Source organism: Nonomuraea sp. NPDC050540 (assembly GCF_044457485.1).
In the GTDB taxonomy this organism is placed as follows: Bacteria; Actinomycetota; Actinomycetes; order Streptosporangiales; family Streptosporangiaceae; genus Nonomuraea.
In genome coordinates, this window is record NZ_JBITHA010000018.1 from 157,683 (window position 1) to 212,160 (window position 54,478).

The following is a 54,478-nucleotide window of genomic DNA, read 5'->3' on the forward strand; positions in this document are numbered from 1 at the left end:
GGACCATGAGAGCGGCGATCTTGTGCGGCATCGTGACCTCGCCGGCGCGGTGGAACCCGGCGGCGGTGAAGGCGCGGATGGAGGCCGTGTTGAGGATGTTCGGCTCGGCGACCACGCGGGTGCAGGAGTCGTCCGCGGCCAGCAGGCCGTCGGCGACGGTACGCAGCAGGTCGCGGCCGAGGCCCCTGCCGATGTTGCCCGGGGCGCCGATGGCGACGTGCACGCCGAGGTCGCCGGGGCGGTGGGGGTAGAGCGGGGCGAGGCGGTCGCGCGCGACCCGGTAGATCTCCAGGTAGGCGACCGGCTCGCCGCCGAGGTGGGCCAGGCAGGGGCGGGAGTGATCGCCGCCGAGCTGCCTGCCGAGTTCCGCGCTCCAGCGCTCGAGCGGCCAGGCCTGGTCCCAGGCGGTGGCCACGTGCGGCTCGTTCATCCACGTGTGGACGATCTCGGCGTCACCCGCTTGTGGATCCACCAGGGTGACCTGCCATCTGACGCCCGTCACGGGCAGCGGCGGCGGCCCTATGAGGTCCTTCAGCACGCTTACCACTCCAAAGGTTAGGCTCGCCTTACTAAACTTAGGCAAGGCAAGCCTAAATAAACATCAGTTGCGAAGCCTGTCAACGACGGAAAAATCACGTGTGAGAGCCCTAGACAGGCCATATCCCACCTGACATGGACAATCGCCATCGAGAGGGCCGTTAAGCCCGCGTTTCGGCCCGTCCGGAACATGCGGGCGGCGCCGCCGGGATCTCCGGGCGGCGCCGCCGTACGTCTGAGTGATCATGCGCGGACGAGAGCGTCCTCATAGACCCGCAGGAGCTCCTGGCCGATGCGTTCCCACGAGTAGCGGGAGCGGACGCGGTCGGCGCCCGCGTAGCCGAGGGCGGTGCGCAGCGTGATGTCCGTCAGCAGCGTGCGGGCCAGCCGCGCGGTACGGGCGGGGCGGTCCGGCGGGACCAGCAAGCCGGTGACGCCGTCCACCACCGAGTCGAGGTGGGCGCCGACGGCCGAGGCGATCACGGGGACGCCGCAGGCCATGGCCTCCAGGGCGACGACGCCGCTGGGCACCTCGCGCGGCAGCGTGATCACCGCGTCGGCGCTGCGCATCAGGCGCGGCACCTGAGCGCGCGGCACCCGGCCCAGCAGGCGTACGCGGTCGCCGACCCCCAGGTTGGCGGCCAGGTCGGTCAGGCGGCGCGCCTCGCGGTCGGTGTCCAGGTCGGCGGGGTCGGGGCCGCCGGCGATGACGAGTTCGACGTCGGGGATCGCGCTCAGCGCGCGCACGGCGGTGTGGGCGCCCATGCCGGGCGTGAGCGAGCCGACGTGCAGAATGCGCTTGCGGGTGCCGCGGGCGGCGACCGCGCCCAGGCGGCGGAACCTGCTGACGTCGACGCCCGCGGGGATCACCGCGATGCTGCGGCGCGGCACGCCCAGCCGGATGAGCGCCGACTCCTCGTCGCCGGAACCCGCGATGACGGCGCTGGCGCGGCGGCCGAGCGCCTGCTCCAGCTTCAGATGGGTGGCCCCGGACGGGTGCAGCGTCTGCGTCACCGGCACGCCCATTCCTTCGGAACCGGCCACGGCGGCCAGGCCCGCGGTCCAGGAGTGGGCGTGGATGACGTCGGGCCGCTCGGCGCTCCACCTGCGCATCAGGTAGCGGCCGAACTCGGGCAGATAGGAGACGACGTCGTCGGCGGGCAGGTCACGGGCCGGCCCGGCGTCGATGTGCTCAATGGTGACGCCCTGCGTGAGCCGGGTGCGCTGCTTGGGCTCGGCGCTGGTGCGGCGGGAGTAGATGGTGACCCGGTGGTCGTGTCCGAGCTCACGGGCGGCGGCGAGAAGATGACGCCGCTGGTTGCCGGTGGTCGAAGCGACAATGGCGATATTCATGGCACACCTCAGCGATAGCGCGTTCAAGGTGTGCCTGCGTCTTAGGCACGCGATCTACGCCCCTATGTCTACCCTGTTTCGCCCCGATCGCAAACCTATGCAGGTCGGAAGGCCAGGATCACGATCTCGTCCCACACCTGGCCGCCGGAGAAGGCGTGCCGGTCGTCCTCGACCGCCTTGGCCACCGTCGCGGGCGGGCGGCCCGCGTGCCGGCCCAGCACGTCGGCCAGCCGTTCCTCCCCGTACGGCTCGCCGCGCTCGTTCCTGGAGGAGACCAGCCCGTCGGAGTAGAGCACCAGCGTCTGCCCCGAGGCCATCGTCAGCTCCTCGCTCGCGGTCTCGGCCACCGGCGCGATGCCCAGCGGCACCCCGCCCCCCGAGACGAAGCGGACCGAGCCGTCGGCCGAGACCAGCGCCGCCGGATGGTGACCCGCCGAGGACAGGGTCAGGCGGCGGCCGTTCACGAAACCGGCCAGCGCCATCACGAACATGCCGCCGCCCTGCGCCACCATGGCCTCATTGACCCGCCTGACCACCTGGTCGGGGTCCTTCTCCCACACGCTGAGCACGCGCAGCCCGCCCCTGACCATGGCGCTGACCGACGCGGCCTCCTCGCCCTTGCCCGCCGCGCCGCCGAGCGCGAAGCCCCAGCCGGTGGAGACCGGGAAGACGTCGTAGAACTCGGCGCCGACCGAGGCGCCCGGGTGGTAGATCGCCGCCGCCTCGAAGCCGGGCGTCTCGGGGATCGTGCGCGGCACCACGCTCGCGGTGAGCGCGTCCGCCGCCCGCGAGCTGCTCTGGAAGCTGCGCTGGGCGCGCACGGCCAGCCCGAGCTGGACGCCCACCTGCTCCATCAGGCCGAGGTCGCCGAGCGTGAACGGTGCCCGGTTGTGAGTCCTGACCAGCGTCAGCGCCCCCTCCCCCGGGCCGATCGGCACGCACATCACCGACACGGCGCCCATCGCGGTCAGCAGGGGCCCGCCGGCGTGCGCGCCGAGCACGGACTCGTCGTCGACCATCTCGTGCAGGACGCCGGTCGCCTGCTCCATCACCTGGGCCACCAGCGGACCGGCCAGCGGGTCCGCGCGTTCCACCAGGCGGGCCAGCTCGCCGACGGGCTCATCCTTGGGCGCGAGCACCGTGGTACGGCGGGCCACGCCGTCGCGGACGACGTCGGCGATCACCCAGTCGGCCCAGTCGGCGGCCAGCAGCCTGGCGGCGCGGGCCAGGGCGACCGGGCGGTGCAGGCTCTCCTCGTCCAGCAGGATGCGGGCCATCTCGGCCAGCAGTTCCTGCCGGCGGGCCGCGGCCATGAGCAGGGCGGCGTCGGGGCGGGAGGCGGCGGGGGCGGCGGCGCCGTACCCCTGAATCTGGAGCTCGGTGGGCAGCGCGACGGCGGCGACCAGCGGCTGCGGCTCGCCCGGCAGGGTGAGCCTGGTGAGCACGAGCTGGACGGTGTGCGTGCGGCCCTGGTGACTCAGGCGTGTCTCGAACGTGGCAGACTGCCCGGTCTGGAGCACGGAGGTCAGATGCGAGCGGAACGCCGCCCGGCGCGAGGTCTCCACCAGCAGCGGGAACGCGCGCCCCACCAGGTAGCCGTCGGGGCTGCCGAGCACCCGGGAGGTTTCGGCGTTGATCCGCCTGATCACCGCGCCGCCGTCGAGGACGAACACCGGGACGGGGAGGACCCTGAGCACCTGGCGCAACAGCTTGAGCTCACGCTGCGCGCCGCTCTTGGCGCCCTGCTTGGGCGTCTGGCGGAGGTGTTTGCGGGCCTCGGCGAGCAGTTCGAGCGCGGTGTCGAGCTCGGCGAGCGCGGCGTCCAGTGTCTCACCCGCCTGATCGGGGTAGGCGGTGCTGGCCGTGCGGAGGGACGACACCCGCTCCGTCAGCGAGTCGAGGGCGCGTTCGAGCGGGGTCGTCATGACGCCGACGCTACGCCATCAGGGATTAAGACGGCCATATAGGGAAGGTTCCCACTCGTTATGGACACCATGGTGCTGGCCCGCGAGCTTGCGACTCTCGGGCGTCTGGACAACGAGAACTCGACCGAGAGCGTGCTGCGGGGGCTGACCAACGCGGTCGCGGCGGGGGTGCCCGGCTGCTCCGGCGGCTCGGCCGAGCAGTGGCAGGGGGAGCGCGTGCTCGTCGCCAGCTCCCACAGCGAGCTGATCAGTCTCGTCGAGGGCGAGCGGGAACTCGGCGTGGGCCCGAGCGTCGAGGCGCGCCGCACCGGCAGCCCGATCAGCGCTCCCGACCTGCTGCGCGAGCCCCGCTGGCCGGAGTACGCGGGGCTGGCGGTCGGCTGGGGGGTGCGCTCGGTGCTGGCCCTGCCCATCAGGGTCGACCCGGTCCTGCTCGTGGTCGTCCTCTACGCGGTACGGCCCGGCGTCCTGCCCGGCCACGACGCCCACGCCCTGGCCGGCATGCTGGCCGAGCAGGTCAGTGTGGCCATGGCGAACCTGTGGGACTTCGAGCAGGTACGCACCGACGCCGCGCAGATGCAGGAGGCGCTGGCCGGCCGGGCGATCATCGACCAGGCCAAGGGGATCATCATGAAGTCGAGCGGCTGCTCCGCCGAGGCCGCGTTCGAGGAACTGCGCCGCATCTCCCAGCATCACCAGATCAAGGTCGCCGACCTGGCCAAGCTGCTGGTGGAGGAGCACAGCGGCAACAGCTAGGCGAGGGCGCGCTTGGCGTCCTCCAGCGTGTCGTAGAGCGGCAGCCGGCTGGCCAGCCCGGTGATCCACATCACCTTGGCGGTGCTGTACCGCACGCCGATCAGCGCGAAGCGGGAACCGGCCTCAAGGCTGGTCTGCCACTGGTGCACGATCAGGCCCAGCGCGCGCGAGTCCATGAACGTGACGCCGGACAGGTCCAGGACGAGGTCGGGGCCGGCGGCCGACAGATAGTCGGCGAACTGATCGCGCGTGGTGGCGTCGAGGACACCGTCCACCCGGATCACCGTCAGCCCGTCCTGGGGCGAGGACGTCAGGGTCAGTGTCACGAGGCAACCTTACTGTCACCTGAGATAGGTGGAATACTTCCGGCGAAAGCGGGGATAATCATCCTCGAAGTCCAGCAGAGGGCTTCCGTCTGCAACGCTGTGAGGCGTGCCTCTGCCTGGGCTTTTTCGCTTTTTCCGGGCGGACGGCCGTTCCATGGCTTGGACCAAGGAGCAGCAATGGCTGTGAAGGAATACGCCCTCGAAGAGCTGACCGCCGAACAGCTCTTGGCCGAAACGACCGAGCCGGACACCCCCGACAGCGTCAAGGAGCGGCTGCGTGAACGCATCGTCGAGATGCACCGCCCGCTCGCCATGGAGATCGCCCGCCGCTACCGCTACCGGGGCGAGCCCATCGAGGACCTCCTCCAAGCCGCCTACGTCGGCCTGATGAAGGCCGTCAACGGCTTCGATCCCACGCTGGGCCACGCCTTCAGGGGCTACGCGGTGGTGACGATGACCGGCGAGGTCAAGCGGCACTTCCGCGACCGCACCTGGGCGATCCGGGTTCCGCGCGTCTACCAGGAGCGCCGCTCGGAGCTCAACCGCCTGGTCTCCGAGCTCAGCCAGGACTTCGGGCGTGCGCCCACGGTCGCCGAACTGGCGGCCAAGATGAACATCAGCGAGGAGGACGTCCTGCTCACGCTCGACGCCTCCGCCGCGTACAGCACGCTCTCGCTCGACGCGCCGCTCGGCAGCGACGACGACGCCGCTTCTCTGGGCGATGTCATCCCGGAGACGGACGACTCCCTCAGCAAGCTCGTCGACAGCGAGTCCGTCAAGCCGCTGATCGACGCGCTTCCGCACCGGGAGAAGAACATCCTGCTGCTGCGCTTCTTCGGTAATCTCACACAGGCGGAGATCGCGGCGGAGTTCGGCATCTCGCAGATGCACGTCTCCCGCATTCTCAGAAAGGTCCTCGACCAGTTGCGGCAGGACCTCACCAGCTGATTGGCAGGCCATCGGGTGAACGGAGAGACCGACCCGCGCACGAGGGCGCCCGGCCCCCCGCCGGGTGCCCCCGTGTCCGGATTCGAGTTCACCCTGAGCGGCCTGCCCGAAGTCCGGTTCTTCGCCGAGGCGCGGGCCCGCGAGGCCGGACTGCACGACCACGAGGCGGGCGATCTCGTGCTCGCCGTCAACGAGGTCGCCACCAACGCCGTCACCCACGGCTCGCCCACCGCCCGCGTGCGCTCCTGGAGCGACGGCGGCGACCTGGTCATCGAGATCCGCGACCGCGGCGTCTGGACCGACGAGGACTACGGCCGGACCCGTCCAGCGCCGAACGCCACCCGCGGCATGGGGCTGTGGGTGGCGCGGCTTCTGTCAGCCAGCGTGCAGTTTCATCCTGAGGAGGAGGGGACGACGGTCGTTCTCCGCTTCGCGGGGAAAGGGTGACGCGCTGGTGCCGTTCTCCCGCCGCGAACCGCGGCGGGAGTTCGCTGACGCGTCAGCGCCTGCTACGCCCCCGCCAGGAGCCGGCGGTGCCGCGAATGCTCGCCGTACCGATGCCGGCCTGGTGAAGGGCCAGCAGGCACAGACCGAGCAGCATGAACGTGGTCCCGGTGATGCCGCCCGCGATCCTGGTGTTCAGCAGGTCGAGCAGGAAGCCGAGGCCGAAAATGATCGCTGAGACGATGGCCAGCATGGGGGGTCACTTCCTCTCTGCGAACGCCATCAGGCGCTCCATGACGGATCGGTACTCGCGCAGGGCCAGGCGGAGCTGTTCGGTGTCCTGCTGGCTCTTCCAGCTCTCGCGCATCTCGCCGGCCTGACGGGTGACGTCCTGCAGGAGCTCCTCCAGCAGGTCGTCGGCACGCTCCACGGCGGCCCTGGGGTCGTCCACGAAGCCCGACTGGACGTCGCGCCAGCGGTCGGCCAGCCGGCCGCTCGTGTACGCGCCGTCCCCGAACTCCTGACCGCTCCCCCGCGCCGTCTCGACGGCTGTGGGGTACGGCGGCGCCGGCGGCACGCTGTCGTCGGCCGGCAGGGTGTAGGGCTCGCGGCGCTGGTCGGCCTCGTGTTCCTCGGTCACGTCCACCGGCGCTTCCACCGGAGCGGATGAGGGTTGTGTGTCGTACACGGCCCTCGTGTCGTAGTCGTCGTTTCTGGTGTTGCCGTGCTCGATGTCGTCGTTTCTGATGTCGTCGGGTGCGTTGCTGTCGGGTGCGTTGTCGTCGTCGCGCGGGGCGGGGACGAGTAGTTCGTCCTCGCGCCGGTCGTGGTCAGCCATCTCGTCGCCCTTCCCGGGTCGTCTCCTCCAGCAGTTCCTCGAACAGCGCGCGGTAGTGCACCATCGCCTGGCGCAGCTCCTCGGTCGAGGCCTCCTTGTGGGCGGCTCGTCCGCTGATCTGGTGGGCCTGCCGGTAGTGGTCGAGCGTCGCGGCGTGCGCGACCGACAGGTCGGCCAGCCGCTGCCCGTAGTCCTCCGTCGGGTAGCCGCGCTCGGCCATCACCGCGGTGACCAGCTGGTCCGCCTCGGTGACGGCGAAGCCGGGCGCGTCCACGAAGCGCTCCTGCACCTCGGTCCAGCGCCTGGCGTGGGCGTCCCGGGATTCGGGGCTGAGCGGCCGGATGTCCAGCTCGGCGTGCCGCTGCTCACGTGCGAGCATGTCCTGCTCGGCTTCGCGCCGGGTGTCATGCTCGGACATGATGCGCTCATATTCGGGGCCGAACCGCGAACGGAGCTTGCTCCGCTTCTGCTGCTGCAGTACCACGTAACCCACGGCGGCGACCGCCGCCAGGACGATCACGACAACGGCCACCCAGATCCACGTCTCGGCGGTCATCTCTCATCGCCTCCGGTCTCTTTTGGTTGAGACCTTCGGCTGCCCTGAACGAGAGGGTTTATTCGCGGGCCAGGGCCTGTCTGGCGGCGGCGAGCACAGCCGCGACATGCGAGACGCCCGCGACCGGCACCTCCTTGAACCCCTCCGCCGGGTCGTAGGCCACGTCCAGGTCGTTGTCCACGAGCCGCTGCGCCCAGCGCAGGGCGGTGTTGAGCCGCTCCGGCTGGGGCGCTCTGCCCTGCGCGGCCGCCGACAGGTTCCGCAGGTTCGTGGCGGGGCCGGACTGGGTGTGCTCGCGCGCCACCTTCCACGGCAGGGCCGCCTTGTGGTCGAGCAACCCCTTCACCAGCCCGGCCGAACGCTTGGCCTGCAGCACCCCGGACTCGCTGACCCCGAAGTGCCCGGCCAGCTCCGCCACGCTGAGCCCCTGCGCGACGAGCCTCGCCAGCTCGTCCCGGTCAATCGTCGGCCTGCGCCCCAACCCCGCACCTCCGCTCGGCTGTGCGCCCAAGGCTATGACGTCCCGGGCCCGCAGGTGCGGATCCGGGACGTCGTACGGATTTGCCCGGTTCCCCCCGGTTCCCCGCCCTCCGAACACCCTCCACCCCGGACCCTGCCCTACCGAGATGCGGATCCACTTCCCCTGCAGCGCCGCACCGGGGCGGTGGAGCAGCGGCGCGGCGGGGAGCAGAGCGGCACGCCGGCGGGGCGGCGGGGGAAGTCTTGTGGTATCCCCCGAGCCGGGCAGCCCCCGACGTGTCCGAGGTTGTCGGGGGCTGCCCGGCTCGGCCGGGGTGTTCGGGATTCCCGGGGATGGAGGTCAGGGGCGGCAGGGGTCGGGGGTGAGGAGGAGGCTGGAGTCGTTGCCGGTGACGTCGGCGGAGTAGGTGTCGCCGTTGCCGTACGGCAGGACGCGGACCCGGCTGCGGAACAGGATGTTGACGCCCGGCGGCCGCCAGAAGACCACGTACGAGCGGGCGGTCCAGTCCGTGACGGTCAGCGGGGCGCTCCGCGCGGGGGAAGCACTGGTCCACGTGCAGGTCAGGCGGCCGGCCGCGGCTCCGTCGCCGATGCCGAAGTGGCCGACGGAGACGATCCTGCCGAAGCCGCCCAGGGCGGTGACGGTGGCGGTGTGACCATCGAACCATTGCGAGCCGAGGCTCGTGCCCCAACCGGCCCTGGTCTGGGCCACGTCCGGCCGTTCGCGGTGCTTGGCGGCGGCGAGAGAGGCGTCCACCACGCCCTTGGCCGCGGTCAGGACGCCCGCGTCGTGCAGGGCGCAGCTGTGGTGGCCGTCGGCGAGGCTGGAGCAGGTGGTGATCCGGTTGCCGTCGGCGAGCGGGGACAGGGCCCACCACGGCGGGGCGACCAGGTCGTTGAGGTTGGTGGCGCTGAAGAGCTGCAACGGCACCGCCCTGGACAACTGCCCGCCCTCGCCGAACGAACGCCCTGCCCGCCAGTCGTAGGAGACGGGACTGCGGAAGCCGAACTGGTCCCAGCGCGTGCAGACCTGGGAGAACGTCCAGTCGGGGCCGGGCGCGGCGACCTTGTTGCCGGGGACGGAGATGCCGCAGTAGTTGAGGATGTCCTCGGGCCAGACGCTCCCGCGGTCCTCGGGCCAGAAGCCGTAGAGCGGGGAGTCGATGGTCACGATGGGCGTGGAGGTGTTCGAGGTGTCGGCGGCCCAGCGGGCGGCGACGGTGCCGCCTTCGCTGAAGCCCACCAGCACCACGTTGGCGCCGGGGTGCTCGCGGCCGATCTCCCTGATCTGGCGGTCCAGGTGGGCGGAGGTGGCGCTCAGCGCGGGCCAGGTGTCGGCGCCGCCGTAGGTGAGGGGGGCGGCCTGGCCGTTCGGGCCGCGGTAGGAGTACGGGGACCAGTGCAGCCTGGCCCGGTCGGTGGTGTTGCAGCGCTTGGTGACGTTGTCGACCTCGGCCAGGTCGGTGCAGCCGAGCCGGTTGAGCAGGTCGCGGAAGGCGGCGGCCTCGGTGACCAGCTTGTAGGCGCTCTCCTTGGGGGTGACGCCGAACGCTTCGATGCCGCGTAACAGGACGACGACGGTGTCGGCGGGCACGGCCACGGCCTTGGTGACGGTGTCCGGCGCGCCCTGGCTCGGGACGACGGTGAGCGCGGCCTGCCGTTCCGCGCTGTCGGGGTAGGTGTGGCGCACCACCGGGGTGGTGCTCTCCTCGTCGTACGCGCCGTCGTTGTCGAAGTCCCAGCGGTAACGGGCGGTGGCGCCGTCCGGCACGGTGCTGGCCGAGGCGTCGAACCTGATGTCGGTGCCCGACTCCTCCGGCGTGGTGGTGAAGTCGGCGTGCGCCTGGCCGCCGGGGTCGAGCCGGATGGGCCCGGCGGCGTAGCTGTCACCGGCGCCGGTCGAGTTGTCCCTGTCCAGGACGACGACGAGGCTCTCGCTGCCCTGGCCGTCGCCCAGCACGACCGTGCTGCCGTCGGGGAACAGCCGGCTCCACGGCAGGGCCAGCGTGAAGGAGGTCGAGCCGGAGCCGGAGGAGTTCGTGCTCAGCCCCACGCCCGGCACTCTGAGCGCGTTGTCGGGATAGCAGCCCGGCGCCTCCTCCCATGCCTCGACGGTGAAGGTGCGCGAGGGGTAGAGGGTGTCGCTGACCTCGACGTCGACCCTGAGTGAGCCGCCGTCGCGGGTGAGGGTGACGGTTCCGGCCTGCTCCTGGTGCGGGTGGCCGTCGCAGCCGATGCCACCGACGCGGTAGAGAGGCGTGGAGGCCGGTGCGGGGCTGGGCGCCGCCGAGGAGCCGGCGGGCGGCGAGGAACCCGAGGTCGGCGAGGAGGTGGCGGGCGGTGAGGAGGTCACGGTCGGCGATGAGGCCGGGGTCGGCGCGACCGTGGGTGCCGGGGAGACCGTGGGTGCCGAGGAGACCGTGGGCACCGGGGAGGCCGTGGGCACGGCCGAGGTGGTCGCGGGCGGGGTGGTCGCGGGCGGGGTGGTGATCAACCAGCCCAGGACCAGCACCACCGCCGGCAGGACGCGGGAGTCCCCGCTCTTGCGCCGCTTCCGCATCGGGTCACCACCTCCCCAGGATGCGCTCGATGATGTCGAAGGTGACGTCCACGAGGATGCCGAGGATCTTCTTGACGGCCTTGCGGACCAGCCGGGCGATGTCGTCCTCGTCCTTGCGCTTGATGGCCTTGTCGAGCTGCCTGCGGTATTCGGAGTCCTGCCTGCTGCGCTGGTTGACCGCGTACAGGATGTCGTCGTCGCTGATCGTCGCCATGGATCGGCGCTCCTCTCAGAGCTTCGGGGGAAGGGACGGGTCGGACAGGTCGAGCAGCTTGCGGGCGCCGTCCCAGATGAGGAAGTTGCCGAGACCGCGCATGGTGTCGACGGGCACGTCGGCCAGCTGTTCCGCCTCGCCGAGCAGGCGGCGGAACCGGGCGGTGGCGCCAGGGCCGAGCTTGTTGACCACGGCGACCATGAGCTGGGCCAGGTTGAAGCGGAACAGCGCCGAGCAGGCCAGGACGCGGTGGTTGTCGCGCAGCCGGGCGAACACCTCGGCCTCGGCCGGGAAGCGGCGCTGGTAGTTCTGGCACACCTCCGCGCTGACGTAGCCGCGGTAGCGGATGGTGTAGTCGTCGTAGCCGAGCCGGTCGTCGCGGTGGGCGAAGCCGCCGGGGTTGTAGGTGGTGGAGACGAGCGCGTGCGCCCACGGCCGGACGAACACCTCCTCGTAGTGCAGGGCCTTGGCGGCCAGCTTGTCGGCCAGCCGGGCGCCGGGGGCGAAGACGCCGCTGTCGCGGTGCAGGGCGAAAATCCAGGACGGCGGCGTGAGAATGTCCACCTTGGTCATCACGAACGTGAGCTTGTTGGCCAGGGCCGCGCTGTCTGTGCCGCCTGTGCCGCCTGTGCCGCCTAAGAGGCGGCGTAGGCAGGACGCTTCGTAGGTGGTGGATCGGTTGTCGGAGTGAAGCGCCCAGATGACGACGTCACACCCGATGAGTTTCTCCCTATACATCGCCATATAATCGACGTCCACGCCGACCGATTCCCCTATTCCCGGCATATCCCAAAAAGTAAGGGAATGGCCGGATTTTCCGGGAAGATGAATGGCCTCTGGCTCCTTGGTGACCGGGCGGACGTCACCGGTCGGGAGGTCGGCACCGAAGAGGACGTTGAGCAGCGACGACTTGCCCGCACCGGTCTGCCCCATGATGACCACAGAAAGCGGCTTAGCCGCCTCTTTTTCGTATTTATGCAGAACATCCGCTTTTATGCGCTCTAGTTGCTCGGCCGAGAAATGAGTCGGCGGTGACATCAGCAAACACCCCCGCAATAGGTAGAAACTTCATCGATCGCCGTGTTTACTACTGTGCGGGCCGCTCATTGCAATGATCTTGCATTGATGGGTGGAGACGCTGTGACGTTTGAGATTCGGGTGCTCGGCCGGACGGAAGTGATCGTGGACGGGCGCCCGCAGCAAGTGCCGGGCAAGACCGCGAGACTCCTCACCCTGCTCATCGCGGCGGGAAGGTCCGTCTCGCGGGACATCCTCACCGACGCCCTGTGGGAGGAGGGCAAGGCGCCGCTCAGCGAGGGCATCGCGCCGCTGGTGTCCAGGTTCCGCCCGACCCTCGCGAGAGGCGGGCTCGTCATCAGCTCCAAGCGGGGCTCCAACGAGTACGTGCTCGACGGCGACGTGTCGGAGGTGGTCGACGCCCACCGCTTCGAGTACGCGGTCAAGGAGGGCCTGCTCGGGCTCGGGGCCGGGGACGACGCGCGTGCGCTGGCCGTTCTGGCGAAGGCGGCCGGGGAGTGGCGCGGCCGGCCGTACGCGTCGTGGCAGGAAGGTCTTCCCGAGGCCTGCGCGCGCCACGCGCGCAGACTCGACAGGCTGCGCCTGGACCTCGTGCGCAACCTCGCCCAGACCGCGCTGCGCCTGGCCCGCTACGACGAGGTCGCCGCGCTGCTGGCCGGGCCGGTGGGCGAGGGGCACGACGGCCTGGGCCCGATCTGGCTGCTGCGCTTCATGCGCACGCTGCGCGACGAGGGCGCGGCGGCGGCCGAGAGCCTCCTGGAGGAACGGCACCCGCGCGACGAGGCCGTGGACCGGGCGTTCTCCCTGTTGCTGCTGCACGAGCACGGCGTGGACGTGCACCGGCCGCCGGACGGCACGCGCGCGCGGGAGCGGGCGCCCGAGGTGCCCGGCGAGCTGGTCGGCAGGCAGGAGCATCTCGCCGCCCTGCTCGCCCTCCGAACCGGCCTGCCGGGGCTGCTGGCGGTGCGGGGCGTGCCGGGCGCGGGCAAGAGCAGGCTGCTGGCCGAGCTGACCGCGCGCACGGCGGCCAGCCGTCCGCGCACGGTGGTGGTGAGCTGCCAGGACAGCGGCGAGCTGCAGCCGTGGCGCTCGCTGGCCGGCATGGTGTACGCGCGCCTCCAGCGCGACCTGGGCACGGGCGACAACCCGCTGGCCCCCGCCGACCACCGCACGCTCGTCGACTTCATCTCGGCCATGCCCGGCTCCCCCGCGCCCGCGGGCCTGGAGGACTTCCGGCAGCGCCTGCTGTCGCTGCTGGCCGGCCTGCTGCGCTGGGCGGCCAGGGGCGGCGGGCTGATCGTCGCCTTCGACAACGCGGAACTGCTCAGCCGCGCGGCCTGCGACCTGCTGGTCGAGGTACGCCGCGGGCTCGGCGAGGCGGCCGTGGGCTTCGTGCTGGCGGGACGGCCGGAGGGACCGTGGCGGGAGGCCCCGGCGTCGCCGGTGACCGTGGGTCCGCTGGGCCCGCTCGACGTGGCCGCCTGGCTGGCCACCGTCTGGGGGCGCGAGCCGTCCGAGCGGGAGGTGGCCGAGGCGTTCCGGCTGACGGGCGGGCTGCCGCAACGGTTGTGCGAGGTACGCGACTCCGAGGGCGAGCTGTCGGTCCTGCCCGGCTTCGGCCGGCGGCCGGGCCCGCTGCTGCCGTGGCTGGCGGCGGCGGCGATCACCTGCGGCGGCGGCGAGATCGACACCGCGCTGGTCGCCGCGGTGCTCGGGCTGGAACCGGCCGAAGCCGACCGGCAGCAGGCCGAGGCCGTCACGCAGCGCGCGGTGGAGGCGCACAGCGGCGTGCGCTTCCGCTACGAGCTGTGGCGCGAGGAGGTCCTGGCCACGCTGGAGGAGGACCCGGCCCTGGCCAGGAGGTTGCACAAGCGGGCGTTCGAGGTGCTTGGTGAGCACCTGCGCACGGCCGAGCGGGTGACCGCGGACCTTCCCGTGCGCATGGCCGTGCACGCCCGCGCGGCCCGCCCCGACGTGCCCGACGAGCAGGTCGCCACCGCCTGCCTGACCGCCGCGCGGGCCGAGCTGGCCGCCTTCGGCGTCGGCTCCGCGCGTTCCTGGGCCGAGTACGGCATACGCCTGCCCAGCGGCCCGGTGACCAGGTTCGGCCTGCTCATGACGCTGGGCGACGTCCGCAACGCCCAAGGCGACATGCACACGGCCGGCGTGCACTACCGCGACGCCCACGACACGGCGGCGGAGCTGCCCCGGCTGCGCGCGAGCGCAGCGGTCCAGCTGGCCAGGCGCTGGACGGACCCCGGGCAGGTCGACGAGCAGTTGCTGCGCCTGCTGCAGGACGCGCTCGAGGCGCTGGCCGACGACGACGAGGAGGAGGCCGCCGACCTGCGTTCCCAGCTCAGCGCGCACCTGGCGCACAAGGCGACGATGGCGGTCGGCCCCGGCGCGGTCGCCGGGGAGTGGCTGGACGGGCCGGAGCTGGCCCGCCGTACGCTGGCCGGGTTGCGCCCCGGCTGCCCGCCCGAGGTGCGCTGCGAGGTGCTCAACGAGTGCCGCTGGGGCCTGTACGACTTCGCGCCGCCCGCCGAGCTGCTGGGCATCTCCAAGTCCCTGCACGACGCGGGCATCCGCGCGGGCTCGGCCTATTTCCACAGCGAGGCCCTGGTGGCGCTGGCCATCGACCAGATGCGGCTCGGCGCGCTGCAGTCCGCCGCCGCCCTGGTCGAACGGCACCGCGGCCAGATCGCCGACCATCCGCGCGTCCTGGGCGAGTGGCTGCAGAGCGCCCTCGACACGCTGATGGACCTGTGGCGCGGCCGGTTCGACGAGGCGGCGGCCCGGTTGTTCGGCGAGGCGGAGCGCTCGGTCAAGGAGCTGGAGGAGGCCCGGGTGCTGCCCGCCGGCACCCTGCGCCAGACCTGGGACGGCCAGGTCTACTGGCTGCTGCGCGAGCGCGGCGAGCTGGAGGTGCTGCTGCGCTCCGACCTGGCGGGCCGGGTGGAGCAGCACGGCTACTTCCCGATCTGGCGGGCCGCGCTGGTGCTGGCGCACGCCGAGACCGGCCGGTACGGCGAGGCGATGGACGGGTTCACCGAACTGGCCGACGACACCCGGGGCTTCGCGGCGTTCCCTCCGCACGGCTGGCGGGTGCCGACGCTGAGCCTGCTGGCCGAGTCGTGCGGGAACCTGCACGAGGCCGGCGCGGGCGGGAGCGAGCTGACGGCGCTGGCCGCGCGGGTGTCGGAGCTGTTCACCCCGCACGAGCGGGAGGTCGCGCTGGCCGGGTGGCCGACGGTGCTGATGGGCCCGGCGGCCCGGTTCGGCGCGGTGGCGGCGATGGCCGCGGGCGATCGCGACCTGGCCCTGAGCCGGCTGCGGACGGCGCAGGAGTTCACCGGTGGGATGCGCCCGCAGCTGGCCAGGTTCCGCTACGACCAGGCCAGGGCGCTGGTGCTGGAGGGCCGGCCGGAGGAGGCGGCGCCCCTGGTGGAGAAGGTGCTGCAGACCGCGCTCCCCTGCGGCATGACCTCACTGGCGACACGAGCGCGAGCCCTGCTCGGCCAGCCACCGAACTAGCGCGAGGCCCGTCACCGGCCTAGCGCGAGGCCCGTCACCGGGCCAGCGCGCGGCCCGGCCCGTCACCGGGCCAGGGCCCTGGTCGGTCAGTCATCGGGCCAGGACCCTGGTCGGTCAGTCGCCGGGCACGCTGACCTGGGGCACTCCGGTGCGCGGATGGGGGCGGACCTCGGCCGCGACCCGGTAGACCTCGGCCAGCAGGTCCTCGGTGAGGACGTCGGCGGGCGGGCCGTCGGCCACGAGCCGCCCGCCGTCCATCACGCAGATGCGCGCGCAGAAGGCGGCGGCGAGGTTGAGGTCGTGCAGCGCGACCACGGCGGTCACGCCCAGCCGCCGCACCAGCCGCAGGGCGTCGAGCTGGTGGCGCAGGTCGAGGTGGTTGGTGGGCTCGTCGAGGATCATCGTGCCCGGCTCCTGGGCGAGCGCGCGGGCGATGAGCACGCGCTGCTTCTCCCCGCCCGACAGCCGGTCGAAGGGCGCCTCGGCCAGGTCGGCGACGTCCAGCTCGGTCAGCGCCCCCAGCACGATGCTCCGGTCGGAGTCGTCGTCGCCCTCGAAAGGGCGCTTGTACGGCGTGCGCGCCATCGCCACCACGTCGTGCACGGTCAGCTCGAAGGAGCCCGGCGACTCCTGCAGAACGGCGGCCAGCGTACGGGCCAGCCGTTTGGCCGGCATGCGCCAGATGTCGTCCCCGTCCAGGAGCACCCGCCCGGAGGTGGGCCGCACGGCGCGGTAGAAGGTCCGCAGGAGGGTGGATTTGCCCGCGCCGTTCGGGCCCACGAGCGCGACGAGCTCCCCCGGCGCGGCGGCCAGGGTGACCTCGCTGACCAGGGCCCGTCCGTTCACCACGACGCTCACGCCCTCGGCGCGCAGCTCACCGGGGGTCATCGGGCCGCCTTTCTCCGCATGAGCCACAGGAAGAACGGGCCGCCGGTCACCGCGGTCAGGATGCCGATCGGGATCTCCTCGGGGGCGATGAGGCTGCGGGCGGCGAGGTCGGCGGCGATCAGGAAGGCCGCGCCCATGAGCGCGGCGGCCGGCAGCGCCCGCCGGTGGTCGGCGCCGACCAGCAGCCTGACCACGTGCGGCATCATCAGCCCGACGAACCCGATCGACCCGCTGACCGCGACGATCGCGCCGATCATCAGCGCCACCAGCACGAACATCGCGCCGCGGAAGCGGTGCACGTCCAGCCCGAGCGCGGCGGCGGCCTCCTCCCCCGCCAGCAGCAGGTTGAGCGGACGGCTGACGCCCAGCAGCACGGCGGTGCCGAGCAGCACGGCGGCCGCCGGGATCCAGAGCAGGTCCCAGGTGGTGCCGGCCAGGCCGCCCAGCATCCAGCGCAGCGCCGAGTCGGCCTTGTGCGGGTCGTTGGAGGTGACGATGAGGAAGCTGGCCACGGCCGACAGCACCTCGGCCGTGGCGACTCCGGCCAGCACCAGCCGGATCGTGGTCATCCGGCCGCCCGCTCTGGCCAGGCCGTACACGAGGAAGAGCGCGAGGAGGGCGCCGGCGAAGGCGGCCAGGGGCAGCGTCAGCGCGCCGAACACCGACAGGTTGAGCACCATCACGGCGACCGCGCCGACGGTGCCGCCGGAGGAGACGCCGAGCAGCATCGGGTCGGCCAGCGGGTTGCGCACCAGCGCCTGCAGGGCCATGCCGCAGACCGACAGCCCGGCGCCGACGACCGCGCAGAGCAGCACCCGCGGCAGCCGTACGTCCATGACGATCGTCTCGCGCACGGCCGGCCAGGTGGGCTCGCCCAGCGGCAGCCGGAGCCGGTGCAGCAGGATCGACCAGACCTCCCCGAACGGCAGGCCGACCGAGCCCGCCGCGACGCCCGCCGTCGCGGCCAGCAGCAGCGCGGCGGCGAGCACCGCGAGGATCAGCGGGTACGGCGCACGCCGCACCGCCCGCGTCACTTGAACCGGTCCGGATGGATCTGCCGGGCCAGCGCCTCCACCCCGGCCGGCACCCGCACCCCGAGCACCGCCGACGACAGGGGCAGCACGGCGAACCGCTGCTTCTTGATCGCGGGCACGTCCTTGAGCGCTGGGCTGGCCAGCAGGAACTTCTTCTTGGCCTCGACCGTGGTCTGGCCGTAGTCGTAGATGACGATGACCTCGGGCGCGCGCTCGGCGACCTGCTCGAAGGAGACGTTTCCCCACGCCTTGGGCAGGTCGGCGAAGAGGTTGGCCCCGCCGGCCAGTTTGATCATCTCGTTGCCGATCCCGGCGCCGCCCGCGGTGAAGGCGGTCTTGTCGCCGGAGTCGTAGACGAACACCTTGGCCGGCTCGACGTCGCCGAGCTTTTTCGCAACGCCGTCCAGGACGGTCCGCATGGCGCCGATCTGCCGCTCCGCGCGCTCGCCGACGCCGAAGACGCGGCCGATGGTACGGATCTCCTCCTCGGCCTGGGCCGCGGTGACCGGGCCGTTCGGGCATTCCTCGGAGTTGACGTGGGTGTCGATGCCGGACTTGGCCAGCACGTCCCGGCCGCGGCCCTCCTTGGCGTCGAAGGCGCTCTCGAAGCCGCCGTAGACGAAGTCCGGCTCGGCCGAGAGCAGCGCCTCGAAGGAGGGGTACTCCTTGGCCAGTACCTTGATCCGGTCATAGGCGGCCTTGTACTCGGGCAAGATCGCGTCATCGAGGTAAGCGGTGCCCGCCATCGACTTCTCCAGCCCGAGCGCGAGCATGATCTCGGTGGCGTGCTGGTTGAGCGCGACGGCCCGGCGGGGCGGCCGCTCGTAGGTGGTGCTGACGCCGCAGCTGACGACGGTGACGGGGAACCCCGCGGGGACTCCGGCCGCCTGTTCGGCGGCGGGTGCGGGAGCGCTCGCACAGCCGGCCAGCAGGGCCGAGGCGACGAGCAGGGGTACGAGCGCGCGCGGGCTCGCGGGGAAGGGCATGCCGTCCACCGTTCCTCTCATGGGGAGATCCGCCCCAAGGTCGTGAGGTGGCGACCGCGTGAGTCTCCTGGCTCTCGGGTCAACGCTCACCCCGGCCTTCCCGTCCGCAAGGGCAGTGGCTTCGTCGGGGCTCGCTCGCCGATCACAGTGGCGGGACCGCGCCGGATTCACACCGGCTTCCTCGATCCGCCGTCGCCTATTTCGGGATCTATCGTGGCATATCCGGAGGGCTGCCAACCAGGCCGTACGCCTTCATGATCTACTGACCTGCGGGAATGCCGAGGAGATATTCGGGGCAGCGTGCACCTCATGGGGGAAAATTCTAAGAAGCACGCTATTCGCGCGGCCGCGGCCGCCGCCGCGCTGTTCACGATCACGGCCTGCGGTTCCGGGGGCGCCCAGAACACCGCCGGCCTCGCCGTCCAGAGTCCTGCCACACCGCCGGCCGATCCCAGCGACATGGGCTCGCCGGACGCCGGTACCGGTGCCGACGACGTCAAGAAGGCGGGCGAGGCCGCGCTGGCCGCCGTGGAGGGCACGGTCACCGGCCTGGACTCCGACGAGGGCGTGTGGAAGGTCACCGTCATCGGCGCGGACGGCGCCGAGAGCAAGGTCCGGGTCGACGCGATGACCTGGAAGGTCGTCGGCACGCCGTCGGCGGAGGCCGACGACGACGCGGAGAAGGCCAAGCACAAGGCGCAGGCCGAGGCGGCCAAGACCACCTACTCCGACGCCGCGGAGAAGGTCGCCGGCGAGTACCCGGACGGCAAGATCACCGAGCTGTCCCTGGACAGGGACAACGGCACGGTGGTCTGGGAGGCCGACGTGACCGCCGCAGACGGGACCAAGGCGAAGGTCAAGATCAAGGCGGACGACGGCAGCGTGGTCTCGCCGTCGGCCGAGCCGGAATCGACCGGCTGACGCACATGACGGGCTGAGGAGGCGGCGCTACCCGGCCAGCGCCCGTCGCGCGTAAGCGCGCACGTCCGCGTCCGGATCGCCCAGCGCCGCCTCCAGTGCCGCGCCCGCTTCGGCCGTGTCCGCCCAGCGGGTCAGTGCCAGCACGGCCGCCTTGCGCACGTCGAGGTTCTCGTCCGACAGCGCCGCCACGAGCGGCGCCGGCGCACTGGCGCGGTCGGCGGCGGCGAGCGCGCGGGCCGCGCCCACCCGCACCTGCCACCGCGGGTCGTCCATCGCCTGTACGGCCGCCGCCACCAGCGGCCCGCCCGCACCGGCCGACGACTCCAGGGCGGCGGCCCTGACCAGCGGGTCGGCGTCGGCGGCCAGCGTCTCCAGCACGGGCGCGGGCTTGCCGATGATGCCGAGCCCCTTGGCCACCCAGACTCGTACCTCCCGCGACGGGTCGCCGGCGGCGGCCGCCACCAGGTCCGGCTCGTCCAGCGAGACCAGGCCGCGGATGGCCTCGATGCGCACCCGGTGGTCGGCGTCGGCGATCGCGGCGGCGAAGACGTCTCTGCCGCCCAGGCGCAGCGCGCGCAGCAGGTCCAGGGCGGTGGCGCGGACGAGCGCGTCGCCTCCGGCCAGCGCCGCGTCCAGGTCGAGGGGCGGGCGGAGCACCTCGGCGAGCTCGCGCAGGCCGGTGGCGGCGGCCCGCCGTACCGTGCCGTGCTCGTCGGCGAGGGCGGCGACCAGGGCGGGGCCGGCGCCGTCGGGGACGGTCTCGGTGAGGGTGGCGATCGCGGCCCTGCGCACCTTGGGGTCGGGGTCGGCCAGGTAAGGGGCGAGCTGCTCGGTGGTGGGCTGTTCCTCGGCCAGGCGGTGCAGCTCGAGTATGCGCGGGGAGCGGCGGCCCACGCCGGTGCGCTCGGTGGTGACGGGGGCGGCCCGCCGTACCGGGGCGGAGGTGTGCGCGGCCAGGACGGCGGGGGCGGCGGCGGACGGCGCGAACTCCTCGACCGGGACCAGGTAGGGCTCGACCGGGCGCTTGAGGAACTCCATCGCGCCGTCGGCGCGCTTGCGCAGGTTCAGGTGGAACAGCCACGCGCCGTCGTCGCGGGCGGGCAGGTCGGCGCGGTCGTGGTAGAGGCCCCAGCGGCTCTCGGTGCGGGTGAGGGAGGCGCGGGCGGCCATCTCGGCGCAGTCGCGGATGAAGTCCACCTCGGCGCAGCGCATCAGCTCGTGCGGGGTGCGGGCGCCCATCGAGGCGATCTCCTCGCGCATGCGCTCGAACGACTCCAGCGCGAGGTCCAGCCTGGCGGCGGTCTTGGGCGGGGCGACGTAGTCGTTGACGAAGCGGCGCAGCTTGTACTCGACCTGCTGCTGGGGCGGCCCGTCCGGGTTGCGCAGCGGGCGGTAGACGAGTTCATGGGCGGCGCTCACCTGCCCCTGCGGCAACGTCGCGGGCACGGGCGTGGCCGCGGCGGCGGCGTGGGCTCCGGCCAGGTCGCCGAAGACGAAGGCGCCGATCATGTAGTTGTGGGGGACGCAGGCCAGGTCGCCCGCCGCGTACAGGCCGGGCACGGTGGTCCGGCCGTGCTCGTCCACCCAGACGCCGGAGGCGGAGTGGCCGCCGCACAGGCCGATCTCGGAGATGTGCATCTCGACGTCGTGGGTGCGGTAGTCGTGCCCGCGCCCGGCGTGGAAGGTGCCCCTGGTCGGCCGCTCGGTCGAGTGCAGGATCGTCTCCACCGCGCTGATCGTCTCGTCCGGCAGATGGGTCAGCTTCAGGTAGATGGGGCCGCGGGCCGAGGCGATCTCGGCCGCCACCTCCGCCATCATCTGGCCCGACCAGTAGTCGGAGTCGACGAAGCGCTCGCCCCTGTTGTTGACCTGGTAGCCGCCGAACGGGTTGGCCACGTACGCGCAGGCGGGCCCGTTGTAGTCCTTGATCAGCGGGTTGATCTGGAAGCACTCGATGCCGCTGAGCTCGGCCCCGGCGTGGTAGGCCATCGCGTAGCCGTCGCCGGCGTTGGTGGGGTTCTCGTAGGTGCCGTACAAGTAGCCGCTGGCCGGCAGGCCGAGGCGGCCGCAGGCGCCGGTGGCCAGGATCACCGCGCCCGCCCTGACCGTGACGAAGGCGCCCGAGCGGGTGTCGAATCCGGCGATCCCCACCGCCCTGCCGTCGTCGACCAGGACCCTGACGGGCATGACACGGTTCTCGATACGGACCTTGTCCCGGATGTCGCGCCTGCGCAGCACCCGGTAGAGGACCTTCTTGACGTCCTTGCCCTCCGGCATCGGCAGCACGTAGCTGCCCGAGCGGTGCACGCGCCGCACGGCGTACTCGCCGTACTCGTCCTTCTCGAACTTCACGCCGTAGCGCTCCAGGCGGCGGACCATCTCGTGGCCGCGCGTGGCCGTCTGGTAGATCGTCTTCTGGTTGACGATGCCGTCGTTGGCGCGGGTGATCTCGGCGACGTAGTCCTCGGGGGTGGCCTTGCCGGGGATGACCGCGTTGTTGACGCCGTCCATGCCCATGGCCAGGGCGCCGCTGTGCCGTACATGGGCCTTCTCCAGGAGCAGGACGCGGGCGCCGCGCTCGGCCGCGGTGATCGCGGCCATCGTGCCGGCGGTGCCGCCGCCGACGACGAGCACCTCGCACTCCAGCTCCAGGCGCTCGCTCAGCTCGGGGATCTCCATCTACAGCTCCTTCAGCACGCGGGCGCGCAGGTCGTCGCGATCGTCTTCTGGGCGGACCTCGATCACCGCGCGCAGCGCGCCGCCGCCGATCACCGCGACGCGGTCGCCGAGCAGCAGCGCCTCGTCCACGTCGTGGGTGACGAACACGACGGTGGCGCGGGTCTCACGCAGCACTCCGAGCAGGAGCCGCTGCATCTCGGCGCGCGTCTGCGCGTCCAGCGCGCCGAAGGGCTCGTCCATGAGTACGGCCCGCGGCGCCCCGGCCAGCGCGCGGGCGAGTTGCACCCGCTGCCGCATGCCGCCGGACAGCTCGCGGGGCAGCAGGCCGGCCGACCCGGTGAGGCCCACGCGGTCCAGCCAGGACGCCGCCGCTGCCCGGCGCGCGGCCCGCGGCACCTTCCTGAGCGCGAGCGGCAGTTCCACGTTGCGCCGCACGGTCCGCCAGGGCAGCAGGCCGTCGTCCTGGAAGACCATGGCGCGATCGGCGGAGGTGGCGGCCACCACGACGCCGTCGGCCAGGACCCGGCCGGCGGCGGGCGCCAGCAGCCCGGCCAGTGCGCGCAGCAGCGTGGACTTGCCCGACCCCGAAGCGCCCGCCACGGCCAGCACCTCCCCCGGCCGGATCGCCAGGTCCAGCTCGCGCAGCACGGGCGCGCGGCCGTAGCCGAGGGTGAGCGCTTCGACGGCGAAGGCCAGCCCGCGCACGGCGGGGGGCCGCTCGGTCAGCGTGGTCACGTGACGCTCCCTTCCCCGCGCGGCAGCCAGCGGGTGACCCGGCGCCCGGCCAGCTCGACGGCGGCGGAGGTGAGCCAGCCGAGCAGGCCGATGGTGGCCATGCCGACGATCACGGCGGGGTAGTCGACCAGCGTGTAGGAGTTCCAGGTGCGGTAGCCGACCCCGAACTCGCCGGAGATCATCTCCGCGGAGATCACGCAGATCCAGGCCACGCCCATGCCGACCGACAGCCCGCCGAACACGCCGGGCAGGATGCCGGGCAGCACGACGTGCCACAGCACGTGGCGGCGACCGGCGCCGAGCGTCCTGACCGCGTCCTCCCAGAGCGTCGGCAGCGCGCGTACGGCGTGCCGCGTGCTCACCATGATCGGGAAGAAGGCGGCGGCGAAGGTGATGAAGACGATGCCCTGCTCGTCGGCGGGGAACAGCAGGATCGCGATCGGCACCAGCGCGATGGCCGGGATCGGCCGCACCACCTCCAGCAGCGGCAGCAGCAACGGCCCCGCCCGGCGCGAACGGGTGACCAGCACGCCCGCCGCGACCCCGGCCACGGCGGCGATGGCGAAGCCGGTGAGGATGCGCAGCAGGCTCTGCAGCAGGTCGAGGTAGTACAGGGAGGTGGTCAGCTCGGCGGCGAAGCGCACCGCGACCTCGTCCAGTGACGGCAGCCGGTCGAAGCGCAGCCACAGGCGGGCGTCGGTGACGGTGAGCACCTGCCACAGCGCGGCGGCGGCCAGCAGCGAGCCGATCCTGGCGGCCTGTCTCATCGCGCCGCCTCTTTCTCCAGGGCTTCGGCGTAGGTGACGGGCTTGGCGCCCGGGTGCGCCGCGCGGTAGGCGTCGGCGCCGTCGCGGGTGGTGAAGGGCAGGTAGTCGCCCTTCTCCCGGAGCCAGACCGACTTGTCGGCGAACCAGCGGGTGCCGGTGGCGGCGTCGGGCACGTACGCGGCGCGGACCTCTCCCGCCCCGGCGGCGGCGATCTGGCGCAGCAGGCAGGTGGGGGTGGCGGCGGGCCGGGTGCCGCCCGCCGCCAGCCACAGCTCCGAGGCGGTACGCGGGTCGGTCACGGGGACGCCGCAGGCCGGATCGGCGCCGGTGATCTTCGCGGGGTTGGCGGTCGAGGCGGTGTCGGCGTCGTAGGCGGGGCCGTACGCCTCGCGGAGGTAGGAGTCGTTGGCGAAGCGGGAGAGGTCCACCCCGGCGAAGTCCTGACTTATGCGCTTGAGGTAGGGAATGTCGTGCTGGTGGGCGGCCTTCAGCTGCGGCTTGAGCGTGACGTCGAACGTCGCGATGCCGCCGGGCCCGTTGTACAGGTAGACCACCTCGGGCGGCAGCCCGGTCACCTTCGCCACCAGCTCAGCCGCGCGCAGCGGGTTGTCGTGCAGGTAGCGGGTGGCGTCCAGTTGCGCCTTCAGGAAGGCGTCCACGACCTGCGGATTCTCCTTCGCGTACAGCTCGCGGACCACCACCCCGTGGAAGGTCGGCACCCGCAGGGCGGAGCCGTCGTAGATCAGCTTGGCCTTGTCCTGGAAGACCAGCAGCCCCGGCCAGGCCACGAACTGCGCGTACGCCTGCACGCCGCCGGCCTCCAGCTGCGAGGCGCCGACCGGCGGCTGGTGGTTGACCACCTCGACGTCGGCCGCCGGGTCGAGCCCGGCCTTCTCCAGCGCCTGGACCAGCGTGCCGTGCCCGGCCGAGCCCACGCTGGCCGAGACCTTGGCGCCCTTGAGCCCGGCGAGGGTGGTGACCTTCGAGGCGGGCGGGACGACCACCATGTTGAGGCCGCCGCGCAGGTTGTAGCCGGTGATCGAGACCAGCTCGGTGTTCTTGGCGCGGGCGGCGTTGATCAGCAGCGGGTAGTCGCCCATGGAGCCGATGTCGATCTTCCCGGCGACCATCTTGGCGGTGATCGGGGCGCCGGTGTCGTGATCCTGCCACTCGACGGCGTACCCGCCGCCCAGGCGCTTTTCCAGGTAGCCGAGCTCGCGCAACAGGGTTCCGGCTGTCACGGTGTTGATGGTCTTGGACTGGTAGCCGACGACCAGCTTCTTCTTGCCGGGGGCGGCGGCCGTACCGGACAGGGAACAGCCGGCGAGCGCCAGCAGGAGGGCGGCGGCGAGGACCACGCGCATGGCTCGTCCTTTCAGCTCAGCGCAGCAGGTAGGGGATGTCGATGGTGACGGCGTCGACGGGGCAGCGGGCCGCGCACGGACCGCAGTACCAGCACTCGTCGACGTGCATGTACGCCTTGCCCGTCTCGTCGCTGATCGCGAGCGAGTCGAGCGGGCAGGCCTCCACGCAGAGCGTGCAGCCGTCGATGCAGAGGGACTCGTCGATGGTGACGGGCACCTCGACCCGCTGGGTGATCAGAGCCATGGCTACTCCCGGTTCAGGTGGCCGCGCATGGTCAGCCGGTCGCCCCTGAAGCGGATGAACTCCAGGTCGACCGGGCGGCCGTCGGACAGGTGGGTGAGCCGCTCCACCATGAGCAGCGCGGCGCCGCGCGGCGCTTCGAGCGCGGCGGCGGTGTGGGCGTCGGCGTTGACCGCCTCCAGGCTGAGCTCGGCCGTGCCGAGCGGCTGCCCGGCGATGGCTTCGAGCAGGACGAAGATGTCGTTGTGCGCCAGGTCGGCGTCGAAGAGCGGCTCGCCGACCTCGCGCACCAGGTACGTGAGGTCGAGGGAGAGCGGCACGCCGTTGAGCCGCCGGAGCCGTTCGAGGTAGACGACCGCCTCGCCCGGCGGCACCCGCAGCCGCCGGCTGACGGCGGCGGGCGGCTCGATGAGGGTCATGGTCCGGACGAGGTTGACCACCTCGCCGTGTTCGTGGAGGGTCTCGGCGAGTCCGAGCAGCCGGTGCAGCCCGTGGGGGTACTTCTGCGCCGCCACCGTGGTGCCCACGCCGGGGCACCGCTCGACCAGCCCTTCCTCCCGCAAGAGGTCGAGGGCGGCGCGGACGGTGTTGCGCGAGATCCGGAAGTCACGGGCCAGCGCCGCCTCCCGGGGCAGCCGGCCACGCCCGAACTGCCCGTCCACGATCTGCCCGCGCAGCAGATCGGCCACCTGCCGGGCCCGATCCGCCCGTCGCCGTGTCTCCACACGGTCTAACCTAGCAATCCGGTAGGTTAATAGGGATAACGGCGAGATTGCGCCACCCGCCCACCCACCCCACCAGCACGACCAGCCAAGATCTGCCACTTGCCTGCGGCGCCAGACCCCCTCCACTACTCTCTGACGCTGGGCGACATTTCCGTATCTTTCACACCTTCTGGCGGAGGAGGCGAGTGAGACAAGACAGGTGGGGCCTGGCGCAGGTCGCCGGACTCGGCGGCGCACTGGTCGGATATCTGGGTCTCGGGGTGGCGATCTGGAACCTGACCCAGCAGATCCTCCCTCTGGTGGTGTACGCCCTCCTGGTGATCACGGCCATGCTGGCCACCCGCATCCACACCGGGCAGAGGGAGATCCGGCAGCTGGAGGCCCGCTGCCAGAAGCTGACGGCCCACACCCAGGAGAGCGCTCACCTGCAGAGCCTCACCCAAGGGCTGTCCGGCTTCGTCTCCTATCTCACCGAGGAGCCACGCGCCGACTACGTTCACCACTTCACCCATGTGACCGAGGAATACGCGATCCACGGTGACGACGGTACGTACAACTGGACCCTTCGCGGGCACAACGCCACGGAACATCCGTCAGAGCGGCTCCACGTCAAGTTCTACGGCGACCGGCCGACCACCGCCAAGGCCCTCGACATCACGGTCGTGGACATGCTCAGGCCGGAGGAGGACCCGAAGGTCGAGCTGGTCAAGGACATGCCCCTGTTCAAGGCCATCGCGATCGCGTTCGATCCCCCGCTGCCGCCGGGCGGCGAGTTCTTCCTCAAGGTCAGCTGCCGGTGGAACGACACGTTCACCAGGGAACGCGAGCATGACTACATCATCTTCACGATGGGCAGGGTGGCGACCCAAGGCGTGGACCGCATCGTCGGCCGCCTCATCTGCGATCTTCCGATCTCGGAGTTCGTCATGGAGGAGTTCAGCCCGAGCGGGCTCGTGCGCGCGACGATCCAGCCGCACCAGGCCGAGTCCACCTTCCACCGCACCATCCTCGAATGGCAGGGCCGCGACCCGCGCAACATCTTCCTGCTGAAGTTCCGCAAGGAGGTTCCGCTAGGAAGTGCGGGCCGGGACGCGTGAGGGGTCCGCCTGCGCGGGGAGCTTCTGGCGGCGTGGGCATGTCAGCCGCACGGTCGCCCATACTCCGACGACCGTCAGCGTTGCGTAGAACAACACAATCCAGGCGATCATTGTCCTGACTCCCTTGACCAGGTTTCTCGAAAGATTCTTAACAATAGGTACGCGGCAAACAACCTAAAAAGGGCAAAGGATATGGCTGCCAGCTGGGCTTCAGATTCGCGGAGTACCGTCCGGCGGCATGACATGGCAGCGCAGGTTCAACAAGGCGCTGGCCAGATACACGGGATACCAACTCAAGCGCCCGGAAAAGGGAGAAACCCGTCCCGCTGAGCTCGGGACCGTCCGGCAGCCCGCCCATCCCGGCACCGATCGGCTGCTCGTCGCGCCGGTGTTCGTGATCTGCCCGGTGCGTTCCGGCTCGACGCTGCTGCGGGCGATGCTCAACGCGCACTCCCAGCTGCACGCCCCTCACGAGCTGCACATCCGCCGCCTGACCGTCGGATTCGGTACGAGGCTCGCGCAGCACGCCATGACCGAACTCGGGCACAACCGCGCCGATCTGGAACACCTGCTGTGGGACCGGGTGCTCCATCGCGAGCTGGTGCGCAGCGGCAAGCCGTACCTGGTGGACAAGACGCCCGCCAACGCCTTCGCCTACCGGCGGATCGCCACGTGCTGGCCGGACGCGCGGTTCGTGTTCCTGGTGCGGCATCCGGCCGCGATCGCCGCCTCCTGGTACGAGGCCGCGCCCGAGCGGCGTACCCGCGAGGAGGCGGCGGCCGACGCGCTGCGCTACATGAACGCGGTCCAGCGCGCGAGAGAGGCCCTGCCGGGACCGACCGTCCGCTACGAGCACCTCACCGCGGCCCCCGAGCGCGCCACCCGCGCCGTCTGCGGCTTCCTCGGTCTCGCGTGGGAGCCCGGCATGATCGAGTACGGCCGGCCCGAAGTGATCCGCAAGGGCCTGGGCGACTGGACGGACAAGATCGCCTCCGGCGTCGTGCAGCCCGCGCGCGAGACCCCGTCCGGCACCCCGGAGATCCTCGGGCCCATCTGCGAGGCGTGGGGATACACACCATGAACGTCCACTACCTGCTCCTGCACGCCTACGGCATGGGCGGCACCGTGCGCACCGTCCTCGGCCAGGCCGGGGCGCTGGCCCGCCTCGGGCACGAGGTGGAGGTCGTCAGCGTCGTACGCCGCCGCGACGAGCCGCACTTCCCCTTCGAGCCGCGGCTGCGCGTGTCCACGCTGGTCGACCAGCGTGACGGGATCGCCGCCGACTCCACGGCGCGCAAGGCGTGGCGGCGCGTGCGCGGCAAGATCGTGCCGCCCGGCGAGTTCGCCGCCGACTACTTCACCGAGCGTGTGGAACGCTCCGTCATCGACTACGTGGCCGGGGTGCGCGGCGGCGTCCTGGTCACCACCCGGCCCGCGCTGAGCCTGATCGCCGCGCGCCGCGGTTCGCGCCGGGTGGTCCGCGTCGCGCAGGAGCACATGCCGCTGTCGGCCTACCGCGAGCCCGTGCGCGCGCAGATCCTGCGCCACTACGCCAAGCTCGACGCCGTGGCCGTCCTGACCGCCGCCAGCCGGGACGAGTACCGCACCGCCCTGCCCGCCACCCCCGTCGTCCGCATCCCGAACGCCGTGCACACCGACGGCACCGCCGCCGCCACGCAGAACAACCCGGTGGTGATCGCGGCCGGCCGCCTGGTCCACCAGAAGGGCTTCGACCTGCTCATCCCCGCCTTCGCGCAGGTGTCGGCCAGGCACCCCGAGTGGAAACTCCGCATCTACGGCACCGGCCCCAAACACCCCCAGCTGACCGCCCTCATCCGCGACCACGGCCTCCAGGCCAGGGCCCGCCTCATGGGCCGCACCCAGAACCTGGACGCCAAGCTCGCCGGCGCCTCCGTCTTCGCCCTGAGCTCCCGCTTCGAGGGCCTGCCCATGGTCATGATCGAGGCCATGACCCACGCGCTGCCGATCGTCGCCTTCGACTGCCCGACCGGCCCGGCCGACGTGCTGACCGACGGCCGCGACGGCCTCATCATCGCCCCCGGAGACGTCGGCGCCTTCGCCGCCGCCCTCGACCGCCTCATGTCCGACCGCGCCGAACGCCTCCGGATGGGGGCGGCGGCGGCGCGTACCGCGGGCGGATACGCGATCGAGGTGGTGATGCCGATGTGGGAGGACTTCTTCGGCGAACTGCTGAGCGGCGAGCCGGTCACCGACAGCTACTGGCCCTGACGCTCGCGGTAGCTCGCCACCGCGGTCCGGACGAACGAGCGGATGAGCGGGTTGGCGTCACCCTCGTTCCACGCCACCACCACCCGGCTGGGCGCCATGTCGGTCAGCGGCACCACGGCCAGTTCCGCGGGCGGGTGGTGGCCGAGCGGGGTGAGTCCGACCGTCCCGTTCCAGAGCACGGCCTGCACACACTCCTGTACGGCCCGCACCACCGGCCCTTCCCTGGCCAGTCCCCCGTTCCAGTACGCCTGCCAGATCGGATCGGTCCCGTCGGGGAACTGGAACCAGCGCCGTCCGGCCAGGTCGGCCAGGGTCAGGTGATCGCGGCCGGCCAGCGGGTCGTCGGCGCGCAGCACCGCTCCCACCGGGTCGGCGCGCAGCACGTGCACGCTCAGGCCGCTCTCGTCGAACGGCCCGCGGGTCAGCGCCACGTCGACGGCTCCGGCGCGCAGCCCGCAGGTCGGATCGGTCAGGTCGGCGTCGCGGATGCGGACCTCGACGCCGGGGTGCGACCGCCGGTACTCGGTGGCCAGCCGCGTCGCGCCCCGGTCGGCGCTGTCGCTCAGGAAGCCGACGGTGATCGACGATGCACCCGCGGCCACGGCGACGCGGGCGCGTACCCGGTCGGCCTGGTCGAGCAGGGTGCGCGCGTCGTCCAGCAGCGCCGCGCCGGCGGCGGTGAGGGTGACGCCCGCGGCGGAACGGAGCAGCAGGGTGGCGCCCAGGTCGGACTCCAGTTGCCTGATGGCCCGGCTCAGCGGCGGCTGGCTCATGTGCAACCGGGCGGCGGCCCGGCCGAAGTGGAGTTCTTCGGCGACCGCCACGAAGTAGCGCAGCGTGCGTAGCTCCATGACCCGCGACGATACCCGCACGGTATCGGCGCCACCCAGCCGGACTTGGACGGCGCGGCCGGCGCGGTGCTGCACTGGACGTGATCAGTCCCCTATGTCAAGGAGAGCGCCGCATGTCCGGATACTCCCACCCCGATCCCGTCGTGGACGTCACGGACGTTCAGGAACTGGGCCGCGACCTCGTGGTGATCCCCAACCGGGACGTGGAACTGGTGCCGAACATCGGCGTGATCGGCGGCACGCAGGCGGTCCTGGTCGTCGAGACCGGCCTGGGCCCGCGCAACGCCGCGAAGGTGCTCGCGTTCGCCGCCGAGTACGCGAAGGGCCGCCGCCTGTACCTGACCACCACCCACTTCCATCCGGAGCACGCGTTCGGCGCGAGCGCGTTCGGCGAAGAGGCGACCTTTCTCGTCAACGCGGCGCAGGCCGACGACATGGCCGTCAAGGGCGCCGGATATCTCGCCATGTTCGGTGGATTGGGAGAGCCGGTCGCGCGTGAACTGGAGGGCGCCCGGGTGCCCGTCCCGGATGTCACCTACGACGGCTCCCGCGAACTCGATCTCGGCGGCCGGGTGGTGCGCCTGCGTCCGACCGGGCGCGCGCACACCAAGGGCGACCAGGTGATCACCGTCCCCGACGCGGGCGTGATGTTCACCGGAGATCTGGCGGAGGCCGGGCAGTTCGCCATCTTCCCGTGGTTTCCGCCGCACGACACGGACGTCTCGGGCGTGCGCTGGATCGAGGTCATGGAGCGGCTGTCCGGGGAGCGGCCCCGGGTGGTGGTGCCGGGCCACGGCGCCGTCGGCGACGCGCGCCTGCTGGCCGAGGTCCGGGACTACCTCAGGGAACTGCGCGAGGAGACCTGGAGGCGCAGGGACTCGGCCATGCCGGAGGAGACGATCGCGCGGGAGGTCACCGCCCTCCTGGTGGAACGGCATCCCGAGTGGCGGATGCGGGAGTGGATCGAACGCGGGGTCGGCTGCCTGTGCGCCGAGCACCCGAGCTGATCCAGATCCACCCTTGTAGTGCTATGTGCAATGTGCAATGTTATACAGCAGTCTTCGGGGACCCGCACAGGCACCAGATCAGCAACGGAGCGATCATGAAAACGATGCCGAAGAAGCTCGGCCTGCTGGCCGTCGCGGCCCTCTTATGCGGCGCCTGCGGAGGCGTCAGGCAGGCGAGCGGCGACCGGCCCGCCGAAGAGGGCGGCACGAAGGGCGGAACGCTCACCGTCCTCGCGATCAGCGACTTCGGGCACCTGGATCCCGCGCGGAACTGGACCATGCCGGACATGATGTCCGGCACCCGCCTGATCTACCGCACGCTGACCACCTACAAGGCGGGCAGTTCGGAGATCGTTCCCGACCTCGCCACCGACCTGGGCACCTCCGCGGACGGCGGCACGACCTGGAAGTTCACGCTCAAGGACGGGCTCAAGTACGAGGACGGCACGCCGATCAAGGCCGCCGACATCAAGTACAACGTCGAGCGCTCGATGTCCCCCGACATCAGCAGCGGGCCGGACTACGCGCAGAAGCTGCTCGTCGGCGGCACGGACTACAAGGGCCCCTACGACGGCAAGAGCCTCGACTCGATCGAGACTCCCGACGACAAGACGATCATCTTCAAGCTCAGGCGCCCGGCCGGCGAGTTCCCGTACACGGTCACGCTGACCACCTTCTCTCCGGTGCCCCCGGCCAAGGACACCAAGGTCGAGTACGACAACCGCCCCTTCTCCTCCGGCCCGTACAAGATCGAGAAGTACGACCGCGGCAAGGAGCTCGTCCTCGTGCGCAACGAGCACTGGGACCCCGCGACCGACACGGTACGGCTCGCGCTGCCCGACCGGATCCACGTCAAGCAGGGCCAGGACAAGGACACCGTCACCGACCGCCTGATCGCCGCGTCGGGCGCGGACGCCACCGCCGTGGCCTGGGGCTCGGCGGGACCGCAGAGCCTGTCGAAGATCCTTCCCGACCCGCGGGCGAAGGAACGCCTGTTCACCGGCGTCACGGGCTGCACGAGCACGCTGGTGTTCAACATGAACAAGAAGCCCCTCGACGATCCGAAGGTGCGCCAGGCGATTCACTACGCGCTCGACAAGGAGTCGGTGCAGACCGCGATGGGCGGGCCGAACATGGCCGACATCGCCACCGCCTACCTGCCGCCCGCCATGACCGGCGGCGCCAGGCAGGACGTGTACGAGATCCCGCCCGCCGGCGACGTGGCCAAGGCCAGGACCCTGCTGGCCGAGTCCGGGATCGCCACCCCGCTCAAGGTGAAGCTGACCGCCACGACCGGCTCCTCGAACAACGTCGAGGTGGCGATCCAGGAGAGCCTGAAGAAGATCGGCATCGAGGTCGAGATCAACGCGGTCGACGGCTCCGTCTACTACGACCTGCTCGGCGACCAGGCCAAGGCCGACGAGATGGGCGTCTACGGCTGGTGCCCCGACTACCCCAACGGCTCCAGCTTCCTCCCGCCGCTCTTCGACAGCCGCGGCATCAAGAAGACGGGCAACAGCGGCAACGTGGCCTACTTCAAGGACGCCGCGATCGACAAGAAGATCGACGACATCTACGCCATCCTCCAGAAGGACGCCTCCAACAAGGCCTGGCAGGAGCTCGACTCCCAGATCATGCGTCAGCTGCCGCAGGCGCCGCTCTACCTGGAGAAGCGCGGCTACCTGGTGGGCAAGAACGTCATGGGAGCGGTCAACCACCCGGTCTGGGCCGCCCAGCTCGACTACGCGGTCATCGGCGTCAAGAAGTGACCGTGGCGACCGCGGTCCGGCCACGCTCCCCGGGCGGCATCGCGCTGGCCCGGCTGCGCGCCGACCGCCCGGCGATGGCCGGCCTCGTCCTCGCGAGCACGCTGGTCATGCTGGCCGTACTGGCTCCAGTGATCACCGCGTGGACGGGCTGGGCACCCGAGACCCTCGACAAGGCCGCCGTGGACCCCAACCTCGGCGGCCTCCCCCGCGGCCCGTGGGGCGGCGTCAGCGCCGCCCATCTGCTCGGCGTCGAGCCGGTGACGGGCCGCGACGTGCTCAGCAGGATCCTGTACGGCGGGCAGATCTCGCTGCTCATCGCCCTGCTCGCCACGGTGATCACGGTGATCACGGGCATCGTCCTCGGCCTGCTGGCCGGGTTCCTCGGCGGCTGGGTCGACACGGTGATCAGCAGGCTCGTCGACCTGCTGATGTCCTTCCCCAGCCTGATCTTCATGATCGCGATTCTGTCCGTGGTGCGCGACATCAACCGGATCGTGCTGCTCGTGACCGTCATGGCGATCTTCGGCTGGACCGTGGTGGCCCGCATCGTCCGCGGCCAGGTGCTCACGCTCCGGCACAGCGAGTACGTCGAGGCCGCCCGGGTCGGCGGCGCGATGACCGGCCACATCCTGCGCAAGGAGGTGCTGCCCGGCCTGAGCGCGCCGCTCCTCGTCTACGCCACCCAGGCCATCCCCGCCTACATCGGGGCGGAGGCGGCGCTGAGCTTCCTCGGAGTCGGCGTCAGGCAGCCCACCCCGTCCTGGGGCCAGATGATCAACAATGCCCGGGGCTGGTTCATGACCGATCCGATGTACCTGGCCGTGCCCTGCCTCTTCCTGGGACTCTCCGTGCTCGCCTTCACCCTGCTCGGCGACGGCCTGCGCGATGCCTTCGACCCGAAGGAGGCGAGTTCGTGATCGGGTACGCGCTGCGCCGCCTGGGCGCGATGGCCCTCATCCTGCTGGCCATCTGCGCCATCACCTTCGCCGTCTTCTACCTGCTGCCCGACGACCCCGCGCTGGACGCCTGCGGCAAGAGCTGCACGACCGAGCGGCTCCAGGACGTCCGGCACGCGATGGGCCTGGACCAGACGGTGATCGTCCAGTTCGTGACCTATCTGGCCGGCATCTTCACCGGCCGCGCGCTGGGCACCACCGGGCTGGAGTGCGCGGCGCCCTGCTTCGGCTACTCCTGGCAGTTCGCCACCCCGGTCTGGGACCTGCTGCTGGACCGCCTGGCGGTCAGCGCCTCCCTGGCCGCGGGCGCCGCCGTCCTGTGGCTGGTGACGGGCGTGGCGCTCGGCGTAGTCGCGGCGCTGCGCAAGGGGTCGCTGCTGGACCGCGGGATCGTGCTGTCGGCGCTGACGACCACCTCCGTGCCGGTCTACCTGGTCGCCGCGCTCTTGCTGTACGTCGTGGTCCTGCGGGGCGAACTCCTGCCCTTCCCCGACTACCAGCCGCTTCTGGAGAACCCGGCCGCCTGGCTGACCAGCCTGATCCTGCCGTGGATCGCGCTGGCGGCCCTGTACGCGGCCATGTACGTCCGGCTCACGCGTGCCTCGATGATCGAGACGATGGCGGAGCCGTACATCAGGACCGCGAGGGCGAAGGGCCTGCACGAGCGGACGGTGGTGGTCAAGCACGGGCTACGCGCCACGATGACGCCGATCCTCACCATCTTCGGCATCGACCTGGGCGGCCTGCTGGCGGGAGCCATGATCACCGAGACGATGTTCGGGCTGCCGGGGCTGGGCAAGCTGACCTTCGACGCGATCGCCAGATCCGACCAGCCCGTGGTCCTCGGCGTGACGCTGCTGGCGGCGTTCTTCGTCACTTTCGCCAACCTGGCCGTGGACCTGCTCTACGGCGTGATCGACCCGAGGGTGAGGTACGCGTGATCCTCGACGTCACCGGCCTGTCCGTCAGCTTCGGCGCCACCGCGGTGGTCGACGGCCTCTCGCTGTCGGTGGACCGCGGCCGCACGCTGGGCATCGTCGGCGAGTCCGGTTCCGGCAAGTCCGTCTCGTCGCTGGCCGTCATGGGACTGCACCGCGAGGCCACCGTGACCGGTTCGATCCTCTTCGACGGGGACGAACTCGTCGGAGCGCCCGCCGAGCGGCTGCGGCGGTTGCGCGGCTCCCGGATGGCGATGATCTTCCAGGATCCGCTGACCTCGCTGCATCCCTTCTACACGGTCGGGGAACAGATCGCCGAGGCCTACCGGCTGCACCGCCGTACCGGCAGAAAGGCCGCGCGCGAGCGTGCGGTGGACATGCTCGCCGAGGTCGGCATCCCCGACCCGCGCCGGCGCGCCGGTGAGCACCCGCACCACTTTTCGGGCGGCATGCGCCAGCGGGTCATGATCGCGATGGCGCTGGCCTGCGAACCCGACCTGCTCATCGCCGACGAGCCGACGACCGCCCTCGACGTGACCGTCCAGGCGCAGATCCTCGAACTGATCAAACAGATCCAGGAAGACCGCAGGCTGGCCGTCATCATGATCACCCATGATCTCGGCGTGGTCGCCCGCGTCGCGGACGAGGTCCTGGTCATGTACGGCGGGCGCGCGGTGGAAAGAGCCGAGGCCAGGACGCTCTTCAAGGATCCGCGCCACCCGTACACCAAGGGGTTGCTCGCGTCGATTCCCGGCATGGACCCGGACCCGGCGGGCCGGCTTCGGGCGATCCCCGGCGCCCCGCCCTCGCCGCGGGCCTTCCCGGCCGGCTGCCGGTTCCACCCACGCTGCCCCTCGGCCATGGCGGTCTGCTCGGCAGAGGCCCCGGCGCCGGCCGGCACCCGCCGCATGATCGCCTGCCATCTCGAAGGAGCGCAGTCATGACCCTGCTGTCCGTCCGCGACCTGCGGGTGGGGTTCAAGACCGGTCGCCGCGCCGAGATCAAGGCCGTGAACGGGGTCACCTTCGACCTGCCCGCCGGCGAGACGCTGGGGCTGGTGGGAGAGTCCGGCTGCGGCAAGTCCACCACCGGGCGGGCCGTCGTCCGCCTGCTGGAGCCGACCGCCGGCAGCGTCCACCTGGACGGGCGTGACATCACCCACGCCGGCCGGCGCGACCTCCTGTCGTCGCGCAAGGACATGCAGATGATCTTCCAGGACCCCTTCGCCTCGCTGAACCCCCGGCAGACGGTCCACCAGATCGTCTCCGGCCCGCGGCGCCTGCTCGACCACGCGGGCACGGCCGAACTCCTGACCAGGGTGGGACTCTCGCCCGAGCACGCCGGCCGCTTCCCCCACCAGTTCTCCGGCGGCCAGGCCCAGCGCATCGGCATCGCCCGCGCGCTGGCGTCACGGCCGAAGCTGATCGTCTGCGACGAGCCCGTCTCGGCGCTGGACGTCTCGATCCAGGCCCAGATCGTCAACCTGCTCGCCGACCTCCAGGCGGAGCTCGGCCTGGCCTACCTGTTCATCGCGCACGACCTGGCCGTGGTACGCCATGTGAGCACCCGCGTGGCGGTCATGTACCTGGGCCGGATCGTGGAGATCGGGCCCCGGGAGCGCCTCTACGCCGATCCCGCCCACCCCTACACCCGGGCGCTGCTGTCGGCGATCCCCGTGCCCGACCCCGACACGGAGGCGAGCCGTCAGCGGATCGTGCTCAGAGGCGACCCGCCCAGCCCGGCCGCCCCGCCGCCCGGCTGCTCCTTCCATCCGCGCTGCCACCTGGCACAGGACCTCTGCCGCGTGAGCGCACCGGAACTACGTGAGGTGAACGGCCGTCAGGTCGCCTGCCACCTGGCCTGAAGTCCCGCCCCCCGGACCCCCGGCGAGAGGCGATGGCGTCAGCCACGGTGATCCGCGGTGCGGGCACGGCCGAGAGAAAACCGGCGCAACACGGAGAAGGATCCCGCGCCGGCCTCGGTGAATCGGATCTCCGTCACCCTGAACTCCCCCGCGAGTTCACGCCCCGCGAGCGCGGCCGCGCACCGCGCGCCCCACGTGGACGTGCGCGGGTGGGCGATCGTGGCGTGGGGCGGGACGTCCATGGCGGCCATGGGTGGCGACAGCAGCTCGCGGCGCAGGTCCGTCCAGGCGCCGTCCACGTCGTGAACGCGGACGAACACGCCGCCGTCCATCGCGAAGACCCGGCCCAGCCGCAGGCGGAAGGGCGGCCGCTCGCCGGCGTGCGACTCGGCGCGCTTCAGCAGCAGAGTCTCGTCGAGGGTCTCCTCGGGATACACGAGGGTCACGTGCGCCGGCACCACCTCGGCCATGCGCGGGTCCCACTTCTGCCGCAACCGCTCCAGCGGCTCGGCCGCCGGCCCCCGCAGTGCGATGGACAGGTGCCGTCTCACCCGAAGTCCGCGCCGAGCACCACGGCGTACAAGGCGCGCAGTTCGCGGCCGGTGATCGGCGGCAGCATGTGGTTGGCGCCGACCAGGATCAGGTAGAGCAGCTTGCCCATCACCTCGGAGGCGGCCGGATCGCCGGACCGTTCCCGCCAGACCGTCCGCAGGAACTCGATCCGGGTGTGGTCCACCCTGCGCAGCATGGCGGCGACATCCTGGTCCTGCATCGCCCAGGCGCGGATCGCGACCTCCGGGTCCGACGTGGGTTCCTTGGCCACCAGTTCCAGCAGGCGTTTGATCTTCTCCTCCGGGGCCGGGTCGCCCGCCAGGGCCGTCTCGATGTAGCGGGTGGTCATCGTCGCCTCGTAGTGCTCCAGCAGGGCGGTCTTGAACCCGGGCATGCCCTTGAAATGGTGGTAGAACGAGCCCTTCGTCAGTTCCAGCCGGGCCATCAGCCGCTCGATGGTCAGGCCCGGTGCGCCGTGCTCGGCGAGGATCACCAGCCCGGCGTCCAGCCAATCCTGTCGGTTCGCCACGAAGCTCCTTCTGGGGTAGGCGCCTCGACCATACCCCAGGGTATGCCGTACCCGAAGAACCTGATCACCTGGCTTCTCCCCAGGAGAGCAGGCGCGCGCGGTCCCGCCAGGCGCGTTCCCACTGGCGGGTCAGCGCGGGGTAGACGATCAGGTGACGGAACGGGGCGATGGCCGCCATGTACAGGCGCCCGAAGAGGCCGTTGGGCTTGACCAATGCCGTGCACCTCAGGTGGTACGTGCCGTCGCCGTTCGGCAGCCAGCTCAGGTGCATGATCGTGTGGACGGTCTTGTTCGCCAGTTCGCGGGCGGCCTCCCGGTCCAGGAAGTACACCTCCGTGAACGGGTCGGTGCACGGCGGTACGCCGTCGGCGGTCTGGGCCAGTTCGCGCGGCAGCCGGTCGCGCAGCGAGGCGACCCGGTGCCCCAGTCCGGTCCTGGGCGCGTCCCAGCCGAACAGGGCGCCGATCTTCCAGCGCAGCGCGAGCATGAATCGGACCACGGCGGGCTGTCCGCCGGCGTCGTAGGCGGTCCGTAGCGCGGCGAGCATCACGGGGAAGTCGTCGGGGCCGGCGCCGGGGGTGCGGAAGGTCCACACGTCCTCGACCCGGAAGTCGGGGGCGAACTCGTGGATCCGCCAGGGCTGGGCGAGATGGGCGGTTGCCGGGATGCGCATCTGTCATTCCTTCCGATTTTTCGAGACTCCAAGTTCCGTAACTACGAGTTCCGTAACTCCTAGTCCCGTATCATGCAACCATGACCGATCGAAAGCAAGTCCGCGGTCGCGGGGGCCGGCCCCGCGACAGCCGCGTCGACGACGCCATCGCCGCCGCCGTACGGGAGGTGCTGTCCGAGGCCGGATACGCACGGCTCACGATGGGCGAGGTGGCCACGCGTTCCGGGGCGGGGAAGGCGGCGATCTACCGGCGGTTCGCCAGCAAACAAGAAATGATCTTCGATGTCCTCGTGGAGGGCGAGTTCCTGCCGGTGCCGTCCGACCGCGGTTCGCTGCGCGCCGACCTGGCGGCCGTGCTGGCCGAGAGCGCGGACAGCTTCGCCTCGGCCCCACCCGGGACGGTCCCCGGCCTGCTGGCCGACATCCAGGCCGACCCCGAACTCCACCAGCGGTTCGTCACCAGGTACGTCGGCGCCCAGCGGCAGACCTTCGAGGAGATCCTCGACCGCGCGGCGCTGCGCGGCGAGCTCGCCAGGCGGCCCGACCCGGCCATCCTCAACGCCCTGGTGGTCGGACCCGTCTTCGCCTGGCTGTTCCTGCTGGACGGCGCCCCGGACGGGCTCCCCGCGCTCACGTCCGCACTGCTCGACGCGGCCCTCGCACTCACCGCCGGCTAGGACGCCCCCAGACAATACCGTTTAGTATGCTATCGAAAGGAAGCTTTCCCCATGGATATTCGCCCCGTCGAGCCCGCCGACCTTCCGGCCCTGGTAGATCTGGCCTGCACGGTGTTCGGGCCGTTCTATCTGGACTCCTTCCGGCCGGTGGTCGGCGAAACCGTCTTCGCCAACCGGCACGGTGACTGGAAGGGTGACTACCGGCGCCACCTGGCCGGTGTGCATGACCCGGCCAACGGGAAGTTCGCCGCCGTCGCCCTGGCCGGCGGCCAGGTGGCCGGCTTCGCCGGCTGGGCCGTCCAGGAATCCGAACGTCACGGCGAGATCGACATCCTGGCGGTCCACCCGGAGCACCGGCGGCTAGGGCTCGGCCGGGCGCTGCTCGAACACGCCCTGGACCAGATCAAGGCCACCGGGGCAGTGGAGATGATCTCGATCGGCACCGGCGGCGACGACTTCCACGCACCGGCACGCGCCCTCTACGAGTCGTTCGGATTCACGCCGTTCCCGCAGGTCACCTATACGAGGCCGATCTGAGCGCCGCCGGACGGAACGGCGCCGCGAGAACGAGCCCGAAACACACCGCGGACATCACGGTGAACACGATGATCGGCTCGGGGAAGTACGCGACGCTCAGCCACACCGAGAATCCCGAAACCGCGGTGCACGCCAGGCTGAAAGGCGACCAGCGCCGCAGCAGCCCCGGCGCCTCACGGACGGCGACGACCACCGCGACCGCGAACATCACCGCCAGCATCCCCATCTCGGCGCTGGTCCCGTCGTTGAAGTCCCGCACCGTGACCTGCCGCCCGTTCTCGAACATCGGACTCGCGGTGACCGCCGCCAGATCGGCGACGGCCTGCTCCCCCGCCGGAAGCGGCCCGGTGAGCGGCGAATGGAACATCAGCAGGTGCGCCACGCCGACCAATCCGATCAGCGTCGCACCGGTGTAGAACAGGCGACGCGACCACGGCTCCATGACAACCTCCAGGAACATACTATACCGTATGGTATGGATGTGAAACAGCGTACTCCCTCCATCCCCCGAACGCCAGCGGCCCCCCGGACTACCCAAGCCGGGGGGCCTTAGATGTTGCCGCCATGTGCGGCGCCAGCTGCTTTTAAGAGGATGGATCAGTCCTGACGACGTGTGCTCTGCCATTGAGCCACCGCGGCACGAAGAGCCGCGGGCCGGATTCGAACCGGCACCTCAACCATCACAGTCCACCTCGGTCGATCTGGCGCTCGACGGCAATGCTGAATCTGGAGCGAGAATCTGAACGTGATCGGCTGCCTCTACCGCTTGGGCTACCGGGACGCGTAGTGCCCCGGGAAGGTGTCGAACCTCCACTGTGGCCGTTTGGTCAGCTTCAGCCTCAGCCTCAGCTTGCGCTCCTGGCGCACCCTCGCACGAGGGCGAGGGGGTCGATGGGTCCTACCCGAGCAGGTAGGAGAACACCTTCTCGCCGATCTTCCGGTCGACGATGTCGGTGCCGTTGGCTTCCTCGCGGGCGAACTTGACGGCGTCCTGCAGCTTCTGCACGCGCGCCAGCAGTTCGTTGACACGACGCTGCGGCAGCGCGCCGGAGAAGGCGACCTTCGTCCAGTACCCGACCACGATGTCCTCGGTGAACACCTGCACCTGGGCCGGGTGCTTGTCCGTGGCCTCGGCCAGCACATGGTTGCGCGGCACCTTCTTGGTCCGGGTCGTCTTGACCGGCTCGGTCCGCCACGCCTCGGTGTGCTCGTCCTGGCTCCAGGTCTCGGCCGGGTCGAGGGTCGGCAGCTTGGAGATGAAGGTGTGCACGTCCGTCAGCTGCTTCTCCAGGAACAGCAGGTAAGTGACCGGCACGTCCTCCAGCAGCACGGCGCCGTCCACCTTGACACTGGCCGTGGCCTGGCAGTTCGCCCAGTCCTTGGTCGCGGTGACGTCGAACAGCCTGGTCAGCGTGGCGCCGACACCCTTCAGCACCGCGTCGGCCTGCACCTGCACGCGCGTGGACTCCGGCGGCAGTTGCTCGCCCTCGTCGTCGATCGGCTGGTAGGTGCGGGAGATGCCGGACAGCAGCGGCGTCTTCTGGATCTGGTGGTAGGCGTCGGTCACCTTGCGCTGGACGTCGGACTTCACGCCCTTCTCCACGGCGAGGATCTGGTTGAGCTTGGTCACGAACCCGACCATAGAGGTACGTGCGCCGCGTCACATCCCATTTACCTCCTCGACGCACGCGCAGGCGATGGTGATCATCGTCCCCTGCCGCGCGTCCACATGGGTGAGACTCCCCGACCCGAAACACAGCCGGCAGGGAAACGCGGCGGACACGAAGGGGTCCTGCCACACCCGATGCTGCCAGGCCGGCGGCAAGGGAGGAGCCGGACGATCGGCCCCCCGCTCGGCCGGCTCATTGTCCCCCCCGACCCAGCCCAGCCCACCACAGAACTGACAGCCCAGAAACAGGCCGCCGACGCGCTGACCCTTCCGGCCCCCGCACTCAGGACACTCGATGGGGTCGGTCACGCTCTGCCGGTGCCCTGGCAGTGCGTACACGGGACCCAGGTGCGTTCCCGGTCCCGCGTACCGTTGAGCTCCATCCACTCCCCGCCGGCGCCGAGACACGTACCGCACACGGGTTTCTCATCCTTGCCCATGCTCATGACGGTACGGCGGGCAGCGGTGGTGTGTCTGTTACCAGAAGAGGCTGATGAGGGTAGCTTTACCGCGACCCCTCAGAAACGATCAAGGGCCCTGGCTCACCGAAGTAAGCCAAAGCCCCCATCCGACCATCTGGTCGGGACGACAGGATTTGAACCTGCGACCCCTTGACCCCCAGTCAAGTGCGCTACCAAGCTGCGCTACGTCCCGCCAAGGCCCTGCTGGAAGCTCGTTCCGTGCGGCCTTGCGTGGAAAACACTATCACGGGTGACGGACCTCTCTGTGCCATTAACGGCGAGGCCCGGAGGGGTGGGAACAAGGTCATCCGGGCCGTGGTCGAGGGTAAGGAGTCGGTCATGAAACCTTCGGATATTTCCCTGGTGCAGGTTCTCGGTACGCCGGCCGTCTCGCCTGACGGGCGCCATGCGGTGGTCGCGGTCACCCGTCCCGATCTGGAGGCGGACGCCTACCGGGGCGGGCTCTGGGTCGTTCCCACCGACGGGTCCGAGCGGGCCCGGCGGCTCACCCATGGGCCGCTGGACAGTGCGCCGGTCTACTCGCCGGACGGGGTGTGGCTGGCGTTCTTGCGTTCGGGGCCGGGGGTCAAGCCTCAGGTCCATGTGATGCCGGTCGCGGGTGGGGAGTCGTGGCGGGTCACCGAGCAGCCGTCCGGCGCCGCGGAACCGGCCTGGAGCCCGGACTCGTCTCGGCTGGCCTTCGTGGCTCAGGTCAAAGAAGCTCAGGCCCAAGAAGGTCAGGCCCAAGAAGCTCGGGGCACGGGCGCGAGAGGCACGGAGGAGGGGGCCGAAGAGGGCAAGCGTGGGCCGCGGCGGATCACGGCTCTGCGCTATCGGTGGGACGGGGCCGGGTTCACGGACGACAGGTACGCGCAGGTCTTCGTGGTCGATCCCTTCGGGGACGAGCCGCCCGTGCAGGTGACGGAGGGCGAGTTCGATCATCGTGGGGTCGCCTGGAGCCCCGCCGGGGATCTGCTGGCCTTCAGCGCGGCCCGCCATCCCGGCCGTGGCGAGGACTTCTTCAGCGACGTGTGGGTGTGCGCCCCGGACGGCACCGGCCTTCGGCGGGTGACCCGGACGGATCTCACGGCCACGCAGCCGGGTTTCGGACCGGACGGCGGGCTGGTGTTCGTGGGCGCGGATCCGGGCGAGGAAGGGCGCAGGCTGGTCGCTCGGCAGACCGGGGTGTGGTCGGTGCCGGTGGACGGGTCCGCGCCGCCGCGCAGGCTGACCGATGCCGAGCTGCACAACATGCCGTCGATCGGCAACGAGCGGCTGGCCGTACCCGCGAAGGACGGGGTGCTGTGCGCGGTCGAGAACAGGGGCGCGGTCGAGCTGCTGCTCGTGCCCTATGGCGGCGGGGAGCCGGGGGTCGTGGTCGGGGGGCCGCGGGAGGTGCGGGGGGTGGGCCACGCGGGCGGGACGACGGTGGCGGTGGTGTGCGACGCGAGCAGCCCGGCGGAGCTGGTGGCGGTGCGGGACGGGGTGGAGGTGCGGCTGACGGAGTTCGGGGCGGGGCTGGAGGTGCTGCCGATCGAGGAGGTCGACGCGACCGCGCCGGACGGGTATCCGGTGCACGGGTGGATCGTGCGGCCGGAGGGTGAGGGGCCGCATCCTGTCCTGCTGATGATCCATGGCGGGCCTTTCGCGCAGTACGGCTGGCGGGTCTTCGACGAGGCGCAGGTGTACGCCTCGGCCGGGTACGCGGTGGTGATGGGCAATCCCCGTGGTTCCTCCGGCTACGGGCGAGCCCATGGCGCGTACATCGTGGGTGATGTCGGGCGGCGCTCGGCCGTCGATCTGCTGGCGTTGTTCGACGCGGCGCTGGCGACCGGCGGCCTGGACGCCTCCCGGGCGGGCGTGCTCGGCGGTTCGCACGGCGGCTTCATGACCACCTGGCTGGCCGCGCACCACGGCGGGCGTTTCCGCGCGGCGGTCAGCGAGCGGGCGCTCAACGCGATCGACAGCTTCCACGGCAGCAGCGACATCGGCTGGGCCTTCCCCTTCGACCTGTACGGCGAGCCGTCCACCTGGGCCGGCCAGAGCCCGCTGACCCACGCCGGCCTGATCACCCTCCCCATGCTGATCATCCACTCAGAACACGACTGGCGGGCACCGGTGGAGCAGGCGCAGCGCCTGTTCGTGGCGCTGAAGCTGCGCGGCGTTGAAACGGAGATGCTGCTGTTTCCCGATGAAGGACATGAGATGTCCCGTTCTGGCCTGCCCAGTCGGCGAATTGCCCGATTCGACGCCATCCTTGACTGGTGGCAACGTCACCTCTGACGGAGAAAACCATGGAAAGGTCGCACATGCGCATCGCCCGATTAATGGCCGCGATCACCCTCGTGATCCCCGCGCTCTTAGCCACCTCGGCCCAGGCACGATCCCCCGCCTGCCCCGGCACCGGCACCGACGCCGCCGTCGACAGCCCCGTCGAGATCGACGCGGCGTCCGCCTGCCCGGCCGCCCACCCCCGCCTCACCGTCTCCTACGCCCCGGCCGTCGACGGCACCGTCACCCTTCAGGACAGGGAACCGCTGGGCGGCGCCCCGAGCGAACACGACGACATCCGCTTCCTCCCGGACGGCTCAGCCTCCCGCGTGGTCTTCGGCGGCAGGACCTACACCCTGCTGAACGTGCACTACCACGGCCCGGCCGAGCACAAGTTCGCCGGTCGGGGCTTCGCGCCCCTGGAAGCCCATCTGGTCCACGAGCTCGCCGGACCCGCCCAGGGCTACCTGGTCCTGTCGGTGCTGGTGAACGCCCGGCGCGACGACTGGTCGGAGCACGACGCCCTCCTGCGCGAGCCGCCTTCCACGGTCGGCGCCACCAAGCGGGTCCACGGGGTGAACCTCGCGGCCCTGCTGCCGGCCCCCGGCAGCAGGGCCTTCTACCGCTACACCGGCTCGCTCACCACGCCGGAGTACGACAAGCCGGTCACCTGGATCGTCTTCCGGCAGCCCGGCTCCGCCACCCCGCGCCACATCGCCGGCGTCCGCGAGCTGTGGGACGAGCACGGCAACAAGCGTCCCCTGCAGGACAACCCGGTTCCGCCGAACGTCTACCGGCACTGACGCGCCCCGGTCCCCCGTGTCTGGGAAGAGGCGCGGGGGCCGGTCAGCCACTCCAGCAGCGGTCGCAGGTCGCGCCAGGCGTCGCGGACCGCGCCGAGCGCCTGTCCGCCGGTCGTCCTCGACTTGGGCAGGCGTTTCTCGGCCCCCAGCGACTTGTAGCGCAGCAGGTCGATGCGCGGATGGTCGGCGGAGTAGCCGCGTGGCCGCGTCTTGACCCGCTCCCCCACGAGCGAGAAGCCCTTCTTCTCCAGCCGCTCGACGATCGTGCGCAGTTCCTCGCCCGCTTCGCCGTCCACGGCCTCGCGGTAGCGGCGGGTGTCGTCGGTGTCGAAGGCGTGGAAGCCGCCGCCGACGTGGATGCCGTCGGCGCCGAGCATGAGGTAGTAGCCGGCGTGGCCCTCGGCGGCCACGGTGACGCCCTGGCTGGTCTTGTAGGGCGACTTGTCGGTGCTGAAGCGGGTGTCGCGCTGGGGTCTGAACAGCTTGGCGGGCCCGAACTCGTCCTCCAGCCCTTTCAGCATCTCCTCCAGCGGCTCGCGTACGGCCCGCTCGTAGACGTCCTTGTGGGCGTGCCAGAACTCCTTGGTGTTGTCGGCTTCCAGCCGCTTGTAGAAGTCGAAGGCCTTGGCGGTCAGGGGCACGGTGGGTTTCCTCCGTTTCAGAGCAGTCCGGCGAACCGTTCGACGACCTCGGCCGCCTGGGCGGCGTTGAGGCGGGGGTCGCAGGCCGTGCGGTAGCGCGGCAGGCGTGGCGCCCGCGCGCACGGCGCGGGCGTGGCGATGCACTCGGTGACGTCGTCGGGCGTCATCTCCAGGTGCAGCCCGGCCGGATGGCGGTGGCGGGAGCGCAGGACGCTGACGAATGCCGTGACCTCCTCCAGGATCGCCTCCATGGGCCGGGTCTTGGGCCCGGCTCCCATGCGGACCGTGTTGCCGTGCATCGGGTCGCACAGCCACACGACCGGCATACCCCGCCTGCCGACCTCACCCACGATCTCCGGCAGGAGGCTGCGCACCCGGGTGCTGCCCAGGCGGACGATGAACAGCAGCCTGCCGGGCAGGGCGCCGGGGTTGAGCAGGCGGCTGAGGCGGGCGGCCTGGGCCGGGGTCGTGGCGGGACCGAGCTTGACGCCGACGGTGTTGCGGACGGACCGGGCGAAGGCGACGTGCGGGCCGTCGGGCCGGCGGGTGCGCTCGCCGATCCACACCGAGTGGGCGGAGGCGGCGTAGCCGTCGCGTACCAGCGGGCGCTCGTAGTCGAGCAGCAGCGCCTCGTGGGAGACGTAGGCCCGTTCGAGCGGCGGGCGGCCGGGCCAGGACTCGCGCACCACGCGCAGGACCGAGCGGGCGCATCGGTGGGCGCGCAGCAGGCGTCCGGGGTCGGGGCGGCGGGCACCCGGGTCTCCGGCGGGGCTGTTGACGGCGTCGCCCCGGTAGGAGTGAACGAGGGTGCCGTCGGCGGTGATCTCGTGGGGGGCGGAGCGGGGTTTGCCGTACTGGCCGGCCAGGCGGCCCAGCGGGAGCGTGGGGGCGCCGGTGCTCGCGGTGATCGTGGCGGCCAGGCCGTACAGCTGGGCGAGTTTCGCGCGCACGTCGGACGGGCCGGACTCGCGGAAGCGCTCGGCGCAGTCGCCGCCCTGGAGGACGAAGCCGCGGCCGTCGCCCGCGCGGGCGACGGCGGCGGTGAGCCGGTCACACTCGTGCGCGCCGACCAGCGGCGGCAGGCCGTGCAGGGTTTCGACGACCCGGCCGAGCAGCGCGGGGTCGTCCCAGTCGGGTTGCTGGGCGGCGATCACGGCGCCTCGTCCCGCAGCCGGGCCTTGTCCACCTTGCCGACGGGGGTGAGCGGCAGGCCGGGCACGACGACCATCCGGTCGGGGATTTTGTAGGCGGCCGCGCCGCGCTCGCGCATGAACGCGCCGATGGCGGGGAGTGTGGGCGGTTCGTCCCCGGCGACGATGTAGGCGCAGGTGCGTTCGCCCAGGTAGTGGTCGGGCACGGCGATCACGGCGGCGGCGCGCACGTGCGGGTGGGCCAGCAGGTGCTCCTCGACCTCGTCGGCGGGCACCTTGTCGCCGCCGCGGTTGATCACGTCCTTGACCCGGCCGCAGACGACGAGGTGGCCGCTCGGGGTGACGCGGGCGAGGTCGCCGGTGCGGAAGAACCCGTCGGGGGTGAAGGCCCGCGCGTTGTGATCGTCCGCGCGGAAATAGCCCCTGATCGTGTACGGCCCGCGCACCAGCAGCTCACCGGCCTGACCGGCGGGCACCTCGGCGCCCGACTCGTCCACGACGCGGATCTCGTCATGCTCCGACAGCGGCCTTCCCTGGGCGCCGGCCCGCAGGTCGGGCCCGTCGTCCGGCGGGCTCTGGCTGAGCAGCCCCTCGGCCATGCCGAACGACTGCTGCACCCGGCCGAGCCGCGCCTCGACGTCGGCCACCAGTCCGGGGCCGGCCGCGGCGCCACCGAGTTGCACCAGGCGCAGGCTGTCCAGGCGGTGCGGGGTCCACGCGGCGGCCTCGGCCCACAGCAGCCCGAGCGAGGGCACGAGCCCGGTGACGGTGACGCGTTCGCGCTCGATGATCGGGAAGGCGTCGTCGGGGCCGGGGGTCGGGGTGAGGGCGACGGAGCCGCCCGCGTGCAGGGTGCCGAGCACGCCGGGGCAGCCGAGCGCGTAGTTGTGCGCGACGGGCAGCGCGGCCAGGTAGACGTCGTCGGGGGTCAGCCGGGCGTTGGCGGCGCTGAGCCGGAGGTTGCACAGGTAGTCGTCGTGGGTGCGCGGGATGAGCTTGGCACGGCCGGTCGTGCCGCCGGACAGCAGGAAGAGCGCGACGTCGCCGGGGCCGGGCGGCTCGAGGTCGGCGGGTTCGGTGTAGAGGGCGTCCAGGGGGGTGAACTCCTCCGGCTGCCCGGCCACGATCACCTGGCGGGGGCCGTGGATCCGGCGGGCCAGTTCGCGGTGGTCGAAGCCCTGGTGGTGGTCGGGGATGACGTAGGCGGCCGGTTCGGTCCGCGCGGCGAGGTGGCCGATCTCGTCGTGGCGGTGCGGGGGCAGCGCGAGTACGGGAGCGGCGCCCAGCGTGAACAGGGCGAACAGGGTGTCGATGAGCTCCGGGGAGTTGGGCAGGTGCACGATGACGCGTTCGCCGGGCCGTACACCGAGATGGTGCAGGCCGGTGGCCAGGCGGGCGGCGCGGCCGGCGAGGTCGCGGTAGGTGCGGCGCTCGCCGGTGGCGGTGACGAGCGCGGTGCGCTCGTCGTGGGCGTGGAGCAGGGAGCCGAGGGTCCGGCCGCTCCACAGGCCGAGTTCGCGGTAGCGGCGGGCGCTCTCCTCCGGCCACGGTACGCATCCGGGGATCATGCGGTCCTCCTCAGGGGGCCAGCCGCGTCGCGTGCCAGCCGCCGGAGGCGTGGCGGTAGCGGACGCGGTCCTGGATCTCGTCGGCCCTGCGCTGCCAGAACTCCATCTCCCGCGGCGTGAGCCGGTAGCCGCCCCAGTGGACGGGGCGCGGGACCTCCTGGCCGGTGAAGCGGGCGCGGTGGTCGTCGAAGCGGGCGCGCACGGCCCGCCGGTCGCCGATCTCGCTCCGCTGGTCACTGCTCCAGGCCAGCAGCTGCAGGGTGCGGGGCAGGGTGGCGAAGTGGGCGTCGGACTCGACCTCGCCCAGCCGCGCGACCAGGCCCTCGACGCGGACCTGGCGGCCCTTCTCCAGCAGAGCGAAGCACAGGGCGGCCATGGGGTTGACCGCGACGTCGGCGGCCTTGCGGCTGGCGTGGTTGGTGAAGTACACGAAGCCGTGGTCGACGTAGGCCACGTCCACCCAGCGGGCGGAGGGCCGGCCGTGGTGGTCGGCCGTGGCCAGCACGGCGAAACCGGGCATCTCCCAGCGGGCGAACTCCCGCAACGGATCCACTGCTTTTTCGGTGAGCATTTTCTGCATCTGCCATTCTCTGGTCAGTTGAAACACTATTGCCTATAATCGCATTCATGCAAGAAGCCGCAGCGAAACTCATCACCCGCCATCGCGAAATAACCACTCCGCGGACTTTCGAGCTGCTCGGCCTCGAATGGGACCTCCTGCCGGGCGTCTACGCCCCGCACCTGTCCCAGTCGTCGGCCCTTTACGCCGAATGGCTGCCCTATCCCCTGCACGGCTCGTTCTGCGAGGTCGGCAGCGGCACCGGCTACATCTCGGTGCTGGCCGCGCTGCGCGGCTGCGCCTCGGTGACGGCGCTGGACCTCAGCGCGGCGGCCGTGGACAACACCCGCCTCAACGCGGTACGGCACGGCGTCGACGAGATCGTCCACACCGCCCAGGGCGACCTGTTCGAGCCGCTGACCAGTGAAGACCGGTTCGATCTCATCTACTGGAACTCCAACTTCGTCGAGGGTGAGCCCGCCGACGCCCTGGAGCGCGCGTTCTTCGATCCCGGCTACGCCGCGCACGCCGCCTACTTCCGCGACGCCGCGGCGCACCTGGAGCCGGGCGGCCGACTGCTGCTCGGCTTCACCGACCTGGGCGACGAGAACCGGGTGCGCGCGCTGGCCGCGGAAAACGGCCGGCGGGCCGCGACGCTGCGCGCCGCGAAATGCGCAGCGGAAAAAGGGCACATCGAATACCGCCTCCTCGAATTCCAGCAGCGATAATTCAGCGGTAAAGGCGGACGGCGAGCGGCGCCAATATGGCGGTCGCCGCCACCGCCCATGCCGCGGTGAAAAGCACGGGCACCAATACGGGACCGCCGCTCGAAAGGCCGACAAGCGCGTCACCGGCCACCGACAGCGGATTGGCCCGCACCACCGGCTGCAGCCAGCCGGGAAACTGCTCGGCCGGCACGAACCCCGACGACAGGAACAGCAGCAGCGTCACCGGCGTGTTGAGCGCCCCGCTGACCGCCTGCTCGCTGGAGGCCGACAGCGCCACGACGACGGCCAGCCACAGGAAGATCCAGGCGAACAGCGCCACCACCGCGAAGAAGGCGAGCACCGCCACCGGCCCCTGGCTGAACCGGAACCCGGCGGCGTACGCGACGGCCGTGGTGAACGCGCCCACGAGCACGGCCCTGGCCAGGTCGGCGGCGATGCGCCCGGCCAGCACCGGCAGGCGGCCGATGTCCATGGCCCTGAACCGGTCGGTGATGCCGCCACGCAGGTCGGCGAAGAAGCCCACGCCGGTGCCGACCGCCCCGTACGCGGCGCTGAACAGCACGATGACCGGGGCGAGCCGGTCGATGTACGGGCCGCGGGAGGCCTGGCCGACGAGTTCGCCGAAGACCAGCAGCATGAGGAACAGCAGGATCACCGGGAACATCACCGAGTCCGCGACGAGGCGCGGGCTCCTGACGAAGCGGCGCAGGGTGCGACCGGCGAGCAGGCCGGTCTCGGCAAGGGTGCTCATGTCGCCCTCCTGAAGGCCCGGACGGCCGCCGCCGAGAAGACCGCCAGCAGCCCGGCCAGCCACGCCAGCGCCTTGACCACGGGCCCGGCCGTCGGCCCGCCCTCGGCCAGCGCGCGCAGCGCGTCCAGCACCGCGGTGACCGGCTGGTGGCGTACCACCGGCTCGATCCAGCCGGGGAAGGCGTCGGCGGGCACGAACGCCGAGGAGACCATCAGCAGCGGCAGGTAGATGACGTGCAGGGTCGAGGAGACCGACTCCGGGTCGCGGGAGGCGAGCCCGAGCGCGCCGGTGCCCGCCGAGATCGTCAGCGCGAAGGCCACGGACAGGGCGACGAAGCCCAGCGCGGCCAGGGGGCCGGCCTGGAAGCGGAACCCGGCCACGTACCCGGTCGCGACGATCACCGCGATGGCCAGCAGCGCCCGTACGCCGTCGGCGGCCATCCGGCCCACCACCACGGCGCCCCGGTTGATGGCGAGCGCGCGGTAGCGGGCCAGCATGCCGCTGCGGCGGTCGGAGGAGGCGAAGAAGGCCGCGGTGATCGCCACGGAGAACATCCACTGCACGACGATCGCCGGTGGCAGGAACTGGGCGTAGTCGATGCCGCGTACCCGCAGCAGGTTGCCGAACAGGGCCAGGAAGCCGAAGACGAAGATGATCGGGAAGATCACCATCGTGCTCACGGTGTCGGCGGCCGAGTTGAGCCGGATGTTGCGCCCGGCCAGCAGGAGTCCCTGCCCGAACAGGTTGGCGAGCCCGGCCTCGCTCCTGGCCGTCATGACACGGCCTCCTCGCGCGGGTGCCCGGTGAGCGCGATGAACGCCTCGTCGAGCGTGGGACGGCGCAGCCGGATGTCGTCGGCCTCGACGCCCCGCTCGCGCAGGGCCGCGACGACCTCGGCGAGCGTGCCGCCGTCGGCGTCGCGGACGATGACCAGGCCGCCGGACTCCTCGACGTTCTCCACGGTGCCGCGCAGCGCGCGCAGGGCGTCCTCGGGCGGTTCGGCGCGTACTTCGCAGACCTGCCCGCCGACCTGCTTCTTGAGCTCGCCGGGCGTGCCCTCCGCGATCACCTCGCCGCGGTCGATGAGCACGAGCCGGTCGGCCAGGCGGTCGGCCTCTTCCAGGTACTGGGTGGTCAGCAGCAGCGTGACGCCCTTGTCGCGCAGCGAGGCGACCACGTCCCACATCTCCTGGCGGCCCACGGGGTCCAGCCCCGTGGTGGGCTCGTCCAGGAAGATCACCGGACGGCTGACCACCAGGCTGGCGGCCAGGTCAAGGCGGCGGCGCATGCCGCCGGAATAGGACGTGACGGGCTGGTCGGCGGCCTCCGCCAGGCCGAACCCGGTCAGCAGTTCCCCGGCGCGGGCCACGGCCGCCGCCTTGCCGAGCTTGAGCAGCCTGCCGAACAGCACGAGGTTCTGCCGTCCGGTCAGCACGTCGTCGACCGCGGCGAACTGGCCGGTCAGCGCGATGGACGCGCGTACGCCCGACGGGTCGCCCGCCACGTCGTGCCCGGCGACCGACGCTCTTCCGCCGTCGAGCGGCAGCAGCGTGCTCAGGCAGTTGATCACCGTGGTCTTGCCGGCGCCGTTGGGGCCCAGCAGGCCCACCACCGCGCCCGGCTCGACGGTGAAGGACACCTCGTCCACGGCCGTCTTGCCGCCGAAGACCTTGCGCAGGCCCTCGACCTCGACTCCCCCTCCGTTCATGCCGCTCATCTCCTCGATGTGGGTGACCGTCAGCCGTCCTGCTTCACCGGCGTCTGCTGGTGGAAGGCGAGCTTCCAGGCGTTGCCGCCGCGCTCGTAGACGCTGGTCATGTAGAGCTGGAAGGCGAACCCGGCCTCCTTGAGCCGGACGGTGGCGCGGTAGGTGATCAGCGCCGCGTCGCCGCCGAACTCCAGCACCTTGACGTCCTCCAGCGTGTAGTCGTCGAAGGGGGCCTTGTTGGCCTCGATGTCGGCGGCCAGCTCCGCGCCGGTCTGCGGGCCGTCGGGCTCGACGCAGATCGTGCGCTCGGTGACCAGCTCGCGGTAGAAGTCGCCGTTGCCGACCGAGATGGCCGCCCAGCCCTGCTCCTCGAGCTCTCGCAGTTCCTTCTCGACGCTCATGCCCGGTGTCTCCTCTGCTTCGGTTACGGGGTCGAGGGCCAGCTGCCGGGCAGGCCACAGAACTGCAGCACCTGCTCGACCAGCTCGCTCTCGTGGGGGACGAGGTAGAAGTGGCCGCCGGGGAAGTCCCTGAGCCGGAACGGGCCGGTGGTGCAGCCCTTCCAGGCGGCGGCCTCGTCGTGGTCCGCCTCGGGGTCGGCCGCGCCGACGGCGGCGCAGATCGGGGTCGCGATCGGCGTCGTCCCGTGCGGCCGGTAGGTCTCGATCAGCCGGTAGTCGGCTTCGAGCGTGGGCAGGATCAGCTCGCGCAGCGCCGGGTCGTCGAGGACCTCGTCGCTGGTGCCGCCGAGCCTGCGCAGGTCCTCCAGCAGGGCCCGCTCGCCGCCGAGGTGCACCTGCGCCGGGCGGGCCAGGTGCGGCGCGGGTCGGCCTGAGACGACCAGGCCCGCGATCGGGCCGCCGAGCAGGCTCTCCAGGCGGCGGGCGGTCTCGTGCGCGACGGCGGCGCCCATGCTGTGGCCGAACAGGGCCAGCGGCACCTCGCTCATCGGGGCCAGAGCGGCCGCGACCGGTCCGGCCAGCTCGTCCACGCTCGCGGCGTGGGGTTCGCGCAGGCGGTCCTGGCGGCCGGGGTACTGCACGCCGTACAGCTCGACGCCTTCGGGAAGGCGCGCGGCCCAGGTGCGGAAGAACCCGGCGGCGCCGCCGGCGTGCGGGAAGCAGACCAGGCGCAGCCTGGGCACCTCCTGGACGCGCAGGGGCCGCAGCCACTGCTCGCGCTGCCGGGTGGTCGTCGTGGTCATGCCGGTGAGTCCTCCAGTTCGGTACGGGCGGCCGCGATCAGCTCGGCGGCGGGCATCGGGCGGGGCGGCGGCCCCGACAGCCGCTCGGGGAATCCGAGGGAGGCGGCCATCGCCTGCCAGATCCCGCTGACCGACAGGTAGTACTGCCCCTCGCGCAGCGGATCGATCCTGTCACCGGCGGCTTTCCACAGACCGCTGATCGCGCGGTGGGCCGCCGCGGGCCAGTGGACCGCCAGGATCTCGCGGTAGCTGGGCGTCTGAGCTGGGCCGATGATGGTGGTGGCGGGCAGGTCGAGGGCGGGGGCGGCGGCGTCGGCGAATCTGGTGGTCTTCCTGGCCTCCTCCGGCAGGTGCGGCCGCGGCGACCACAGGACGGGGCCGTGGGTGCCGGCCAGCGTGAGCGTGCCGCCGTCCGCGCCGACGGTGATCCGGTGCAGCAGGTGGGCGTGGTTGTCGGGGTCGGCGGGGTGGAGCTGGTTCTGCACGCGCAGCGTGAACGGCGTCCCGGCGAGGGTGCCCTCGATCGTGCGGAAGGGACCGGAGCCGGTGGGCGCGGGCAGCTCGTAAGGACGCAGCCCGCCGAGCGCCCGGCCCAGGATGTCGAACAGGTGGTAGGAGACCTGCACGCCGCACGCCGCCTCGACGTAGAGCGGGCGCAGCGCGCGGGCGGCGGCGATGAAGCGCCGCACCGGCGGCAGGTGCACGTAGTGGCTGTTGACCTGGTACACGGTGTGGTGCTCGCGGGCGGCGCGCAGCAGCCCGGCCAGTTCGTCGCGCAGCAGCGGCCCTTCTTGCAGCACATGCACGCCGCGGGCCGTCAGCTCGGCGGCGACCTCACTGGCCGGGCCGCCGTTCACCGCGCCGAGCAGCACGACGCAGGCCAGGTCGACGCCGTCCGGCACGTCCTCCACGCGGGTCCAGAGCGGCACCCGTGCCTCTCTCGCGCAGGCGCGGGAGCGTTCGCCGCCCTTGGCGAGGATGCCCGCGAGCCGGAACCCGGAGCCGGGCGCGGCGATCGCGGCCAGGTGGATCCGGCCGAAACCGGTCCCGCAGACCAGCACGCGCGGCCGTCCGTTCACAGGACCCCCTCCTCGACGACGGCTTCCTCGACGCTGGAGGTGACCCGCACGGCCGGGTCCGCGCGCAGCTCGCCCAGCACGCGCTCCGGGTCGAGCACCCAGGCGGCCTCGTGCGCGCCCGGCGGCACCCGTCCCGCCGCGAGCGCCCGGACGGCGCTCGCGGCCACCGCGGCGGTCAGCTCGTAGCTGTCGGCGGCGCGCGCGATCAGCGTCCTGCCGTCGAGGGCGAAGACGAGCTGGAAGTACGGCTCCCGCCCCACCGCGTCCAGCCGGGCGGCCAGTTCCAGGTCCCGCGCCGCCTGCGCGGGGTCTCTGTCCGCGGCCCCGGCCAGGGCG

56 protein-coding genes, 1 tRNA gene, 1 pseudogene and 1 riboswitch (2 of these 59 only partly in view) are annotated in these 54,478 nt (G+C 71.6%); of the genes and pseudogenes, 19 read left to right on the forward strand and 39 right to left on the reverse strand.

Annotated features, from left to right (window positions below):
• The 3 genes from ACIBI5_RS43385 to ACIBI5_RS43395 all read right to left on the reverse strand — a co-directional run.
• A protein-coding gene (locus ACIBI5_RS43385; protein WP_397256003.1) for a GNAT family N-acetyltransferase crosses the window boundary here: on the reverse strand, positions 1-538 show its 5' portion. 35 nt of this gene lie to the left of the window's left edge; the window shows 538 of its 573 coding nt (coding positions 1-538); the start codon lies at positions 536-538; its stop codon lies off the left edge, out of view.
• A 242-nt stretch (positions 539-780) separates the two neighbouring features.
• Positions 781-1,890, reverse strand: a complete 1,110-nt coding sequence (locus ACIBI5_RS43390) for a glycosyltransferase (RefSeq protein ID WP_397256005.1) — start codon at positions 1,888-1,890, stop codon at positions 781-783.
• A gap of 95 nt (positions 1,891-1,985) precedes the next feature.
• Positions 1,986-3,815, reverse strand: coding sequence for a SpoIIE family protein phosphatase (locus ACIBI5_RS43395; RefSeq protein WP_397256007.1), 1,830 nt, complete (start codon positions 3,813-3,815; stop codon positions 1,986-1,988).
• A gap of 60 nt (positions 3,816-3,875) precedes the next feature.
• Here ACIBI5_RS43395 and ACIBI5_RS43400 point away from each other — a divergent pair, with 60 nt between their 5' ends.
• Positions 3,876-4,571 carry an ANTAR domain-containing response regulator gene (locus ACIBI5_RS43400; RefSeq protein ID WP_397256009.1) on the forward strand — a complete coding sequence of 232 codons (696 nt, stop codon included), beginning with the start codon at positions 3,876-3,878 and terminating at the stop codon, positions 4,569-4,571.
• Here the strand turns inward: ACIBI5_RS43400 and ACIBI5_RS43405 are convergent.
• On the reverse strand, positions 4,568-4,897 hold the full coding sequence (locus tag ACIBI5_RS43405; RefSeq protein WP_397256011.1) for an STAS domain-containing protein: 330 nt from the start codon (positions 4,895-4,897) through the stop codon (positions 4,568-4,570). The genes ACIBI5_RS43400 and ACIBI5_RS43405 overlap by 4 nt on opposite strands.
• 177 nt (positions 4,898-5,074) lie before the next feature.
• On the opposite strand from ACIBI5_RS43405, the gene ACIBI5_RS43410 reads away from it, so the two are divergent.
• Together ACIBI5_RS43410 and ACIBI5_RS43415 are read left to right on the forward strand one after the other, a co-directional pair.
• Entirely contained in the window at positions 5,075-5,845 is a 771-nt protein-coding gene (locus ACIBI5_RS43410; RefSeq protein ID WP_397256013.1) for a SigB/SigF/SigG family RNA polymerase sigma factor, read from the forward strand.
• A gap of 72 nt (positions 5,846-5,917) precedes the next feature.
• Positions 5,918-6,292 (forward strand): ATP-binding protein, encoded by a 375-nt coding sequence (locus tag ACIBI5_RS43415; RefSeq protein ID WP_397256015.1) that lies wholly within the window; start codon positions 5,918-5,920, stop codon positions 6,290-6,292.
• Positions 6,293-6,344: 52 nt separating this feature from the next.
• On the opposite strand, the gene ACIBI5_RS43420 is transcribed toward ACIBI5_RS43415, so the two are convergent.
• From ACIBI5_RS43420 to ACIBI5_RS43455, 8 genes and pseudogenes are all read right to left on the reverse strand, one after another.
• Positions 6,345-6,542: a hypothetical protein gene (locus tag ACIBI5_RS43420; protein WP_397256017.1), complete on the reverse strand. Its 198-nt coding sequence runs from the start codon at positions 6,540-6,542 to the stop codon at positions 6,345-6,347.
• A 6-nt stretch (positions 6,543-6,548) separates the two neighbouring features.
• Positions 6,549-7,127, reverse strand: a complete 579-nt coding sequence (locus ACIBI5_RS43425) for a hypothetical protein (protein ID WP_397256019.1) — start codon at positions 7,125-7,127, stop codon at positions 6,549-6,551.
• Positions 7,120-7,683 (reverse strand): hypothetical protein, encoded by a 564-nt coding sequence (locus ACIBI5_RS43430; protein ID WP_397256021.1) that lies wholly within the window; start codon positions 7,681-7,683, stop codon positions 7,120-7,122. Before ACIBI5_RS43430 ends, ACIBI5_RS43425 begins: the two co-directional genes overlap by 8 nt.
• A gap of 58 nt (positions 7,684-7,741) precedes the next feature.
• Positions 7,742-8,164, reverse strand: a complete 423-nt coding sequence (locus ACIBI5_RS43435; protein ID WP_397256023.1) for a hypothetical protein — start codon at positions 8,162-8,164, stop codon at positions 7,742-7,744.
• Positions 8,165-8,503: 339 nt separating this feature from the next.
• Positions 8,504-10,723, reverse strand: coding sequence for a PKD domain-containing protein (locus ACIBI5_RS43440; protein ID WP_397256025.1), 2,220 nt, complete (start codon positions 10,721-10,723; stop codon positions 8,504-8,506).
• Positions 10,724-10,727: 4 nt separating this feature from the next.
• Complete coding sequence (locus tag ACIBI5_RS43445; RefSeq protein ID WP_184961307.1) at positions 10,728-10,937, reverse strand: hypothetical protein; 210 nt, start codon at positions 10,935-10,937, stop codon at positions 10,728-10,730.
• Positions 10,938-10,952: 15 nt separating this feature from the next.
• A complete protein-coding gene (locus ACIBI5_RS43450; RefSeq protein ID WP_397256112.1) occupies positions 10,953-11,675 on the reverse strand; it encodes a hypothetical protein in 723 nt (240 codons plus the stop codon).
• Between the two features lie 6 nt (positions 11,676-11,681).
• Positions 11,682-11,975 (reverse strand): annotated as a pseudogene (locus ACIBI5_RS43455) (GTPase); the annotation flags it as partial.
• Positions 11,976-12,077: 102 nt separating this feature from the next.
• Between ACIBI5_RS43455 and ACIBI5_RS43460 the strand changes: the two are divergent.
• Positions 12,078-15,509: an AAA family ATPase gene (locus ACIBI5_RS43460; RefSeq protein ID WP_397256027.1), complete on the forward strand. Its 3,432-nt coding sequence runs from the start codon at positions 12,078-12,080 to the stop codon at positions 15,507-15,509.
• Positions 15,510-15,623: 114 nt separating this feature from the next.
• Here ACIBI5_RS43460 and ACIBI5_RS43465 read toward each other — a convergent pair whose 3' ends face one another.
• Genes ACIBI5_RS43465 through ACIBI5_RS43475 form a run of 3 tightly spaced genes read right to left on the reverse strand, consistent with a single transcriptional unit; the run spans position 15,624 to position 18,438 of the window.
• Positions 15,624-16,397: an ABC transporter ATP-binding protein gene (locus tag ACIBI5_RS43465; protein ID WP_397256029.1), complete on the reverse strand. Its 774-nt coding sequence runs from the start codon at positions 16,395-16,397 to the stop codon at positions 15,624-15,626.
• The gene (locus ACIBI5_RS43470) at positions 16,394-17,419 is read right to left on the reverse strand and encodes a FecCD family ABC transporter permease (protein WP_397256031.1); all 1,026 of its coding nucleotides are present in this window, start codon (positions 17,417-17,419) and stop codon (positions 16,394-16,396) included. Before ACIBI5_RS43470 ends, ACIBI5_RS43465 begins: the two co-directional genes overlap by 4 nt.
• Before the next feature lie 8 nt (positions 17,420-17,427).
• Entirely contained in the window at positions 17,428-18,438 is a 1,011-nt protein-coding gene (locus ACIBI5_RS43475; RefSeq protein ID WP_397256033.1) for an ABC transporter substrate-binding protein, read from the reverse strand.
• Positions 18,439-18,477: 39 nt separating this feature from the next.
• Positions 18,478-18,600, reverse strand: a riboswitch (cobalamin riboswitch).
• Between the two features lie 126 nt (positions 18,601-18,726).
• Here ACIBI5_RS43475 and ACIBI5_RS43480 point away from each other — a divergent pair.
• Complete coding sequence (locus ACIBI5_RS43480) at positions 18,727-19,338, forward strand: PepSY domain-containing protein (RefSeq protein ID WP_397256035.1); 612 nt, start codon at positions 18,727-18,729, stop codon at positions 19,336-19,338.
• Positions 19,339-19,365: 27 nt separating this feature from the next.
• On the opposite strand, the gene ACIBI5_RS43485 is transcribed toward ACIBI5_RS43480, so the two are convergent.
• Genes ACIBI5_RS43485 through ACIBI5_RS43510 form a run of 6 tightly spaced genes read right to left on the reverse strand, consistent with a single transcriptional unit; the run spans position 19,366 to position 25,849 of the window.
• Positions 19,366-22,017, reverse strand: a complete 2,652-nt coding sequence (locus tag ACIBI5_RS43485) for a fumarate reductase/succinate dehydrogenase flavoprotein subunit (RefSeq protein WP_397256037.1) — start codon at positions 22,015-22,017, stop codon at positions 19,366-19,368.
• Entirely contained in the window at positions 22,018-22,752 is a 735-nt protein-coding gene (locus ACIBI5_RS43490) for an ABC transporter ATP-binding protein (protein ID WP_397256039.1), read from the reverse strand.
• On the reverse strand, positions 22,749-23,519 hold the full coding sequence (locus ACIBI5_RS43495; RefSeq protein WP_397256041.1) for an ABC transporter permease: 771 nt from the start codon (positions 23,517-23,519) through the stop codon (positions 22,749-22,751). Before ACIBI5_RS43495 ends, ACIBI5_RS43490 begins: the two co-directional genes overlap by 4 nt.
• Complete coding sequence (locus ACIBI5_RS43500; protein WP_397256043.1) at positions 23,516-24,883, reverse strand: ABC transporter substrate-binding protein; 1,368 nt, start codon at positions 24,881-24,883, stop codon at positions 23,516-23,518. Before ACIBI5_RS43500 ends, ACIBI5_RS43495 begins: the two co-directional genes overlap by 4 nt.
• Positions 24,884-24,899: 16 nt before the next feature.
• A complete protein-coding gene (locus ACIBI5_RS43505) occupies positions 24,900-25,127 on the reverse strand; it encodes a ferredoxin family protein (RefSeq protein WP_184961290.1) in 228 nt (75 codons plus the stop codon).
• Between the two features lie 2 nt (positions 25,128-25,129).
• Entirely contained in the window at positions 25,130-25,849 is a 720-nt protein-coding gene (locus ACIBI5_RS43510) for a GntR family transcriptional regulator (protein ID WP_397256045.1), read from the reverse strand.
• Between the two features lie 185 nt (positions 25,850-26,034).
• Here ACIBI5_RS43510 and ACIBI5_RS43515 point away from each other — a divergent pair, with 185 nt between their 5' ends.
• From ACIBI5_RS43515 to ACIBI5_RS43525, 3 genes are all read left to right on the forward strand, one after another.
• Entirely contained in the window at positions 26,035-26,946 is a 912-nt protein-coding gene (locus ACIBI5_RS43515) for a hypothetical protein (protein ID WP_397256047.1), read from the forward strand.
• 238 nt (positions 26,947-27,184) lie between these two features.
• Positions 27,185-28,027 carry a sulfotransferase family protein gene (locus tag ACIBI5_RS43520; RefSeq protein ID WP_397256049.1) on the forward strand — a complete coding sequence of 281 codons (843 nt, stop codon included), beginning with the start codon at positions 27,185-27,187 and terminating at the stop codon, positions 28,025-28,027.
• Positions 28,024-29,196 carry a glycosyltransferase family 4 protein gene (locus tag ACIBI5_RS43525; protein ID WP_397256051.1) on the forward strand — a complete coding sequence of 391 codons (1,173 nt, stop codon included), beginning with the start codon at positions 28,024-28,026 and terminating at the stop codon, positions 29,194-29,196. The genes ACIBI5_RS43520 and ACIBI5_RS43525 overlap by 4 nt, the downstream gene beginning before the upstream one ends.
• On the opposite strand, the gene ACIBI5_RS43530 is transcribed toward ACIBI5_RS43525, so the two are convergent.
• On the reverse strand, positions 29,184-30,047 hold the full coding sequence (locus ACIBI5_RS43530; RefSeq protein ID WP_397256053.1) for a LysR family transcriptional regulator: 864 nt from the start codon (positions 30,045-30,047) through the stop codon (positions 29,184-29,186). The genes ACIBI5_RS43525 and ACIBI5_RS43530 overlap by 13 nt on opposite strands.
• Before the next feature lie 113 nt (positions 30,048-30,160).
• Here ACIBI5_RS43530 and ACIBI5_RS43535 point away from each other — a divergent pair, with 113 nt between their 5' ends.
• The 6 genes from ACIBI5_RS43535 (at position 30,161) to ACIBI5_RS43560 (ending at position 36,581) form a co-directional block, all read left to right on the forward strand.
• On the forward strand, positions 30,161-31,054 hold the full coding sequence (locus tag ACIBI5_RS43535) for an MBL fold metallo-hydrolase (RefSeq protein WP_397256055.1): 894 nt from the start codon (positions 30,161-30,163) through the stop codon (positions 31,052-31,054).
• 95 nt (positions 31,055-31,149) lie between these two features.
• On the forward strand, positions 31,150-32,823 hold the full coding sequence (locus ACIBI5_RS43540) for an ABC transporter substrate-binding protein (protein WP_397256057.1): 1,674 nt from the start codon (positions 31,150-31,152) through the stop codon (positions 32,821-32,823).
• Between the two features lie 2 nt (positions 32,824-32,825).
• On the forward strand, positions 32,826-33,740 hold the full coding sequence (locus tag ACIBI5_RS43545) for an ABC transporter permease (protein ID WP_397256059.1): 915 nt from the start codon (positions 32,826-32,828) through the stop codon (positions 33,738-33,740).
• Positions 33,737-34,720, forward strand: a complete 984-nt coding sequence (locus tag ACIBI5_RS43550; protein ID WP_397256061.1) for an ABC transporter permease — start codon at positions 33,737-33,739, stop codon at positions 34,718-34,720. Before ACIBI5_RS43545 ends, ACIBI5_RS43550 begins: the two co-directional genes overlap by 4 nt.
• Positions 34,717-35,661, forward strand: a complete 945-nt coding sequence (locus ACIBI5_RS43555) for an ABC transporter ATP-binding protein (RefSeq protein ID WP_397256063.1) — start codon at positions 34,717-34,719, stop codon at positions 35,659-35,661. The genes ACIBI5_RS43550 and ACIBI5_RS43555 overlap by 4 nt, the downstream gene beginning before the upstream one ends.
• On the forward strand, positions 35,658-36,581 hold the full coding sequence (locus ACIBI5_RS43560; RefSeq protein ID WP_397256065.1) for an ABC transporter ATP-binding protein: 924 nt from the start codon (positions 35,658-35,660) through the stop codon (positions 36,579-36,581). Before ACIBI5_RS43555 ends, ACIBI5_RS43560 begins: the two co-directional genes overlap by 4 nt.
• Positions 36,582-36,619: 38 nt before the next feature.
• On the opposite strand, the gene ACIBI5_RS43565 is transcribed toward ACIBI5_RS43560, so the two are convergent.
• The 3 genes from ACIBI5_RS43565 to ACIBI5_RS43575 all read right to left on the reverse strand — a co-directional run bounded on the left by ACIBI5_RS43565 (position 36,620) and on the right by ACIBI5_RS43575 (position 38,335).
• Positions 36,620-37,132: a 2'-5' RNA ligase family protein gene (locus ACIBI5_RS43565; RefSeq protein ID WP_397256067.1), complete on the reverse strand. Its 513-nt coding sequence runs from the start codon at positions 37,130-37,132 to the stop codon at positions 36,620-36,622.
• Entirely contained in the window at positions 37,129-37,662 is a 534-nt protein-coding gene (locus ACIBI5_RS43570) for a TetR/AcrR family transcriptional regulator (RefSeq protein WP_397256069.1), read from the reverse strand. The genes ACIBI5_RS43565 and ACIBI5_RS43570 overlap by 4 nt, the downstream gene beginning before the upstream one ends.
• A gap of 64 nt (positions 37,663-37,726) precedes the next feature.
• Positions 37,727-38,335 carry a DUF2867 domain-containing protein gene (locus tag ACIBI5_RS43575; RefSeq protein WP_397256071.1) on the reverse strand — a complete coding sequence of 203 codons (609 nt, stop codon included), beginning with the start codon at positions 38,333-38,335 and terminating at the stop codon, positions 37,727-37,729.
• A gap of 80 nt (positions 38,336-38,415) precedes the next feature.
• On the opposite strand from ACIBI5_RS43575, the gene ACIBI5_RS43580 reads away from it, so the two are divergent.
• A complete protein-coding gene (locus tag ACIBI5_RS43580; RefSeq protein WP_397256073.1) occupies positions 38,416-39,012 on the forward strand; it encodes a TetR/AcrR family transcriptional regulator in 597 nt (198 codons plus the stop codon).
• A gap of 51 nt (positions 39,013-39,063) precedes the next feature.
• Positions 39,064-39,549: a GNAT family N-acetyltransferase gene (locus ACIBI5_RS43585; protein WP_397256075.1), complete on the forward strand. Its 486-nt coding sequence runs from the start codon at positions 39,064-39,066 to the stop codon at positions 39,547-39,549.
• Here ACIBI5_RS43585 and ACIBI5_RS43590 read toward each other — a convergent pair.
• From ACIBI5_RS43590 to ACIBI5_RS43600, 3 genes are all read right to left on the reverse strand, one after another.
• On the reverse strand, positions 39,527-40,009 hold the full coding sequence (locus ACIBI5_RS43590; RefSeq protein ID WP_397256077.1) for a hypothetical protein: 483 nt from the start codon (positions 40,007-40,009) through the stop codon (positions 39,527-39,529). The genes ACIBI5_RS43585 and ACIBI5_RS43590 overlap by 23 nt on opposite strands.
• A gap of 438 nt (positions 40,010-40,447) precedes the next feature.
• On the reverse strand, positions 40,448-41,179 hold the full coding sequence (locus ACIBI5_RS43595) for a hypothetical protein (RefSeq protein WP_397256078.1): 732 nt from the start codon (positions 41,177-41,179) through the stop codon (positions 40,448-40,450).
• Positions 41,180-41,795: 616 nt separating this feature from the next.
• Positions 41,796-41,872 (reverse strand) — tRNA-Pro (locus ACIBI5_RS43600).
• A gap of 146 nt (positions 41,873-42,018) precedes the next feature.
• Between ACIBI5_RS43600 and ACIBI5_RS43605 the strand changes: the two genes are divergently transcribed.
• Positions 42,019-43,962: a S9 family peptidase gene (locus ACIBI5_RS43605; RefSeq protein ID WP_397256080.1), complete on the forward strand. Its 1,944-nt coding sequence runs from the start codon at positions 42,019-42,021 to the stop codon at positions 43,960-43,962.
• An 11-nt stretch (positions 43,963-43,973) separates the two neighbouring features.
• On the forward strand, positions 43,974-44,753 hold the full coding sequence (locus tag ACIBI5_RS43610) for a carbonic anhydrase family protein (RefSeq protein ID WP_397256082.1): 780 nt from the start codon (positions 43,974-43,976) through the stop codon (positions 44,751-44,753).
• On the opposite strand, the gene ACIBI5_RS43615 is transcribed toward ACIBI5_RS43610, so the two are convergent.
• From ACIBI5_RS43615 to ACIBI5_RS43630, 4 genes are read right to left on the reverse strand one after another with little or no spacing between them, the layout of a single operon-like run.
• Positions 44,741-45,394, reverse strand: a complete 654-nt coding sequence (locus ACIBI5_RS43615; protein ID WP_397256083.1) for a DUF2461 domain-containing protein — start codon at positions 45,392-45,394, stop codon at positions 44,741-44,743. The genes ACIBI5_RS43610 and ACIBI5_RS43615 overlap by 13 nt on opposite strands.
• Before the next feature lie 17 nt (positions 45,395-45,411).
• Complete coding sequence (locus ACIBI5_RS43620; protein ID WP_397256085.1) at positions 45,412-46,548, reverse strand: 3-deoxy-7-phosphoheptulonate synthase; 1,137 nt, start codon at positions 46,546-46,548, stop codon at positions 45,412-45,414.
• Positions 46,545-48,113, reverse strand: coding sequence for a (2,3-dihydroxybenzoyl)adenylate synthase (locus ACIBI5_RS43625; protein ID WP_397256087.1), 1,569 nt, complete (start codon positions 48,111-48,113; stop codon positions 46,545-46,547). The genes ACIBI5_RS43620 and ACIBI5_RS43625 overlap by 4 nt, the downstream gene beginning before the upstream one ends.
• A gap of 10 nt (positions 48,114-48,123) precedes the next feature.
• Positions 48,124-48,693, reverse strand: a complete 570-nt coding sequence (locus ACIBI5_RS43630) for a pyridoxal 5'-phosphate synthase (RefSeq protein WP_397256088.1) — start codon at positions 48,691-48,693, stop codon at positions 48,124-48,126.
• A 47-nt stretch (positions 48,694-48,740) separates the two neighbouring features.
• On the opposite strand from ACIBI5_RS43630, the gene ACIBI5_RS43635 reads away from it, so the two are divergent.
• Complete coding sequence (locus ACIBI5_RS43635) at positions 48,741-49,400, forward strand: methyltransferase (protein WP_397256090.1); 660 nt, start codon at positions 48,741-48,743, stop codon at positions 49,398-49,400.
• Between the two features lies 1 nt (position 49,401).
• Here ACIBI5_RS43635 and ACIBI5_RS43640 read toward each other — a convergent pair whose 3' ends face one another.
• The 7 genes in view from ACIBI5_RS43640 to ACIBI5_RS43670 are tightly spaced (at most 29 nt apart) and all read right to left on the reverse strand, a layout consistent with a single transcriptional unit that may run on beyond the window.
• Positions 49,402-50,151, reverse strand: a complete 750-nt coding sequence (locus ACIBI5_RS43640; protein WP_397256091.1) for an ABC transporter permease — start codon at positions 50,149-50,151, stop codon at positions 49,402-49,404.
• Entirely contained in the window at positions 50,148-50,927 is a 780-nt protein-coding gene (locus ACIBI5_RS43645; protein ID WP_397256093.1) for an ABC transporter permease, read from the reverse strand. The genes ACIBI5_RS43640 and ACIBI5_RS43645 overlap by 4 nt, the downstream gene beginning before the upstream one ends.
• Positions 50,924-51,859, reverse strand: a complete 936-nt coding sequence (locus ACIBI5_RS43650; protein ID WP_397256095.1) for an ATP-binding cassette domain-containing protein — start codon at positions 51,857-51,859, stop codon at positions 50,924-50,926. Before ACIBI5_RS43650 ends, ACIBI5_RS43645 begins: the two co-directional genes overlap by 4 nt.
• 29 nt (positions 51,860-51,888) lie before the next feature.
• Complete coding sequence (locus ACIBI5_RS43655; RefSeq protein ID WP_397256096.1) at positions 51,889-52,260, reverse strand: nuclear transport factor 2 family protein; 372 nt, start codon at positions 52,258-52,260, stop codon at positions 51,889-51,891.
• A gap of 23 nt (positions 52,261-52,283) precedes the next feature.
• The gene (locus tag ACIBI5_RS43660; protein ID WP_397256098.1) at positions 52,284-53,063 is read right to left on the reverse strand and encodes a thioesterase II family protein; all 780 of its coding nucleotides are present in this window, start codon (positions 53,061-53,063) and stop codon (positions 52,284-52,286) included.
• Positions 53,060-54,142 (reverse strand): Gfo/Idh/MocA family oxidoreductase, encoded by a 1,083-nt coding sequence (locus ACIBI5_RS43665; protein ID WP_397256099.1) that lies wholly within the window; start codon positions 54,140-54,142, stop codon positions 53,060-53,062. Before ACIBI5_RS43665 ends, ACIBI5_RS43660 begins: the two co-directional genes overlap by 4 nt.
• Positions 54,139-54,478, reverse strand: the 3' portion of a protein-coding gene (locus tag ACIBI5_RS43670) for a saccharopine dehydrogenase NADP-binding domain-containing protein (protein ID WP_397256101.1). It continues 707 nt past the right edge of the window; 340 of the gene's 1,047 nt are visible here — the last part of the coding sequence; the start codon falls outside the window, past its right edge — the gene reads right to left on this strand; the stop codon is at positions 54,139-54,141. Before ACIBI5_RS43670 ends, ACIBI5_RS43665 begins: the two co-directional genes overlap by 4 nt.

What these genes read in the sequence shown, in the direction of transcription:
- ACIBI5_RS43390 (WP_397256005.1), bottom strand. Translation starts at nt 1,890, where the DNA reads ATGAATATCGCCATTGTCGCTTCGACCACCGGCAACCAGCGGCGTCAT.
- ACIBI5_RS43395 (WP_397256007.1), bottom strand. Translation starts at nt 3,815, where the DNA reads ATGACGACCCCGCTCGAACGCGCCCTCGACTCGCTGACGGAGCGGGTG.
- ACIBI5_RS43400 (WP_397256009.1), top strand. Translation starts at nt 3,876, where the DNA reads ATGGACACCATGGTGCTGGCCCGCGAGCTTGCGACTCTCGGGCGTCTG.
- ACIBI5_RS43410 (WP_397256013.1), top strand. Translation starts at nt 5,075, where the DNA reads ATGGCTGTGAAGGAATACGCCCTCGAAGAGCTGACCGCCGAACAGCTC.
- ACIBI5_RS43420 (WP_397256017.1), bottom strand. Translation starts at nt 6,542, where the DNA reads ATGCTGGCCATCGTCTCAGCGATCATTTTCGGCCTCGGCTTCCTGCTC.
- ACIBI5_RS43425 (WP_397256019.1), bottom strand. Translation starts at nt 7,127, where the DNA reads ATGGCTGACCACGACCGGCGCGAGGACGAACTACTCGTCCCCGCCCCG.
- ACIBI5_RS43430 (WP_397256021.1), bottom strand. Translation starts at nt 7,683, where the DNA reads ATGACCGCCGAGACGTGGATCTGGGTGGCCGTTGTCGTGATCGTCCTG.
- ACIBI5_RS43440 (WP_397256025.1), bottom strand. Translation starts at nt 10,723, where the DNA reads ATGCGGAAGCGGCGCAAGAGCGGGGACTCCCGCGTCCTGCCGGCGGTG.
- ACIBI5_RS43445 (WP_184961307.1), bottom strand. Translation starts at nt 10,937, where the DNA reads ATGGCGACGATCAGCGACGACGACATCCTGTACGCGGTCAACCAGCGC.
- ACIBI5_RS43450 (WP_397256112.1), bottom strand. Translation starts at nt 11,675, where the DNA reads ATGTATAGGGAGAAACTCATCGGGTGTGACGTCGTCATCTGGGCGCTT.
- ACIBI5_RS43465 (WP_397256029.1), bottom strand. Translation starts at nt 16,397, where the DNA reads ATGACCCCCGGTGAGCTGCGCGCCGAGGGCGTGAGCGTCGTGGTGAAC.
- ACIBI5_RS43475 (WP_397256033.1), bottom strand. Translation starts at nt 18,438, where the DNA reads ATGAGAGGAACGGTGGACGGCATGCCCTTCCCCGCGAGCCCGCGCGCG.
- ACIBI5_RS43480 (WP_397256035.1), top strand. Translation starts at nt 18,727, where the DNA reads ATGGGGGAAAATTCTAAGAAGCACGCTATTCGCGCGGCCGCGGCCGCC.
- ACIBI5_RS43485 (WP_397256037.1), bottom strand. Translation starts at nt 22,017, where the DNA reads ATGGAGATCCCCGAGCTGAGCGAGCGCCTGGAGCTGGAGTGCGAGGTG.
- ACIBI5_RS43495 (WP_397256041.1), bottom strand. Translation starts at nt 23,519, where the DNA reads ATGAGACAGGCCGCCAGGATCGGCTCGCTGCTGGCCGCCGCCGCGCTG.
- ACIBI5_RS43500 (WP_397256043.1), bottom strand. Translation starts at nt 24,883, where the DNA reads ATGCGCGTGGTCCTCGCCGCCGCCCTCCTGCTGGCGCTCGCCGGCTGT.
- ACIBI5_RS43505 (WP_184961290.1), bottom strand. Translation starts at nt 25,127, where the DNA reads ATGGCTCTGATCACCCAGCGGGTCGAGGTGCCCGTCACCATCGACGAG.
- ACIBI5_RS43520 (WP_397256049.1), top strand. Translation starts at nt 27,185, where the DNA reads ATGACATGGCAGCGCAGGTTCAACAAGGCGCTGGCCAGATACACGGGA.
- ACIBI5_RS43525 (WP_397256051.1), top strand. Translation starts at nt 28,024, where the DNA reads ATGAACGTCCACTACCTGCTCCTGCACGCCTACGGCATGGGCGGCACC.
- ACIBI5_RS43530 (WP_397256053.1), bottom strand. Translation starts at nt 30,047, where the DNA reads ATGGAGCTACGCACGCTGCGCTACTTCGTGGCGGTCGCCGAAGAACTC.
- ACIBI5_RS43535 (WP_397256055.1), top strand. Translation starts at nt 30,161, where the DNA reads ATGTCCGGATACTCCCACCCCGATCCCGTCGTGGACGTCACGGACGTT.
- ACIBI5_RS43540 (WP_397256057.1), top strand. Translation starts at nt 31,150, where the DNA reads ATGAAAACGATGCCGAAGAAGCTCGGCCTGCTGGCCGTCGCGGCCCTC.
- ACIBI5_RS43560 (WP_397256065.1), top strand. Translation starts at nt 35,658, where the DNA reads ATGACCCTGCTGTCCGTCCGCGACCTGCGGGTGGGGTTCAAGACCGGT.
- ACIBI5_RS43575 (WP_397256071.1), bottom strand. Translation starts at nt 38,335, where the DNA reads ATGCGCATCCCGGCAACCGCCCATCTCGCCCAGCCCTGGCGGATCCAC.
- ACIBI5_RS43580 (WP_397256073.1), top strand. Translation starts at nt 38,416, where the DNA reads ATGACCGATCGAAAGCAAGTCCGCGGTCGCGGGGGCCGGCCCCGCGAC.
- ACIBI5_RS43585 (WP_397256075.1), top strand. Translation starts at nt 39,064, where the DNA reads ATGGATATTCGCCCCGTCGAGCCCGCCGACCTTCCGGCCCTGGTAGAT.
- ACIBI5_RS43590 (WP_397256077.1), bottom strand. Translation starts at nt 40,009, where the DNA reads ATGTTCCTGGAGGTTGTCATGGAGCCGTGGTCGCGTCGCCTGTTCTAC.
- ACIBI5_RS43605 (WP_397256080.1), top strand. Translation starts at nt 42,019, where the DNA reads ATGAAACCTTCGGATATTTCCCTGGTGCAGGTTCTCGGTACGCCGGCC.
- ACIBI5_RS43610 (WP_397256082.1), top strand. Translation starts at nt 43,974, where the DNA reads ATGGAAAGGTCGCACATGCGCATCGCCCGATTAATGGCCGCGATCACC.
- ACIBI5_RS43625 (WP_397256087.1), bottom strand. Translation starts at nt 48,113, where the DNA reads ATGATCCCCGGATGCGTACCGTGGCCGGAGGAGAGCGCCCGCCGCTAC.
- ACIBI5_RS43630 (WP_397256088.1), bottom strand. Translation starts at nt 48,693, where the DNA reads ATGCAGAAAATGCTCACCGAAAAAGCAGTGGATCCGTTGCGGGAGTTC.
- ACIBI5_RS43635 (WP_397256090.1), top strand. Translation starts at nt 48,741, where the DNA reads ATGCAAGAAGCCGCAGCGAAACTCATCACCCGCCATCGCGAAATAACC.
- ACIBI5_RS43640 (WP_397256091.1), bottom strand. Translation starts at nt 50,151, where the DNA reads ATGAGCACCCTTGCCGAGACCGGCCTGCTCGCCGGTCGCACCCTGCGC.
- ACIBI5_RS43645 (WP_397256093.1), bottom strand. Translation starts at nt 50,927, where the DNA reads ATGACGGCCAGGAGCGAGGCCGGGCTCGCCAACCTGTTCGGGCAGGGA.
- ACIBI5_RS43650 (WP_397256095.1), bottom strand. Translation starts at nt 51,859, where the DNA reads ATGAACGGAGGGGGAGTCGAGGTCGAGGGCCTGCGCAAGGTCTTCGGC.
- ACIBI5_RS43655 (WP_397256096.1), bottom strand. Translation starts at nt 52,260, where the DNA reads ATGAGCGTCGAGAAGGAACTGCGAGAGCTCGAGGAGCAGGGCTGGGCG.
- ACIBI5_RS43660 (WP_397256098.1), bottom strand. Translation starts at nt 53,063, where the DNA reads ATGACCACGACGACCACCCGGCAGCGCGAGCAGTGGCTGCGGCCCCTG.